This window comes from Mucilaginibacter defluvii, from assembly GCF_039543225.1.
Lineage (GTDB): Bacteria > Bacteroidota > Bacteroidia > Sphingobacteriales > Sphingobacteriaceae > Mucilaginibacter > Mucilaginibacter defluvii.
In genome coordinates, this window is the sequence record NZ_BAABJI010000004.1 from 744,582 (window position 1) to 802,252 (window position 57,671).

The 57,671-nt window shown below is 45.0% G+C and carries 50 protein-coding genes and 1 tRNA gene (1 of these 51 only partly in view); 22 read left to right on the plus strand and 29 right to left on the minus strand.

All coding sequences use genetic code 11. The annotated features are described in order from the left end of the window. Both ABD960_RS20435 and ABD960_RS20440 read right to left on the minus strand, forming a co-directional pair. Nucleotides 1–619, minus strand: the 5' portion of a protein-coding gene (locus ABD960_RS20435; protein WP_345334272.1) for an SPFH domain-containing protein. It extends 494 nt beyond the left edge of the window; 619 of the gene's 1,113 nt are visible here — the first part of the coding sequence; its start codon is at nucleotides 617–619; the stop codon falls past the left edge of the window. 59 nt (nucleotides 620–678) lie between these two features. After that, the gene (locus ABD960_RS20440; RefSeq protein ID WP_345334274.1) at nucleotides 679–1,554 is read right to left on the minus strand and encodes a cupin-like domain-containing protein; all 876 of its coding nucleotides are present in this window, start codon (nucleotides 1,552–1,554) and stop codon (nucleotides 679–681) included. Between the two features lie 134 nt (nucleotides 1,555–1,688). Between ABD960_RS20440 and ABD960_RS20445 the strand changes: the two genes are divergently transcribed. Then, nucleotides 1,689–2,591: a cation diffusion facilitator family transporter gene (locus tag ABD960_RS20445; protein WP_345334276.1), complete on the plus strand. Its 903-nt coding sequence runs from the start codon at nucleotides 1,689–1,691 to the stop codon at nucleotides 2,589–2,591. Nucleotides 2,592–2,595: 4 nt separating this feature from the next. Here ABD960_RS20445 and ABD960_RS20450 read toward each other — a convergent pair whose 3' ends face one another. Further along, nucleotides 2,596–3,912 (minus strand): amino acid permease, encoded by a 1,317-nt coding sequence (locus ABD960_RS20450; RefSeq protein WP_345334278.1) that lies wholly within the window; start codon nucleotides 3,910–3,912, stop codon nucleotides 2,596–2,598. A gap of 472 nt (nucleotides 3,913–4,384) precedes the next feature. Between ABD960_RS20450 and purU the strand changes: the two genes are divergently transcribed. Both purU and ABD960_RS20460 read left to right on the plus strand, forming a co-directional pair. Beyond that, nucleotides 4,385–5,215 carry a formyltetrahydrofolate deformylase gene (gene purU, locus ABD960_RS20455; protein ID WP_345334280.1) on the plus strand — a complete coding sequence of 277 codons (831 nt, stop codon included), beginning with the start codon at nucleotides 4,385–4,387 and terminating at the stop codon, nucleotides 5,213–5,215. A gap of 6 nt (nucleotides 5,216–5,221) precedes the next feature. Next, a complete protein-coding gene (locus ABD960_RS20460; RefSeq protein WP_345334282.1) occupies nucleotides 5,222–5,845 on the plus strand; it encodes a M949_RS01915 family surface polysaccharide biosynthesis protein in 624 nt (207 codons plus the stop codon). On the opposite strand, the gene trpC is transcribed toward ABD960_RS20460, so the two are convergent. The 4 genes from trpC to ABD960_RS20480 form a co-directional block, all read right to left on the minus strand. After that, entirely contained in the window at nucleotides 5,846–6,628 is a 783-nt protein-coding gene (gene trpC / locus ABD960_RS20465) for an indole-3-glycerol phosphate synthase TrpC (RefSeq protein WP_345334284.1), read from the minus strand. A 42-nt stretch (nucleotides 6,629–6,670) separates the two neighbouring features. Next, a complete protein-coding gene (locus ABD960_RS20470; protein WP_345334286.1) occupies nucleotides 6,671–7,342 on the minus strand; it encodes an anthranilate synthase component II in 672 nt (223 codons plus the stop codon). 48 nt (nucleotides 7,343–7,390) lie between these two features. Continuing rightward, nucleotides 7,391–8,800, minus strand: a complete 1,410-nt coding sequence (locus ABD960_RS20475) for an anthranilate synthase component I family protein (protein ID WP_345334288.1) — start codon at nucleotides 8,798–8,800, stop codon at nucleotides 7,391–7,393. Nucleotides 8,801–9,006: 206 nt separating this feature from the next. Next, nucleotides 9,007–9,453, minus strand: coding sequence for a cytochrome B (locus ABD960_RS20480; protein WP_345334290.1), 447 nt, complete (start codon nucleotides 9,451–9,453; stop codon nucleotides 9,007–9,009). 91 nt (nucleotides 9,454–9,544) lie between these two features. On the opposite strand from ABD960_RS20480, the gene ABD960_RS20485 reads away from it, so the two are divergent. Further along, entirely contained in the window at nucleotides 9,545–10,600 is a 1,056-nt protein-coding gene (locus ABD960_RS20485) for a ligase-associated DNA damage response exonuclease (RefSeq protein ID WP_345334292.1), read from the plus strand. Further along, the gene (locus ABD960_RS20490) at nucleotides 10,597–12,240 is read left to right on the plus strand and encodes an ATP-dependent DNA ligase (RefSeq protein WP_345334294.1); all 1,644 of its coding nucleotides are present in this window, start codon (nucleotides 10,597–10,599) and stop codon (nucleotides 12,238–12,240) included. Before ABD960_RS20485 ends, ABD960_RS20490 begins: the two co-directional genes overlap by 4 nt. Before the next feature lie 5 nt (nucleotides 12,241–12,245). Here the strand turns inward: ABD960_RS20490 and ABD960_RS20495 are convergent, their stop codons facing one another. After that, a complete protein-coding gene (locus tag ABD960_RS20495) occupies nucleotides 12,246–13,040 on the minus strand; it encodes a DUF3108 domain-containing protein (RefSeq protein ID WP_345334296.1) in 795 nt (264 codons plus the stop codon). A gap of 224 nt (nucleotides 13,041–13,264) precedes the next feature. On the opposite strand from ABD960_RS20495, the gene ABD960_RS20500 reads away from it, so the two are divergent. From ABD960_RS20500 to ABD960_RS20525, 6 genes are all read left to right on the plus strand, one after another. Then, nucleotides 13,265–15,355: an LruC domain-containing protein gene (locus tag ABD960_RS20500; protein WP_345334298.1), complete on the plus strand. Its 2,091-nt coding sequence runs from the start codon at nucleotides 13,265–13,267 to the stop codon at nucleotides 15,353–15,355. Between the two features lie 256 nt (nucleotides 15,356–15,611). After that, on the plus strand, nucleotides 15,612–17,693 hold the full coding sequence (locus tag ABD960_RS20505) for an LruC domain-containing protein (RefSeq protein WP_345334300.1): 2,082 nt from the start codon (nucleotides 15,612–15,614) through the stop codon (nucleotides 17,691–17,693). 244 nt (nucleotides 17,694–17,937) lie between these two features. Further along, nucleotides 17,938–20,028: an LruC domain-containing protein gene (locus ABD960_RS20510; RefSeq protein ID WP_345334302.1), complete on the plus strand. Its 2,091-nt coding sequence runs from the start codon at nucleotides 17,938–17,940 to the stop codon at nucleotides 20,026–20,028. 107 nt (nucleotides 20,029–20,135) lie between these two features. After that, complete coding sequence (locus ABD960_RS20515) at nucleotides 20,136–20,708, plus strand: Crp/Fnr family transcriptional regulator (RefSeq protein ID WP_345334304.1); 573 nt, start codon at nucleotides 20,136–20,138, stop codon at nucleotides 20,706–20,708. Between the two features lie 266 nt (nucleotides 20,709–20,974). Next, on the plus strand, nucleotides 20,975–22,159 hold the full coding sequence (gene hflX, locus ABD960_RS20520) for a GTPase HflX (protein ID WP_345334306.1): 1,185 nt from the start codon (nucleotides 20,975–20,977) through the stop codon (nucleotides 22,157–22,159). Between the two features lie 54 nt (nucleotides 22,160–22,213). Then, complete coding sequence (locus ABD960_RS20525; RefSeq protein ID WP_345334308.1) at nucleotides 22,214–22,723, plus strand: Imm27 family immunity protein; 510 nt, start codon at nucleotides 22,214–22,216, stop codon at nucleotides 22,721–22,723. Between the two features lie 7 nt (nucleotides 22,724–22,730). Here ABD960_RS20525 and ABD960_RS20530 read toward each other — a convergent pair whose 3' ends face one another. Then, nucleotides 22,731–23,285, minus strand: coding sequence for a DUF922 domain-containing protein (locus ABD960_RS20530; RefSeq protein WP_345334310.1), 555 nt, complete (start codon nucleotides 23,283–23,285; stop codon nucleotides 22,731–22,733). A 14-nt stretch (nucleotides 23,286–23,299) separates the two neighbouring features. Beyond that, nucleotides 23,300–24,238, minus strand: a complete 939-nt coding sequence (locus tag ABD960_RS20535) for an SPFH domain-containing protein (RefSeq protein ID WP_345334312.1) — start codon at nucleotides 24,236–24,238, stop codon at nucleotides 23,300–23,302. Nucleotides 24,239–24,320: 82 nt separating this feature from the next. On the opposite strand from ABD960_RS20535, the gene ABD960_RS20540 reads away from it, so the two are divergent. Next, a complete protein-coding gene (locus ABD960_RS20540; protein WP_345334314.1) occupies nucleotides 24,321–24,509 on the plus strand; it encodes a hypothetical protein in 189 nt (62 codons plus the stop codon). On the opposite strand, the gene ABD960_RS20545 is transcribed toward ABD960_RS20540, so the two are convergent. From ABD960_RS20545 to ABD960_RS20565, 5 genes are all read right to left on the minus strand, one after another. Then, the gene (locus ABD960_RS20545; RefSeq protein ID WP_345334316.1) at nucleotides 24,506–25,621 is read right to left on the minus strand and encodes a CapA family protein; all 1,116 of its coding nucleotides are present in this window, start codon (nucleotides 25,619–25,621) and stop codon (nucleotides 24,506–24,508) included. The two genes, ABD960_RS20540 and ABD960_RS20545, sit on opposite strands and share 4 nt — an antisense overlap. A gap of 60 nt (nucleotides 25,622–25,681) precedes the next feature. Continuing rightward, entirely contained in the window at nucleotides 25,682–26,257 is a 576-nt protein-coding gene (locus ABD960_RS20550) for a C40 family peptidase (RefSeq protein WP_345334318.1), read from the minus strand. Nucleotides 26,258–26,544: 287 nt separating this feature from the next. Continuing rightward, nucleotides 26,545–27,234 (minus strand): PAS domain-containing protein, encoded by a 690-nt coding sequence (locus ABD960_RS20555; RefSeq protein ID WP_345334320.1) that lies wholly within the window; start codon nucleotides 27,232–27,234, stop codon nucleotides 26,545–26,547. Nucleotides 27,235–27,318: 84 nt separating this feature from the next. Beyond that, entirely contained in the window at nucleotides 27,319–28,002 is a 684-nt protein-coding gene (locus ABD960_RS20560; protein ID WP_345334322.1) for a pseudouridine synthase, read from the minus strand. Between the two features lie 32 nt (nucleotides 28,003–28,034). Beyond that, the gene (locus tag ABD960_RS20565) at nucleotides 28,035–29,237 is read right to left on the minus strand and encodes a hypothetical protein (RefSeq protein ID WP_345334324.1); all 1,203 of its coding nucleotides are present in this window, start codon (nucleotides 29,235–29,237) and stop codon (nucleotides 28,035–28,037) included. Between the two features lie 134 nt (nucleotides 29,238–29,371). Here ABD960_RS20565 and ABD960_RS20570 point away from each other — a divergent pair, with 134 nt between their 5' ends. Together ABD960_RS20570 and ABD960_RS20575 are read left to right on the plus strand one after the other, a co-directional pair. Continuing rightward, nucleotides 29,372–30,373 carry a hypothetical protein gene (locus tag ABD960_RS20570; protein WP_345334326.1) on the plus strand — a complete coding sequence of 334 codons (1,002 nt, stop codon included), beginning with the start codon at nucleotides 29,372–29,374 and terminating at the stop codon, nucleotides 30,371–30,373. Between the two features lie 6 nt (nucleotides 30,374–30,379). Beyond that, entirely contained in the window at nucleotides 30,380–30,991 is a 612-nt protein-coding gene (locus ABD960_RS20575) for a DUF1684 domain-containing protein (protein WP_345334328.1), read from the plus strand. Here ABD960_RS20575 and dinB read toward each other — a convergent pair whose 3' ends face one another. Beyond that, nucleotides 30,992–32,092 carry a DNA polymerase IV gene (dinB, locus tag ABD960_RS20580; RefSeq protein ID WP_345334488.1) on the minus strand — a complete coding sequence of 367 codons (1,101 nt, stop codon included), beginning with the start codon at nucleotides 32,090–32,092 and terminating at the stop codon, nucleotides 30,992–30,994. A 9-nt stretch (nucleotides 32,093–32,101) separates the two neighbouring features. Further along, complete coding sequence (gene pepT / locus ABD960_RS20585; protein ID WP_345334330.1) at nucleotides 32,102–33,349, minus strand: peptidase T; 1,248 nt, start codon at nucleotides 33,347–33,349, stop codon at nucleotides 32,102–32,104. 79 nt (nucleotides 33,350–33,428) lie between these two features. Here pepT and ABD960_RS20590 point away from each other — a divergent pair, with 79 nt between their 5' ends. Next, nucleotides 33,429–33,782: an MmcQ/YjbR family DNA-binding protein gene (locus tag ABD960_RS20590; protein WP_345334332.1), complete on the plus strand. Its 354-nt coding sequence runs from the start codon at nucleotides 33,429–33,431 to the stop codon at nucleotides 33,780–33,782. Between the two features lie 14 nt (nucleotides 33,783–33,796). Here the strand turns inward: ABD960_RS20590 and ABD960_RS20595 are convergent, their stop codons facing one another. From ABD960_RS20595 to ABD960_RS20605, 3 genes are all read right to left on the minus strand, one after another. Next, complete coding sequence (locus tag ABD960_RS20595) at nucleotides 33,797–35,095, minus strand: M20/M25/M40 family metallo-hydrolase (protein ID WP_345334334.1); 1,299 nt, start codon at nucleotides 35,093–35,095, stop codon at nucleotides 33,797–33,799. A 4-nt stretch (nucleotides 35,096–35,099) separates the two neighbouring features. Next, on the minus strand, nucleotides 35,100–37,001 hold the full coding sequence (locus tag ABD960_RS20600; protein ID WP_345334336.1) for a M61 family metallopeptidase: 1,902 nt from the start codon (nucleotides 36,999–37,001) through the stop codon (nucleotides 35,100–35,102). Between the two features lie 96 nt (nucleotides 37,002–37,097). Continuing rightward, nucleotides 37,098–38,216: a DUF4407 domain-containing protein gene (locus ABD960_RS20605; RefSeq protein WP_345334338.1), complete on the minus strand. Its 1,119-nt coding sequence runs from the start codon at nucleotides 38,214–38,216 to the stop codon at nucleotides 37,098–37,100. 253 nt (nucleotides 38,217–38,469) lie between these two features. Between ABD960_RS20605 and ABD960_RS20610 the strand changes: the two genes are divergently transcribed. Further along, nucleotides 38,470–38,784: a rhodanese-like domain-containing protein gene (locus ABD960_RS20610; protein WP_345334340.1), complete on the plus strand. Its 315-nt coding sequence runs from the start codon at nucleotides 38,470–38,472 to the stop codon at nucleotides 38,782–38,784. A gap of 2 nt (nucleotides 38,785–38,786) precedes the next feature. Then, nucleotides 38,787–38,975, plus strand: a complete 189-nt coding sequence (locus tag ABD960_RS20615; RefSeq protein ID WP_345334342.1) for a DUF6358 family protein — start codon at nucleotides 38,787–38,789, stop codon at nucleotides 38,973–38,975. Here ABD960_RS20615 and ABD960_RS20620 read toward each other — a convergent pair. Next, on the minus strand, nucleotides 38,972–39,985 hold the full coding sequence (locus tag ABD960_RS20620) for a dipeptide epimerase (protein WP_345334344.1): 1,014 nt from the start codon (nucleotides 39,983–39,985) through the stop codon (nucleotides 38,972–38,974). The genes ABD960_RS20615 and ABD960_RS20620 overlap by 4 nt on opposite strands. A gap of 55 nt (nucleotides 39,986–40,040) precedes the next feature. Here ABD960_RS20620 and ABD960_RS20625 point away from each other — a divergent pair, with 55 nt between their 5' ends. Beyond that, nucleotides 40,041–41,030: a hypothetical protein gene (locus ABD960_RS20625; RefSeq protein WP_345334346.1), complete on the plus strand. Its 990-nt coding sequence runs from the start codon at nucleotides 40,041–40,043 to the stop codon at nucleotides 41,028–41,030. On the opposite strand, the gene ABD960_RS20630 is transcribed toward ABD960_RS20625, so the two are convergent. Beyond that, nucleotides 41,027–41,641 carry a rhomboid family intramembrane serine protease gene (locus tag ABD960_RS20630; RefSeq protein WP_345334348.1) on the minus strand — a complete coding sequence of 205 codons (615 nt, stop codon included), beginning with the start codon at nucleotides 41,639–41,641 and terminating at the stop codon, nucleotides 41,027–41,029. The genes ABD960_RS20625 and ABD960_RS20630 overlap by 4 nt on opposite strands. A 77-nt stretch (nucleotides 41,642–41,718) precedes the next feature. Between ABD960_RS20630 and crtD the strand changes: the two genes are divergently transcribed. Both crtD and ABD960_RS20640 read left to right on the plus strand, forming a co-directional pair. Next, the gene (gene crtD, locus ABD960_RS20635) at nucleotides 41,719–43,200 is read left to right on the plus strand and encodes a 1-hydroxycarotenoid 3,4-desaturase CrtD (RefSeq protein ID WP_345334350.1); all 1,482 of its coding nucleotides are present in this window, start codon (nucleotides 41,719–41,721) and stop codon (nucleotides 43,198–43,200) included. Between the two features lie 131 nt (nucleotides 43,201–43,331). After that, on the plus strand, nucleotides 43,332–43,772 hold the full coding sequence (locus tag ABD960_RS20640; protein WP_345334352.1) for a carboxymuconolactone decarboxylase family protein: 441 nt from the start codon (nucleotides 43,332–43,334) through the stop codon (nucleotides 43,770–43,772). Nucleotides 43,773–43,830: 58 nt separating this feature from the next. Here the strand turns inward: ABD960_RS20640 and ABD960_RS20645 are convergent, their stop codons facing one another. The 4 genes from ABD960_RS20645 to pth form a co-directional block, all read right to left on the minus strand. Next, nucleotides 43,831–45,798, minus strand: coding sequence for a M1 family metallopeptidase (locus ABD960_RS20645; protein ID WP_345334354.1), 1,968 nt, complete (start codon nucleotides 45,796–45,798; stop codon nucleotides 43,831–43,833). A 129-nt stretch (nucleotides 45,799–45,927) separates the two neighbouring features. Beyond that, nucleotides 45,928–46,293 (minus strand): Spx/MgsR family RNA polymerase-binding regulatory protein, encoded by a 366-nt coding sequence (locus tag ABD960_RS20650; protein WP_345334356.1) that lies wholly within the window; start codon nucleotides 46,291–46,293, stop codon nucleotides 45,928–45,930. Next, a complete protein-coding gene (locus tag ABD960_RS20655) occupies nucleotides 46,286–48,730 on the minus strand; it encodes a TonB-dependent receptor domain-containing protein (protein WP_345334358.1) in 2,445 nt (814 codons plus the stop codon). Before ABD960_RS20655 ends, ABD960_RS20650 begins: the two co-directional genes overlap by 8 nt. Before the next feature lie 118 nt (nucleotides 48,731–48,848). Further along, nucleotides 48,849–49,409: an aminoacyl-tRNA hydrolase gene (pth, locus tag ABD960_RS20660; RefSeq protein WP_345334360.1), complete on the minus strand. Its 561-nt coding sequence runs from the start codon at nucleotides 49,407–49,409 to the stop codon at nucleotides 48,849–48,851. Nucleotides 49,410–49,638: 229 nt separating this feature from the next. Here pth and ABD960_RS20665 point away from each other — a divergent pair, with 229 nt between their 5' ends. After that, entirely contained in the window at nucleotides 49,639–52,359 is a 2,721-nt protein-coding gene (locus tag ABD960_RS20665; RefSeq protein WP_345334362.1) for an outer membrane beta-barrel protein, read from the plus strand. Nucleotides 52,360–52,437: 78 nt separating this feature from the next. On the opposite strand, the gene ABD960_RS20670 is transcribed toward ABD960_RS20665, so the two are convergent. From ABD960_RS20670 to ABD960_RS20680, 3 genes are all read right to left on the minus strand, one after another. Further along, nucleotides 52,438–53,019, minus strand: a complete 582-nt coding sequence (locus ABD960_RS20670) for a 50S ribosomal protein L25/general stress protein Ctc (protein ID WP_345334363.1) — start codon at nucleotides 53,017–53,019, stop codon at nucleotides 52,438–52,440. Nucleotides 53,020–53,121: 102 nt separating this feature from the next. After that, a complete protein-coding gene (locus tag ABD960_RS20675; RefSeq protein WP_345334364.1) occupies nucleotides 53,122–54,066 on the minus strand; it encodes a ribose-phosphate pyrophosphokinase in 945 nt (314 codons plus the stop codon). Nucleotides 54,067–54,210: 144 nt separating this feature from the next. Further along, nucleotides 54,211–54,281 (minus strand) — tRNA-Gln (locus ABD960_RS20680). A 215-nt stretch (nucleotides 54,282–54,496) separates the two neighbouring features. Between ABD960_RS20680 and ABD960_RS20685 the strand changes: the two genes are divergently transcribed. Continuing rightward, nucleotides 54,497–57,628, plus strand: a complete 3,132-nt coding sequence (locus ABD960_RS20685) for a glycosyltransferase family 117 protein (RefSeq protein ID WP_345334366.1) — start codon at nucleotides 54,497–54,499, stop codon at nucleotides 57,626–57,628. The last annotated feature ends 43 nt before the right edge of the window (nucleotides 57,629–57,671 follow it).

The window sequence follows — 57,671 nt, forward strand, 5'->3', positions numbered from 1 at the left end:
CCATCTCGGCCAGGTCGGGCGCTATGTTATTTTTGATGATCACGCCTACCTCATCATAGTTAGCGGCGAGATCAAGCACCGGTATTTTGGAGGCAGCTACCATATCCATACCGCGTGATACGATAATGTTGCGCAACTGCTCGTTTATATTTTCTACATTAAATCCTGCGCCTGTACCCGTAATCTGCCTGAAGAATACAGCAGCATCAGCCACCCTGAAAGCATATGAGCCGAAAGCACGCAGCCTTACCGGGCCAAACTCCGCATCGCGCAGCATAACCGGGTTTTTGGTGCCCCATTTCTGGTTGGTGAACATGCGGGTGCTCACAAAATACACATCAACCTTAAACGGACTTTGAAAGCCATACTTCCAACCCTCAAGGGTAGTAAGGATAGGCATGTTTTGCGTGGTAAGCTCGTACATGCCGGGCTGAAAAACATCGGCTATTTTACCCTCGTTAACAAATATGGCCACCTGCGATTCGCGCACGGTAAGCTTGGCGCCCATCTTAATGGCGTTATCATTACGCTGGAATTTCCATATCAGGGTATCATGGGTATTGTCAACCCATTCAATAACGTCTATAAGTTCGCTTAACAATCTGCTGAAAAGTCCCATAGGTGGTTTTTTATTTAAATGTAGTGATAAGATTTAAAAACGCGTTAATTGTTACATCATCAGGCGCTTTGAACTTTCATGCTTTCAATGGCACGGTTAGCGTTATCCTCTGCCTTGCGTATTTTGTATTCGAGCCATTTGTCCTTAAATATCCGGCGCATGGTATTATCAAACCGCCGAACCAAAAATATATTATTAAAGCCGCGCAGGCGCTCAAATGGGCGCTCATTAAGCATACGCAGGCTTACTGAGTAACCCTCGGTAACGTACTTAATGTAATGCCAGTAGCCCGATGGCATGTACAAGGTTTCGCCGGGCTGCAGCTCACACTCCCAACCATTAAGGTATTGCAGCGCGGGATATTTTTTAAGGTCAGGCTCGTTTAAATTAGCAATCCCATGAAAGTTAAACGGGAGTTTATATAAAAGCGGCGACTGGTCTAACGAGAATAGCAATACCTTTTTTACACCCTTAAACTGCGTTAAAAATATGTGCGACATATCAATATCATAATGATAGCGCACGCTCGAGCCCTCGCCGCCAAAAAACATATACGGCAGCCACGATACTATTTTACCGCCAGTCGGGTCGTTATATACCAGATCCTTTTTCAGCTCGGGGTTATGTTGCAGCAGGTTGAACAGGAATAAGCGTAACTCGGCCGGGCCTGAAGCGATCATGTCCAGGTATTCTCCAAAAGTTGATTTCATAACGGGTGCGCTGGTGGCACGGTCATTAAACTCATCTTCGCGGCCGTAAAGGTTTACCTTGTAATCTCCGGCTATCGCCTTAAAGTATTCATAGTTCCACTTTTGTAATGCCGGGCTGCCTTTAACAAAGCTTTTCAGGATAACCGGCGTTTTAGCCTGTAAATAAAGTTTTTCAAAATCAGCCCTTTCAATATCATCCACACGGGCAATTGGTTTTAGCAACATGGTACCAAATTTACAAATACAGGCTAATTGGCAAAGGTTAAATTAATAGCAAAATTATATCACGTAACAAAATAATTAGGCTCTGAACTTTTTTAACCGGCGGCTGTATTTTAAGCATTCCGGCGAAAATATACATGGCTAAAAGTTATAAATCAATATACAGTGCGCTTGCTGCTAACCTGCTGATAGCAGTAACCAAATTTATTGCGGGAGGTTTTAGCGGCAGCCCTTCCATGATATCCGAAGGGGTGCACTCGCTGGTTGATACCATAAACCAGGTGCTCATTTTATACGGCATCCGCCAAAGCCATAAACCAGCCGATGCTTTACACCCTTTCGGGTACGGTAAGGAGATCTACTTTTGGTCGTTCATTGTATCGATACTTATATTCAGTCTGGGTGGAGGCATATCTGTTTACCAGGGCATTATACATATTATACATGCCGACCCACCCGGCGACCCGACCTGGAACTATGTGGTATTGGTGCTATCCATGATATTTGAAGGTAGTTCGTTGTGGATAGCTATTAAGGAGTTTAATAAAGTGCGGGGTAACGACACCTGGTGGAATGCCATTATTAAAAGTAAAGATCCATCCAGCTTTTTGGTGCTGTTTGAGGATAGCGCGGCAGTGATCGGCCTTACCATCGTATTGATTTTTATGCTGATAGGCCACGCTACCGGGCTGGAGTATATGGACGGGGTAGCATCGGTTTTGGTTGGCTTGCTGCTGATCGGTGTTTCGGCCATACTCGCCCGCGAAAGCCGCAGCTTATTGATGGGTGAGGGCATCGCTCCTGAAACAAAGGACAAATTAAAGGGATTGGTGGAGGCTGACCCGGCAGTTACCAAAGTATGCAACATCGTATCAACCTATCAATCGCCGGAAGAAGTAGTGCTGATGCTGATGGTGGTTTTTGAGCCAGATTTAGATACCGAAGGCATTACCGGTGCTATTGTTAGATTACGCAATCGCATTAAAGAAAAATATAAACTGGTTCGCTTTGTAATTATTCAGCCCAATACGATAGATTGATTTGTTAATTATCCGTTTTATTAGCCAGCTTGATCCACACATAAACTGGTATACCTGCCGCCATAAATAGGAAGCCGTAAAACACGGTCAATTCACCTGCGCCGATAATTCCCCACAAACAATAGGCGAATGCGAGAACGGCGAGCAGTACCGCACCCGCCCACCCGGTTTTTATATTTTGTTTAGCCCTGATGATGATGTACGATGCCATAGTTAGCAAATAAGGCACAAATACGGTGAATATGGATAGCAGCATTAAAAACCTGAACTGATCTACCAGTCCCTTGGTATAATTCATCGCCATAAATACCGACACCATGATGCTGTTGATCAACATACCTACATACGGCACATTGCGTTTATTCTCGCGGGCGAATATGGCCGGGAATAACTTATCTTTAGCGATAGACCTGGGGATTTGTCCTTGTATCAAAATCCAGCCATTGAGCGCGCCAAAAGCGGCTATGGCAATGCCCGCGCTCACCCAATACCTGGCCGCTTTACCAAACATGATCTCCGCGGCATCAGCATATGGTGTGGCCGATTGTGCCAGTTTTTGAATAGGGATTATACCCATAATACTAACACTACCTAATAAATATATAAGCGTTGCAATGCCTAAACCTATAACCGTAGCTTTCGAAACGGTTTTATTGGCATCCTCTACATCTGCCGCCGGAATGGCCGCGCTCTCGATACCCACAAAGGCGAACATGGCTAAAGTAACCGTAGCGTTTATAGCCGTGGGGATAGATGTACCGCTGTTATTGAACGGCGAAAAGTTATCAAACCGGATAAAGAACAAGCCGCCGATAGCGATAACTAATAGCGGCAGTATTTTTAGCACCGTAGTAGCTAACTGTAATTTACCCGATACTAAAATGCCCTGCGTATTGATCCACGTAAGCAGCCAGATAGCGGCCAGGCCTGTGAATATGGATGCCGTGGCACTGCTGCCCAATGCCGGTATAAAAGCGGTTAAGGCACTGACCAGCGATATGGCGATGGCCGCATTGGCGCATGATACGGCTATCCAGTAACACCACGCCACCAGGAAACCAGCGAAATCGCCAAAGCCGCTGCGCGTATAAGCATACGGCCCGCCGGACACCTGCGGCAGCAACTTACTGAGGTTGCTGAATACCCTTGCCAAAAAATAAGCGCCTATTGCCGCGAACACCCAACCCAGCAAGCTTATACTGCCAAATGATGCCATTGCCGATGGCATCAGGAATACACCCGCGCCTATCATGTTGCCGATGACCAGCGAGGTGCTTGTCCATAAACCTAATTTGTTTTTGCTGGATGGGTATGAAGGCATAAATGGGTGCTGGTATTTTAAAGCAAAGTAAGGATTTTTTACCTCACCCCAACCTCTCGTAGGAGTACCCCTCCTAAATCCTCCCCAAAAGGGGAGGACTTTTAAAATAGAAACTATTGCCATCTCGAACGATAGTGAGAGATCTATGCGCGTTCTGGGCAAAGCGACAGATTTCTCCTCGTACCTCGTTCGAAATTGATAAAAAGTATAATAGCAAAAAGTACAAACCGTAAATAACCAATTCTACCGGCATCAGTAATGCCCCGGAGTATTACAAGCCTTGAGAAAGCACAATCTTTCACCGGGCAGGACGTAGCCGGCAGGTTTTCTTTGGTTACTTTCTTTTGTCTGCACAAAAGAAAGTAACATTCACTAACGCTTCAATTAGGTACATCCTTATCCTCATGAGCACTGATATAGTTGCGAACAAGCATTTATCTTTAATCATTGAAATCAATACCTTTACCTCATTATGATCATCGTTATACAGTGCCGCGACCAGGTGGGGTTGGTGGCTTCTATATCGGCCCTGGTGGCCAGGCATCAATACAATATCATATCATTAGGCGAACATGTTGACGTTGCCGAAAACCTGTTTTTTATGCGCCTTGAGGTGGATGGTAATGCTGCAGATACGCAAACGCTGGAGCAGGAGCTATACGATATACTGCCAGCCGGGGCACTGGTAAAGATCAACCCTAAACCGGATAAAAAGATTGTGGTGCTGGTTACTAAGGAGTACCATTGCCTGGCTGATATACTGGTGCGAAATTATTTCGGTACACTTGGCGCCACCGTGCAGTGTGTTATCGGCAATCATGCTGTTTTGGCCGATGTTTGCCGCAGGTTTGATATCCCTTTTCACCATGTAAGCTATGAAGGGCAAACCAAGCAGCAGGCTGAGGAGCAGATCACCACGCTGGTTCAGCAAAGCAACCCGGATTATGTGGTGCTGGCTAAATTCATGCGTATTCTGTCGCCCGAATTTAACAGCCTGTTCCCAATGCGGATCATCAATATACACCACTCTTTTTTACCGGCCTTTGTAGGTGCCAGTCCGTACAAACAGGCCTTTGAGCGGGGGGTGAAGTTAATTGGGGCAACAGCACATTTTGTATCTAATGAATTGGATGAGGGACCGATCATCGCGCAGCAGATCATCCCGGTTAACCACGGATATACCGCCGCCGATATGGTAACCGCCGGCAAAGAGGTGGAAACATCGGTTTTAGCCAAAGCGTTAAAGTTGGTGTTTGACGACAGGGTGTTTGTTTATAACAATAAAACGGTGGTGATAGAGTAAATGGCCATGAGAAGATTAGTTTTTCTGTCTGTTTTTTTAATCGCGCAGCAAAGTATGGCGCAGGTAAAATCTAATAATGTTACCGCCGCTCAGTTGCCTAAGGGAATGAAATTTGAAGGCAAGTTTGTTAAAGCTATTCGCTTTACAGATGCAGGAGGAGAACACTTGGTTTTAGCGACTGAAACAGGCGAAACTCAAAGTAAAGCTAACAGCGATGGCGATTACCGTGAAGCGGCATTGCATGTGTATGAATTTAAACAAAGCAATGGTGCATGGGTTAAAGGCTGGGTGGTGAACGACTTTGTTAAAGAGTGCCCGGTTGACATTACCGCCGCGTTTATTAAAAACGCGATACGGGTAACCGACCTGGATAACAACGGCGAAGCTGAGGTTTGGCTGATGTATAAAACCGCATGCCATGGAGATGTGAGCCCATCAGACCTTAAGGTAATTATGTACGAGGCCGGAAAAAAATATGCCATGCGCGGGCAAAGCCTCGTGAAAATGCCAGGTGGTGAAGCTGAGGGCGGCAATTATGTTTTTGACGGAGCGTTTAATACCGGTGCCAAAGTTTTTAAGCAATTTGCCCAAAAACTTTGGAACAATTATAAACTTGAAGACTTTAAATAATTACAGCCCCTGTACAAACTCGCGCATAGCCGCTCCCGGGTCTTCTTGCCGCATAAAGTTTTCGCCTATTAAAAAGCCGCTGAAGCCGGCCTGCTTCAGTTCTTTAATAACTTCGGTATTGCTGATAGCGCTTTCTGAAATTTTTAGGAAATCATCGGGGATGTGCTTGGCTAACTGAAATGATGTTTCGACAGATACGGTGAAGTCGGCCAGGTTGCGGTTGTTTACACCAATGGCATCGAGATTAGGATTGATGCTGCGTTCCAGCTCTTCCAGGTTATGCACCTCGAGCAATACGCTTAGGCCGATGCTTTTGGCCAAAGTAGCAAGCGTATCGATTTCAGCAGGTGTGAGTATGGCGGCTATTAACAAAATTACATCGGCGCCTATAGCTTTTGCTTCAATTACCTGGTACTCGTCAATCATAAAATCTTTCCGCAGGATGGGGATGTTGTTGAGCGCACGGGCACGCTTTACGTCAATTTTGCGCCCCATGAAAAACAGCTTATCGGTTAATACCGATAGTGCCGAAGCACCTGCATCCGCGTAGGCGGTAGTAACCTGCTTAACGGTAACCTTATCATTAATAATTCCCTTTGACGGTGATTTACGCTTAAATTCAGCAATAATCCCTGTACGGTCAGGCGCCAGCAAAAATTCGCGGAACGAGTAGGGTTGTCGCGAAAAAAACTCCGATTCCTCTAACTTCGTGTAAGATACACGGCTTTTAGCGCGCGCTACTTCCTTACGTTTATTGGCAACAATTTTATCAAGTATGGTCATATGGCCCCTGCCCCCTAAAAGGGGGATTTTAGTATCAAATTATTAGTTGTTAATATCCGCCTCCGTAGCAGCACCCCCTTTAGGGGGCTGGGGGGCTAACCAGTTCTTCAGCATTTCTTTGCCGTATTCCGTCAGTATAGATTCCGGATGAAATTGTACCCCGCGCACATTGTATTTTTTGTGGCGCAATGCCATAACCGAGTTGTCCTTTTCGTCAACAGCCGTAACGGTAAGGGTGTCGGGCAAGTCATCACTGTTAACCACCCATGAGTGGTAGCGGCCCACGTTAAAGCTTTGCGGCAAACCGATAAACAAAGGCTCCTGCGCATCAGTAACGGTTATTGGGGTGGCAATGCCGTGCATGGGCTGTTTGAGGTTGGAGAGCGAGCCGCCGAAAACCTCGGCTATGGCTTGCTGACCAAGGCATACACCAAAGATACTTTTGGTAGGCGCATAACGCTCAATAACCTGCAATAGCAAACCCGCTTCGGACGGGATTCCCGGCCCCGGTGAAAGTATAATATGATCAAACGCGTCAACATCCTCCAGCTTAAACTGGTCGTTACGCCATACCTCGCACTGCAAACCTATCTCGTTCACCAAATGCACCAGGTTATAGGTAAACGAATCGTAATTATCTATTATCAGGATGTTCGCGCCCCCCTGCCCCCTAAAGGGGGAGTTTGTGTGGGTTGCTGTATTTTCTGTACTCATTTTGTCTTTTTTAGTTTTTACTCCCCCTTTAGGGGGCCGGGGGGCTTTCTACAGCTCCTCCGCCAGTTCAATCGCCTTGCGTAAGGCGGCTATCTTGTTATTCACCTCGTTCAGTTCACTCTCCGGTACCGAGCCGGCTACAATACCCGCACCTGCCTGGTAATGCAGTGTGTTATTCTTGCTCAGGAAAGAACGGATCATGATGGCATGGTTAAAATCGCCGTTAAAGCCTAAATAACCTATAGCGCCGCTGTAAAAACTGCGTTTTATATTCTCGTTCTCGTCGATAATCTCCATCGCGCGGTATTTTGGCGCGCCACTCAACGTACCTGCGGGGAAGGTATCGGCCACAATTTTAAATGCGGATACGCCCTCATGCAACTTGCCGCTCACGTGCGATACCAGGTGGATCAGGTGCGAATAGTATTGCACCTCTTTAAATGCCTTTACTTCCACATCCCCGCAATGGCGGCTCAGGTCGTTACGGGCCAGGTCAACCAGCATTACATGCTCGGCTGATTCCTTGGGGTCATTTTTAAGGCTTAATGCCAGTTCCGCATCCTTTATATCATCACCACTACGCTTAAAAGTTCCGGCTATCGGGTAGATGCTGGCCACACGGTTTTTAATGGTGATCTGTGCCTCCGGAGATGAACCGAAAATGCGGAAGTCGCCAAAATCAAAATAAAACAAATAAGGTGATGGGTTGATGGAGCGCAGCGCACGGTAAACATTAAATTCGTCGCCGGTAAATTCCTTGGAGAACGCCCTTGACGGAACGATTTGGAAAACATCACCACGGTAAATATGCTGCTTCATCTTCTCCACAATGGCGATGAATTGCTCATTGCTCAGATTTGATTGCTCGTCGGCCTTGCTTTGAAAACTATATTCCGGGAAGTTTTTGTTCTTGATCAGGTATTCCACCTTTTCAATACCACCATTGGTAGCGCCGCCCTCTACCTGGTTGTGAAAAATGTACAGCTCATTCTTAAAATGATCTATTGCAATGATATAGCGATAAATATTATACTGCATCTCCGGTATCTGGCGTATATCATTCTCTACCTGCTTTAGCTTAATGGTCTCGAAATGTTCCACTGCCTCGTGCGTAAAATAGCCGAACAGGCCGTTGGAGATGATCTTGCCTAAGTTGCCTTCCGTTTCAAAAACGGATAAAAAATTATTGATCTGCTCAATCAGTTCAAACTGCCCGGGTTCAAACACCTGTTTAGTATCATCCGGATACCTTAGTTTAAGCTCGCCTTTATTAAGCGTAAGCCCGCCAATAGGTTCACAGCACACATAGCTCATGCTGTTTTCACGACTATGATAGTCGGAGCTTTCAAGCAGCAGTGAGTTAGGATAAACATCGCGCAGGCGCAAGTAAATGCTCACCGGTGTGGTTGTATCGGCAAGCAATTTTTTATGAGTGGTGATAATTTTAAAATTCTTCATGCGTTAAATGCTTATAAACAAAAAAACCCGTCGAATGAGTGAATTCGCCGGGTCCTATTAGGTTTACAATTGGTTAGTAGTTGATCAATACACTATCCGGCTGCCAAAATTAAATGGTGCCACCAGTTGTTTAAAAGTGTGATTTTGATCATAATGTGTCGCAAATTTAGAAAGAAATTTGATTTGACCAAGTTTTTGTAAAATTTTTAAGAGGTCATGCCAAATAATCCTCTTTTGCTTTGAATTATAGCTACTACGATAATCAAAATCGCCAGTCCGAAAAATATCGCTATGGTTCTGTGTTTACCTTGTGGCAGGGTGATCTTTTTTGATTTGCTGTAGCCAATGGTGATCAATACTATCGCGAAAAGCATCATTACCACGTGCTCCATCGTCCAGTAGCGGGTTTCGGCGTTTTTCATGGTTTGGCTGCTAAACTGCACAAACGGACTTAAAAAGTATAATATCAATCCGATTAAAAACTGAATGTGTGCCGATATCAGTGAGAACAGGTTAAGCTTGCGGCTGCCTTCGGTATAAGCCTTGTTGCCAAACCAACCTATAAATGCGTTGATAACTGCTACTACTACCAGTAATAATACAATATACCTAAAGCCCGAGTGAAGATGTTTAATGATGCTGTAAAGTTCCATAAGGGAATAATATTTTTTGTACGAAGATAAGCAACATTAACCAAAAGGGATGATAACAAACCAATTTACCCTGCAACGGTTATAATAACCTATGGCCAAGCCGTTACTTGAATTTACCGACCGTGGAATTTACTGCGAACAGGGGCGATTTTACATTGACCCCTGGAAGCCTGTGGACGACGCGGTAATTACCCATGCCCATGCTGACCATGCCTACGTAGGGCATAAACGCTACCTGGCGCATCATCTGTCAAAAGAAGTGTTGTATTACCGCCTGGGCGAGATCAGTCTGCAAACGGTGGAGTATGGCGAAACGGTTATAAAAAATGGCGTTGAAATATGCCTTTTCCCGGCTGGGCATGTTATTGGCTCGGCGCAGATCAGGATAAGTTACAAAGGCGAGGTTTGGGTAGTATCCGGCGATTATAAAACACAGGATGACGGTATCTCCACGCCTTTTGAGCCGGTAGCTTGTCAGCATTTCATATCTGAATGCACTTTTGGTATGCCTGTTTACCAGTGGAAAGAGCAGGCGCAAATATTTAATGAAATAAATAACTGGTGGTATAATAATCAGCAGCAGGGATTGTTAACGGTGATTTCCGGCTATTCACTGGGTAAGGCGCAACGCATATTGCAAAACCTTGATTTGAATATTGGCCCTGTTTTTACCCATGGCGTTATTGAAAATACCAACGAGGCCTTACGGCTTAATGGTGTGATGCTAAATCCTACTACCCGCATCACTGCCGATACTCCAAAGGATGAGATCAGAAAAGGCATCATTTTAGCGCCTCCATCAGCTATTGGTACGCCGTGGATACGAAAGTTCGCGCCATTTAGCTTCGGGTATTGTTCGGGGTGGATGGCCTTGCGTGGGGCCAAGCGTCGCCGTGCTGCTGATAGGGGTTTTGTATTATCAGACCATGCCGACTGGGATGGCCTGATGAGTGCCATCGATGCTACCGGCTGCGAAAAGGTTTATTTAACGCATGGCTACACGGCATCATTTACCCGTTATTTAAATGAAATTGGTTTTGATGCCCGCGAAGTACATACGCTATATGGAGATGACGAAGGGGAAGAGGAAACATCACCAAACCGCCGCGAAGGGGCGGCTTTAGAGGAACAGGGAGGTAGTCAATGAAAGCCTTTGCTCAACTCTTCCTTTCGCTTGACGAAACCAACAAGACTAATGAGAAGGTGCGCATCCTGAAAGAGTATTTTAATAGCGTGCCTGATGCGGATAAAATGCACATGCTGGCACTGTTTACAGGCAGGCGGCCAAAGCGGCCCATCAATTCTACATTGGTGCGCACCTGGGCCGTAGAGGTATCAAACATACCGGCCTGGTTGTTTGAGGAAAGTTACCATGTGGTGGGCGATTTGGCTGAAACCATGTCGCTGTTAATGCCGGAGAATACTTCGGGCAGTAGTAAGAGTTTGGCAGACTGGGTGGCTGAGATCAATGAGATAGGTACTCGAAACGAAGAAGAACGTAAGTTGTGGCTTACTGAAGCCTGGGCTATGCTGGATAAACAGGAACGCTTTGTATTTAATAAAATACTTACCGGCAGTTTCAGGGTAGGGGTATCGCAAAATTTGGTGATTAAGGCGCTGGCCGAGGTAACAGGCATTGAAGCGCCAACACTAACCCACCGTATTATGGGTAGCTGGATGCCTGAAACGTATAGCTATGAGCAACTGGTGCAGGAACAGAGTACGGCTGATGATATATCGCGCCCTTACCCGTTCTTTTTAGCTTACCCCATACAGGAAACCTCCGAGAAACGAAAAGCAGCGGCCGATCTGAAAGATGCGCTTGGCGAACCGCACGAGTGGCAAGCTGAGTGGAAATGGGATGGCATCCGTGCGCAAATGATCAAACGCGATGGCAAAATTTTTATTTGGAGCCGGGGCGAGGATCTGTCGACCGAAAAATTCCCCGAGCTGCACCCGTTTTTGAACGATCTGCCTGATGGTACCGTGCTCGATGGGGAGATACTCAGTTTTAGCAACGGCCTGCCTATGCCTTTCAATGTGCTGCAAACCCGCATCGGGCGTAAAAATCTGAGTAAAAAAATATTACAGGAGAGCCCGGTGGCCGTAATTGCGTACGATTGCCTGGAATACGAGGGTGAAGATATCCGCACAAAAACACAGGCGGAGCGGCGGATTATCCTGGAAAAGCTACAGGCGGCTACGCAATACCCGGAAATTTTCAGCATATCCGAATTGATAAAATTTGATAGCTGGAAAGCACTGGAAAAAATTAGGGAGCAATCCCGCGCGATGATTGCCGAGGGTATTATGCTCAAACGTAAAAAGGCTACTTACCAGGTTGGCCGCCGCCGCGGCGACTGGTGGAAGTGGAAGATCGATCCGCTATCTATCGACGCGGTGATGATCTACGCCCAAAAAGGCCATGGTCGCCGTGCCGACTTATATACCGACTATACCTTTGCCGTGTGGGACGGCGACAAACTAGTGCCATTCGCCAAAGCCTACTCCGGCCTTACCGACCAGGAAATAAACAAGGTGGATTATTTTGTAAAGCGTAACACGCTCGAAAAATTCGGGCCGGTACGTACCGTAAAGCCCGAGCTGGTGTTTGAGATCGGTTTTGAGGGCATCAATAAATCAACCCGTCATAAATCGGGCATCGCGCTGCGCTTTCCACGGATATTGCGCTGGCGGCATGATAAAAAGAAAGAGGAGGCCGATACGCTCGAAACGTTAAAGGCACTCCTCGATCCTGTCTCTCCATCCCCCGAAGAGGAAGCGTAAAATTTTTATTTAAACCGTGCAACTACATCAGGCGCGTTGCCCGGTAATTTCACCTTATAGCGAAAGCCGCCGTTAAAGGCATCTTCCTCTTTTAATAACTCATGGGTTTTTTTGGTGATCCAAAATGTTTGAGTGTATTTATTGCCGTTAAAGTCGCCCTCATTAACCAGTTTCCAGCAATCAACCTTTTCATTATTAAAAAGTGTAAGCATTTCGCTGCCGGTTACTTTGTATGCGGTGTATGCCGGCTTTCCTATACCTGCATCGTAAAAATTAATAGCGAAGGTTTTGCCGTAGGCCAATGGCAGCATCTCAAAAGTCTCGATATCCAGATTCCAGTTCAGATTAGGCTGATCGAAAGCTAACGAAAAATCTTTGGCTAAGTTATTTGTTACTGTATCGGCACCGCTTATCTTGCTTTCGCTCCAGTTGTAGGCTTTGGTTTTATTACCTATGGTTTCGCGGTGGTATAGCGGACTAAAATCAGCGGCCTTGTTAACCGATACTATATGGCGGTATTGGTTGGTATCATTACCATACCAATGTTGTGTAGTTATAAATACTTCTTTACCGTTTACGGTCTGTTTTTTTATGTCTCTTAACCAAAGTGAAATATTCAGGCTTTTTTTACGCGTGGGCATTTGAAAATAAACCATATACTGTTTTAACCCGGTTTTCAGCTGGCTAGTCAGCAGCTTATTGTCGCCCGCTTTAACAGAATCAATTTTTTGTGCCGAAGCCTGGTTAGTGATAATAATGCCTGCTGCAAGCATTAGTGAAAGGTAAAGATTGCGTTTCATGAACTTTTTCCTTTTGACCTGATTCGCAATGTTTTGTTACATATTGATTCAAAATCGCACTCCTATGGGGAATGTTAACGGGATTTTCCACACTTTTTGGGAATGAAACTCCCCGTTAAAAAGCTTTAATTTTCAGCTAAAACGATTTGCTTTAATAAATTGGCAGTTAAAAATAATGGAACTATCCTTGTAAATGTTCGTATAACGAATACTAATTAATCAATATGAAAAATTTATTTACAATCCTGTTAGTTTTAGGCGTGGCAGGTTTGTCTGCATGCAAAAAGGACAATTCAAATGAGCCCACCCCAGAGGTACCGGTTGAAAAAATCGCGCCCGAAGGATTTAATTTCAGAACAAGCAAAGATGTTAACATTGATGTAACGTTACGTACCAATAACAACCAGCCGTTACCGGGCGTAGTTGTCAGTATTTATGATCCATCAAATACTGACAGCAACGCGTCAATTTTCAAAGGTGTTACTGATGCTAACGGTAACCTAAAAGGTAAGGTCAATGTGCCGTCGTATTTAACTCAGTTAACTATCGATCCGGCTTATGTCGGTTTAATGCGTTATGCTTCAGCCTCAATTAAAGGCACATCAACCACCGTTGTTATAGGTGGCGACAAAGGTTTTTCGGGTGATATTGTGCCTGAAAGCGTGACTGCGGGCGTTAGAAGCAATGGCCTTGGTACAAATGGTTTGCTGAACACAGATTTTGTATATCCGGGATCATACACCTCGTCAAACGCATTTGTAAGTCCTGTTAACTTAGGAAAACCGGTGTACCTGGAAAGTACTTCGGACGTAATTGACCAAGGGCTGCTGTCATACGTAAACGCTTCGTTGCCTGAAGGTACCCCGTTAACCACATCGCACCCCGAATATTTAACCTCATCAGCGGTTCAAACCATCAATGTAACAGCAAAATCTGATGTATGGGTAACTTTCGTGTCAGAGGGTGCAGGTTATCGTAATACACTGGCTTACTACACTTATCAAACAAATAACCCGCCTACATCAGCCAGCGGCGGTACTTTGCTTGGCGGTATTGATAAGGTTACGTATATTTTCCCTAACGCATCGGCTTTAGGTTCAGGTGGTGGCTTGGTGAGCGGTAACAAAGTTAAACTGGGTACATTTGATGCAGGTACTTCTATCGGTTTCGTGTTGATCCAGGATGCCTGGACAGGAAGCGGCGTAAACGCGGGCAACACTAAATTTTACACAACCGACAGGTTCAATCCTGAAACTTCGACAGCTACCCGCAGGCACAGCGTGATGTTGTATGATGATGCTCACAAATTGTTTTTGTTGGGATTTGAAGATATAAACAGGCAAAATGGGTCAGATAATGACTTTAATGACCTTGTAATTTACGCTACGGCTAACCCGATAACCGCTATATCAAAAACAGGTGTTGCCGTTATTGATGATGGTGGCGATACCGATGGCGATGGCGTGATCGACGAACTTGACGCTTATCCTAACGATGCTACTAAAGCATTTAATAGCTACTACCCATCAGCAAGCACTTATGCACAGGTTGCTTTTGAGGATAATTGGCCAACCAAAGGCGACTATGATTTGAACGACCTTGTGGTTAACTACCGCTACTCATTTGTAAGCAATGCTAAAAACCAGGTGGTGAGCATGAAGGGCGAGTTTGTTCCGGTTGCTGCAGGCGCTTCATTTAAAAATGGTTTCGGTGTGCAATTACCGGTTAGCGCTTCGGCGGTATCATCAGTAACCGGCCACAAAATTACCGGCACATACCTGCAAATGTCGTCAAACGGTACAGAGGCAGGCCAAAGCAAAGCGGTAATTATTCCGTTTGATAACCAGGATGCGGTTATTAAAAATGCTGATAATTCTTTTTTCATCAATACTATAACAGCTAAGGATAAAGTAGCGGGTACACCGGTAACCGTAAATGTCAGCTTTGCTTCACCGGTTGATCAGGCAAATCTTGCGGTATCGGCATTCAACCCGTTCCTGATCAGTAACCAGCGCCGCGGTTACGAGATCCATTTACCGGGCTATGCTCCAACTGATAAGGTTGACGCTAAATTGTTCGGTACTAATGATGATGCTTCGGCTCCGGGTAGTGGTAAATATTATTTATCTAATGAGAACTGGCCATGGGCTATCAGCTATAACACAGCCATACTGTATCCCGTAGAAGAGGCTAATATTACCAAAGCATACCTGCATTTTGCCGAGTGGGCGGCATCAGGCGGTACAACCTTTGCCGACTGGTATAGCAATACTGCATCAGGCTACCGTAATACAAGCTTTATTTATACCAAGTAATTTTTCTATAACTGACCCATAAGTTTCACGAAAGTGATTCAAATCCCGGTCGCGTTAACACGCGCCGGGATTTTTTGTTTTACAGTTTCACAGAAATTCTACAATTTATATGCTAAAAATTCCCCACTGGGGAAATTTTTCCCGTTCTCTGAAACATAAAAAAGCTATAAATGCGAATATTTAGCTGTAAAAGCTGGTTTTTAAAAGTTGGAACTTTAATTGCCTAAGCACTTACATCAACACTAATTAATTTAAAATGAAAAAGATTTACACCTTTTTATTGTTCGGTGCTTTAGCAGGCATGGCTTCTTGTAAAAAAGATACCGCAACTCAACCAACCCCGGTTAAGCCTACAGGCGACAAAATAGCTCCGGAAGGCTTTAACTTCAACACTACTAAAGACGTAACAGTAAACATTAGTTTACGTACTAATAACAACGAGCCGCTATCAGGCGTAGTGGTTAGCGTTTTCAACCCGTCAAATACCGAGGCGGCTATATTTAAAGCCGTTACCGATCAAAATGGTAATATCAGTTCAAAAGTTACTGTTCCAACATCAGCTACGCAATTAGTTATTGATCCTGCTTACGTAGGTTTAATCCGTAATGCAACTGCAAACATCAATGGCAACACAACATCAGTTGTAATTGGTGGTAAAGAAGGCTTCGGCGGCGACGTGGTAGCCACCGGATTTGTAAAAAGCAAGGTGAACAATTCATTGTCAACATTTGCAACAAACACTATCGCTTTTGCTTATCCATCACCATATAACAGCTCTGCGGATGCCGTAGTTAATACGTCAAAATACCCTACGAGCCTTGGCCGCCCTAAATACCTGGAAGCTACAGGCGATGTAATTGATGCATCGTTATTAAAATTTGTTAACGCATCATTGCCTGAAAATGTTCCGCTGTCAAGTTCACACCCGGAGTATCTTTCAAGCAACGCCACAACCGTAATAAAGGTTACAGCAGAATCTGATGTTTGGATTACTTTTGTATCAGAAGGTGCCGGCTTTTTAAATACGCTGGCTTACTATACCTATAAAACAGGTACAACCCCTACATTAAGCAGTATTACCAACGCCACAATCGTATTCCCTAACTCATCGGCATACGGATCAGCAGGCGGCTTAAACGCGGGTGACAAAGTGAAGATCGGCCGTTTCCCTGCCGGTACCTCAATTGGTTTTGTGCTGCTGCAAAACGCATGGACAGGCTCAGGCGTGGCAACCACCACTACTAAATATTTCTCGAACGATGCCCTTAACCCGGAAAGCAGCGCAAGCTTGAAACGCCATTCAGTATTATTGTACGATGATGTGCACAAGTTATTCCTGATCGGTTTTGAGGATCTTCCGCGTGACCGCGATTCAGATAACGACTTTAACGACCTGGTTTTCTACGCAAGTTCTAACCCGGTAACTGCAATATCAAATGAAGGCGTGGCTCCGATTGATAACGGCGGCGACTCTGACGGCGACGGTGTGCTTGACGAACTTGACGCTTACCCTAAAGATGCGACCAAAGCATATAATAGCTACTACCCATCAGCTTCAACTTACTCACAAGTAGCTTTTGAAGATAACTGGCCGCAAAAAGGCGACTATGACATGAATGACCTGGTGGTTAATTACCGTTACAAATTTGTTTTGAATGCTAAAAACGAAGTTGTGAACATGGAAGGCACCTTTAACGCGATGGCTGCGGGCGCTTCTTTTAAAAACGGTTTTGGTGTACAATTACCGGTAGCTGCCTCAACGGTATCATCAGTAAGTGGCCAGCAGATAGTAAGCAATTACATCCAGTTCGCCTCAAACGGTGTTGAAGCCGGTCAGAACAAAGCGGTTATTATACCTTTTGATAACCACGACGCGGTTATAAAAAATGCCGATAACTCATTCTTTATTAATACGCTGAACTCAAAAAATAAAGTTACCGGTACCACCGTAACTGTAAACATCAACTTTGCTTCGCCGGTAGCTCAGGCTAATCTGTTACCTTCAGCGTTCAATCCGTTCCTGATCAGCAACCTGCGCCGCGGTTACGAAATTCACCTGCCGGGCTATGCGCCAACTGATAAGGCTGATGCTAAATTATTCGGCACCAGTGACGATGCTTCAAAAGCTTCAGCAGGCAAATACTACTTGTCAACTGAGAACTGGCCATGGGCTATCAGCTACAACACTGCTATAGCTTACCCAATTGAAGAAGCAAACATTACTAAAGCATACCTCCACTTTGCAGAGTGGGCTGCAAGCGGCGGCGCATCATTTACCGACTGGTATAGCAATGGTGCCACCGGTTATAAAAACACTGCTTTGATTTATATCAAGTAATATACAGCGATTAGTGATTTGTGAGAAATGCACTGCCTTCACCGGCGGTGCATTTTTCGTTTAACCCGTTATATTCAAAAAATCGTGCCCGATTTACTTTGTAGAAATAAATATCAATTTTGTAGAAAATATTACACGTTTTGAGTAAATAAAGTTTCGGCAATATGGCGTCCGTAAGTATAAAAGCCGTTTTGGTGAAGTGTTTGCCACTTTTCCCGTACAGACATCTATACTTATAACGACTATGAAAAAACTATTTACTCTGCTACTTGCAGGGGGTGTGGCAGGTATGGTATCCTGCAAAAAGGACTCATTTAAAGAGGGAGAAAATGCCTCAGCTACACCGGGCTCAAAAGCCGCTGCCGGTTTCAATTACCAAACATCAAAAAACGTTAATGTAAACATCAGCCTGCTTACAAATACCGACGAGGCAGTTGCTGGTGCCAAGGTAAAACTCTACGAAACCATAGGCGATTCAACCGTGGCAATTTACACGGGTATTACTGACAATGCTGGTAAATTACAAGCCAAGGTGAACGTAGCCTCGGCTACTACCCAACTTATTGTTGACCCGGAATATGTCGGTTTGCAGCATAACGTAGTGGCTAAGCTAAGCGGCACCAATGCCAATGTAATAATTGGCGGTAAAGCCGGTTTTGGCGGCGACGTGGTAGCCGAAAAAATTAACTACAGCAACCGTAAGGTTTTTGCTTTGGGCGCAAGAGCAACCAACACACAATTTGTTTATCCGGCTCCATACACGTCAGCAAACGATGGTATTTATAACGACAACAATTACCCGCTGTACTTGGGAGTACTTAAAAATCTTGATCCTGAGCGCGAAGTGGTAAGCGCTAAAATGCTTAAGTATGTAAACAACTCACTGCCCGAGTATCAAAACGTAGCTAAGCATCACCCGGAGTATTTGCAAAGCAGTGCCCCGTCAGTAATCAGGGTGATCAAAAAAACCGATGTTACCATAACCTTTGTGGCCGAGGGTGCATCGTATCAAAATACATTGGCGTATTACACTTACCCCACATCAAATCCGCCAAAAACGGCTAATGATCTGGCTAAAGCTACATTCATCTTCCCAAATGCATCAGCAGCGGGTACAGGCGGCGCTTTGATGCCTGGCCACAAAATAAAGCTGGGTACTTTTGAAGCCGGTACCTCAATTGGTTTTATTGTTCTGCGTAACTCATGGACAGGCAGCAACATCCAAACTGATGTGGAGAAATTTTACTCGCACGATGCCTTTAACAGCGAAAGCAATGCAAACTTAAAAAGGCACAACGTTGTACTGCGCGATGAAGAAAACGATAATTTCATCATTGGATTTGAAGATATTAACCGTACCGAAACGGATTGCGATAACGACTTTAACGATATTGTATTTTACGCCCGTTCAAGCGTAGCCGATGGTATTGACGATAGCAATGTGCCGCCGGTTGATCAGAATAACGACTCGGATGGCGACGGCGTGCCGGATGATAAAGATGAATATCCGAACGATCCGGACCGTGCGTATAACGATTATTATCCTACCGATACCAAATTCGCACAGTTCGGCTTTGAGGATAACTGGCCGGTAAAAGGTGATTATGATATGAATGACCTGGTGATTAACTACCGTTATAAATTTGTGCTGAACGCGCAAAATAAAGTGGTTGACCTGGTAACTACTTTCATCCCGCTTGCTGCAGGTTCATCATTTAAAAATGGTTTTGGTATGCAACTACCGGTTAGCGCATCAAAAGTAAAATCGGTATCAGGCCAAATTATCACCAGCAACTATGTAACCTTTGCAAGTAACGGGGTTGAGGCCGGTCAGGCTAACGCGGTAATTATTCCGTTTGACCATCAGGATGCGGTATTGAAATATCCGGATATGTCGTACTTTGTAAACACCGAGCCTGATAAAGCTAAGGTTAACGGCAAAAACATCAACGTAGCACTAAACTTTACCAGCCCGCTTGATCGCAGCGAGTTAAGTGTTAGCGAATTCAATCCGTTCCTGATCGCTAATTTAAAACGTGGCATTGAGGTGCACTTGCCGGGTTACAAACCAACTGATAAGGCTGATAAAACATTATTAGGTACAAATGACGATAATTCTAAACCGGGAGAGAACCGTTATTACTTGTCGGCTGATAATTTACCTTGGGCCATCAGCTACAAATATTCAACCCGTTACCCGATAGAGCGTACGGACATACGCGAGGCATATAACCACTTTGCCGAGTGGGCAGCATCAGGCGGTACCTTATACCCTGACTGGTATGCACACTGGAAACCGGGTTATGCCAACCGCTCATTACTGTATTTAAAATAGTCGATTAAACATTTCATATCCACCAGCGTTGCCACGTAAAAGAGGCAACGCTTTTTTTATGCCCTACAGAAGCGCTATATTTAAACCGAATCTGTCTAAAATCCGATATGTTTGCCGGCCTTTTAAAACACATCAGTAAATATGTAAGCCTTACTGCCGAGGAGGAGCTTATTGTTGCGGAGTATTTCAAGCCCGAAACCGTAAATAAAAAGCAATACCTGCTATCCGAAGGTGAAAACTGTTCAACGCAATATTTTGTAACCAAGGGTTGCCTGCGCATGTTTTTTATTAAGGAGAATGGCAGCGAGCACATTGTTCAGTTCGGTATAGACAACTGGTGGCTGGCCGACTATATGAGCATGGACACCCGGCAGCCATCCGGGTTTTATATACAGGCGGTTGAAAAATCAGAATTGCTGAGCTTAAGCGTAGCCAACCAGGAGAAGCTATTAGAACTCGTGCCCAAGCTGGAGCGCTATTTTATGCGTGTAATGCAAAAAGGATTCGGTGCTTTCCAGATGCGGATACGCTATTTGTTTGATATGACAAGCGAGGAGCAATACAACTTGTTTGTTGATCGGTTTCCGGGCTTTGTACAGCGCGTGCCGCAATACATGCTAGCATCGTACCTGGGTGTAACGCCTGAGTTTTTAAGTAAAGTACGCGGAAAGAGGCGTTAAAGGCCTGCTATTTTGCTTGTTGACTAAAATCATTATCTTTGCAGCATCATGAAAATTACTACCGTATTTGCTTAATGCTTTGGTTCCAAGGTAACGCTATTCCCAAATAGCCGGACCGGAGTATGTTAATTAATCTTTCTTTTTAATACTTGATCAATTTTGCCGGGTTCATCCGCAACAGGCATGTTATATGTTATTTTGGCATGTGCATGGGTTAAATAATGCCTTTTAGTAACTTGGCATTTTGATTGTAATCATTTTACTGAATGAAACAAAAATTTTATGATACTGCTGTGAAGCAGGAAAAAGCGGTTTTAGTGGGCGTAATTACTGCCGACGAAACCGAGGAAATGGAAAAGGAGTACCTGGAAGAGCTGGAATTTTTGGTAGAGACCGCCGGTGGAAAAACCGTTAAGCATTTTACCCAAAAGCTAAGCCGTCCGGAACGTGCTACCTATGTGGGTACCGGTAAGCTCGAAGAAATAAAGGAATATGTATTTGCCGAAGAAATTGATATCGTGGTGTTTGATGATGAGCTGTCGCCATCTCAGTTGCGTAATATTGAGAATGAACTCAAAGTAAAGATACTGGATCGTAATAACCTCATTCTGGATATTTTTGCCGGGCGGGCACAAACCGCGCAGGCCAAAACACAGGTTGAGCTGGCTCAACTACAATACCTTTTACCGCGCCTTACCCGTTTGTGGACCCACTTAGAGCGCCAGAAGGGTGGTATCGGTATGCGTGGGCCGGGTGAATCGCAGATTGAGACTGACCGCCGTTTGATCCTCAACAAAATATCTTTGTTAAAAGGCAAACTAAAAGATATTGATCGCCAGAATGAGACACAGCGTAAAAACCGGCATCAATTGGTGCGCGCGGCCTTGGTGGGGTATACCAACGTAGGTAAATCAACCATCATGAACATGCTTTCCAAGTCGGAAGTATTTGCTGAGAACAAACTGTTTGCTACGCTTGATACTACTGTACGTAAGGTGGTGATTGAGAATGCGCCGTTTTTACTGTCAGACACCGTCGGGTTTATCCGCAAATTGCCTCACCATTTGGTGGAATGCTTTAAATCGACACTGGATGAGGTGCGCGAGGCGGATATACTGGTACATGTGGTTGATATTTCGCATCCTAACTTTGAGGATCAGATACGTACGGTTAACGAAACGTTGAAGGAGTTAGGCGCGGTAGATAAGGAAAACATCACGGTGTTTAATAAAATTGATGCTTACCAGCCAACAGAGATATTTGAAGGCGAGGAGCTGAAGCCGCTAACGCTTGAAGATTTTAAGCACAGCTGGATGGCTCGCCACAACAGCCCGGCCATTTTTATATCAGCCGCTAAACGCGAAAATATAGACGAATTCAGGCAGTTATTGTATGATAAGGTAAAAGCCATACATACAGCCCGATATCCTTACGATCATTTGTTATATTAGTAAACATAAGCCCCTCAGCAGAGGGGCTTTTGCTTTAAATCTTATATTGAAAATATGAAACTTCTGCCTGAAGAAACATTAATTATCGGGGATTGGATATTTAGGGATCGGAAAATGATTGGGGATGACAATTGTGAAAGAATAGAGTGGTTAGCTAAAAATTATCTAAAAGCAGTTGGTGCTGAAGATGGAAATTGGACGACCATTTACCAAGATCCTAATGATAAGCGTTATTGGCGGCATACTTATCCAAAGTTTGAAATGCAAGGTGGAGGGCCACCTTTACTTGAAAATATTGGCAGTGTTTTTTTAACAGCCGAGCATAAAAGCGTTGAAATAAACATACAAAAGTATATCATTTTGGAAACGGGTAATGATGGCGGTCATCGCTATATTGAAGGCAAAGTGTTTTATAAGGGCAATACAAGGAGGATAACTGTGTTTTTTGAAAGTAAGCTTGATGAAGCAAAGCTCACTATTAATACTCCGATTAAGATACAGGGAGAATTTCAGGATGATGGTGAAGCATACGGGCTTATTTTAAGGCATGCCTTACTCATGTAATGCAACATTACATCGATGCTGTTAGCGGCGGTAAATTACTCACCTTCTTTTGCAGGTACCTGTTCCAAACCAGTTGTTGCTCCCTGTTTTGCATGTGGTTAGTTTCGCGTTCATAGTCGGCATTCATTTGCTGGTACTTGGCGTCTATCCGGTTAAAAATATCAGCAATTACCAAACTGTAATCGCGGCCAAATTGGGTGCGGTTAAAAGTTCTGAGCACTTCCTGCTGTTGCAGGTAAGCAATATCATAATGGCCTTGTTCGTGCCTTAATATTTCAGCCAGCATTTCGGGATTTTTAATGCGGCTGCGGTCAAGCCATGATTTATCCTTGTTCATCACCATGCTCACCTCAAAGTCAATTCTGAATACACCGCGTATGCGTTTTACGCTGTAATTATAGCTGATGCTACAATTGGTATAAGCAACAGCGGCAAAATTACTGCGCCGTGGCGACCCTTGAAAATCGGTTAGGGTAAGTGTTTTATAGCCCTGCTGTGCAAAGCTGCTGCCGGCCGTGCACAGCATAACCAACAGCAAAGTCTTCCAGAATTTTAATGCCATACAGCCAAAAAGTTTTACTTTTTGACCTTGTCATCCTTTAAAAGGTTTAAGCCCATCGTTTCTTTCATAGTGCGTTGCATACCATCTACCGAGCCATCAAGAAATATTACGTTACCGGATGAGTTCTCTGCAAAGTGTTTGATGGATTCAGTCCACATGGTAAATAATATCACCGATGTATCCATATCTGCTTCCTGCATTTCTTTTGCCGCAACGGTCATACCCTTGGCAACTTCTTCGCGGAACAAAGCTATACCCTGGCCGCGTAATTGAGCTGCCTGGCGTTCAGCCTCTGCAGATATCTTGATGGCATTACCTTCGGCCTCGGCAGCCTTTGTTTTAGTAATGAGCAGGGCCTGGCCTTCGTTTTCGGCAGCGGCCTTCAGGTTGTTTGATGCCACCACCTGGCTCATTGATTTCATGATGATATCATCGAATGTAATATCGTTCAACTGCAGATCCTGCAGATGATAGCCCCAGCTTTCGAGTATGTTGTCCAGTTGTTCTTTTACGTGCTCCACAATGTCGCGGCGCAAAATCAGCACATCGGCCTGGCGCTTGGTGGCCACAAACGCACGGATGGACCCCTCAACGGTGCGTACCAATGCCTGCATCAGGTTGCGCTCGTCAACAAATTTAAAAGCGACGTTCTTGATGGTTTCCTCCTGCTGATCGAGCACCGAGTATAAAAGCATCGCTTTGAAATAAACGTTAGCCTGATCGTAAGTTACGGCCTGGAACTCCAGCTCAACCGATCGGTTTTGAATGGAAATGCGAGAGTAGATCAGCTCGATAAGCGGTATCTTGAAATTAAGCCCCGGTGTAAGTATGCGGCGGTATTTGCCAAAAATGGTAACCACGGCTATAGTGCCCTGTTTTACGGTCACAAATGAACTGAACAGTATAATTAACAGTAATACGGTTACAATGGTAATAGGGATAGAAACGTCCATAATTGATGATTAAAGGTTTAATAAAGATAGAATTAATTATTGGTGTGCAATTTGTTTTGCAAAAGCAAAACACTAAATAACTATGAACTTAAAACGCACCTTCGGAACAATACTTACCATTTTAGGTATAGTTGGTTTAATTTATACAGGCGTTGGTATTATACAAAAGAGCGCCGAAATGACTACCTTGGTTGTAGTCGGCATTATCGCCATTATGTTCTTTTTTACAGGCATTGGTTTGGTACGCAACACGGCCGACAAAGCGGTTTAATAACTCGCGGACATTACACCATCATTGCTGATTGCGAGCGGTGATTCCGGGAAATCAGAGGCATTTAATATTTTGATCTTTTTGATCACGCGATTGCCGGTATCAATTTGAATGCCCGCCGGATAAGTTTGCCGGGTTGCTACAATGCGCCCGGCGGCGAATTCCCCGTTTTTTTTAATAGTGAGCTTTAATAGAGGTGCAAGGCCGCAAATGCCACTGGTGTTAACGCCCTTGTAAGTGCAAAAATTCCCTAAGCTATAAGCTATAAACCTCTTTTTATAAAGTTCCATGCCACGGGTAAGGTGCGGGCCATGGCCTAACACCACGTCTGCCCCGGCATCAATAGCGTTGTGCGCAAAGGCGTAAACGTTGCCACGGTTTTCGCCTTTATAGCTTTCATCCGCGCGCGTTACATGCTCAAATCCGGTGCCCTCGCCTCCGCCATGAAACGATACGATAACAATATCAGTTTGCTGCTTTAATTTGCGGATGATGGTGGCAGCATTTTGCAGGTCAAGCAACGATACGGTTTGGCTGTTAGGCGAAAATGCGCAGAAGCCTACGGTAAAACCTTTCACTTTTATGATTGCGGTTGGTTTGCTGCGTAGACCTGCGTAAGCAATTTGTAATGAGTCGAGGATGCGCATGGTAGCTTTACGCCCGGCCAAACCAAAGTCGTTGGAATGGTTATTCCCCAAGCTGATCAGGTCAAATCCGGCATCCTTTATAATACCACCATACCACTCAGGCATTCTGAAGAGATAGGCTTTGCTGCGCTGGCGTAATTTAAATTCGGCCGCAGCGCCGGTATCCAATAAAACGCCTTCCAGGTTGCCGAAAGTAACATCGGCATTGCGCAAGTGGCTAAGCACCGGTTTAAAGCTCCGCTTTCCGCTGTCGGGCGGCAGGGTTGAACGGCTGGGATAGGATGTACCCAGCATCATATCGCCAACAGCAACAATACTTAGGGTATCATCCGTTGGGGTGGACTTTTTTGTAGTATTAACGGCAGTTGCATTGTTTTGCTTTACGGCTGGTTGTTTGTTCCCTTGCTTGCAAGCATAGGTTAGCAGGATGATAAAAAATAAAAGATAAAGGTTGAGGCGGCGCATAGTCAAAAAAAAATCCTTCCGTAATTACGAAAGGATTTGGCATTTAGTATAAATAAGTTTTTAATTAGTTTCTTCTTCTAACGGAATTTCCAATTCGTCCTGGTATTGAGCCGTTAAACGACCGCCTTTGTAAAAGTAACGGCTGTAGTAACGGTCTTCAAGGTTCGAGATAGCCACACCTCTTGAGGACGCATGTGCAAAACGGCCACCACCCAAATAAACACCTACGTGTGAAATACGGCGGCTGCGTATTTTAAAGAAAACCAGATCGCCTTCCTTTAACTCGTTACGACGAACAGGGCTAACCATGCTGAAAATATCGCGTGAGTTACGTTTGATGGTCAGGTTAAATACCTTGCTGTATATTTCTTTAGTAAAGCCTGAACAATCAATTCCTTTGCGGCTGCTACCACCAAAACGGTAAGGAGTGCCTATCCAATCGTGTACTGCTTCAAAAAGTTTAAGATTTGAGGTTGCATTAAGCGCAACACCCATAATTTGCGAAAGATATGTTTTGGCTAAGCTTTCCTGGTCGTCACCGGTGTTTTCTGTGTTGTCAGCTGCGTTGGTTTTTGTTTGGGCCTGAACGCTAACTGCACTGATGAACAAAGCGATAGCAATAGTAATTTTCTTCATTTAATCTCTTTAGTTTGTTGATAGGGGTACAACAAAATGTTTATTAAATTATACAACAATGTCTATTGTTAACTACAAATCTATCTATTCAGTTTATATTTACAAATAAATGATACATTTTTTTGTAAAAAAACAATAGCCCGGATTGTTTGAATTATAAAATGAGGTGTAGAAACAGAGGTTTTTACAAGACGTATAAAGCTAATAAACAAATATTTACGCGTTATACGCATATTTGTAAACAAAGTTTCAGTCAACGAAAAAAAATTTCAAATAGATTAAGGTGTTTAAACCTCGTTAATCTCGCGGGATAACTTTTCTTCGTTAAGATTTCGCATGATCTTTGTAAAGCCGCGATGCTGTGCCTCTTCATCATACAGCGGGAACACCAAACCGGTACCCCAGAATTTTGATCCGTCCTTACGTATATGATAACGCTCGTCTATAGCACGGCCATTTTCAACCGCTGTGTTTAATTCCCGGGCCGGCACGCCTCGAGCCACATCTTCGGTAGTAAAAAATATGCTGGCGCTTAAGCCCAGCACTTCGTTCTCCGCATGACCTAATAATTTTTGCGCTCCGCTATTCCAACTGTTCACATTGCCACGGGTATCGGTTGTAAATACAGCGTAATCTTCCAGGCTATCAAGCACCTGCCTGAAAAAGCTTTCACTCATCCTGAAGTAACTATCGTTATAAGGTGCTTCGGGAGCGATTCTGGTATCCATCAGGCTTTCTTCGTATTCCACCCATACCGTTGCGCCGGTATTACCGCAGCACATTTGCACCGGTTCCTGTGTAATTCGGTAGTAGGTTTGATACCCATAAGGCAGTTGTTGTATAACCGGCTGTATTTTTACCGGCTTTAAAACAATCTGTTCATTTTTATCATCTTCAACAACTTCACCGGCCAGCATATAACTAAATCCTTTTTCTATCAAATCGCCAAGCAGTTGTGGTGTGAGGGCTATCTTCATGGTGGTGTGTGTTGCAATTCTGGTAACTGTAACACGTATAACCAATCAAAGTAAATAATGTTTAGAGAAGTGTAATTTAGTTAACTAAAAATTAATGCCTAATAATTTTAAAACCTCCTCAAATTCAGCTCTCACAGCCGCGGTTATTTGTACCGGTTGTCCGGTTACCGGATGGCTGAATGCCAGGCTCGAAGCATGCAGAAACATCGTTTCAATACCCCAACGTTCTTTAAACAGTTTGTTCTGCTTATTACAACCGTGCGTACGATCGCCGATGATCGGGTAAAAAATATGTGCCATGTGCTTGCGTATCTGGTGCATGCGCCCAGTACGTGGTTTAACCTCAATCAGCGTGTAACGGGATGTAGGGTGCTTGCCCAGTGGTACCTCAACCTCGGTGCGTTGCAGGGCTTTATACGCGGTAAACGCATCCTGCAGGGTGCCGTTTTCTTTTCGCAGCGGGTAATCAATCTCCCCTTCGTCGGGCGCGTATCCGCGCACCAGTGCAAGGTAAGTTTTACTGATCTGGTTCTGGGCAAATAGTTTTTGCATGGCTATTTCTGTGTCCTTATCAAAAGCGAATAGCAGCAGGCCGCCGGTTTTACGGTCGATACGATGCACGGGATAAACTTTTTTGCCGAGCTGATCGCGGAGCAGTTGCAACGCGAATTCGCTGGTATCATTGGCTATTGATGAGCGATGTACCAGCAAACCATGCGGCTTGTTAATCGCTACGAGGTAATCATCCTGATAAACTATTTCGAGCATTACCTGCAAAGGTATAACATCTGCGCTAAACCTTAATTAGCATCATGGCCGGGCACGTAGCTATACACTACCTGGTAAGCTTGGTTTTTTAATTTGGATGATAACTGGCCTATCTTCAGGTCTTCGGGCTGCAACGTAGGTTCGCATACTGAATATGCGCGGCCTTCATAAATTACAGGCTTGCCTACCGGCTTATCAAACTGTACGGCTATGGTAATATGCGTAGGGTACAACATGGCGATCATCGGCAGATCATATATTTCCTTAACCAGGTAAAAGAACAGCGCGGCGCGGTCGTCGCAATCGCTGTACTCAGAGAACAGGGTTTCTTCCGGAGCCATGCGCTTTTCCTTGCCAAAATTCTGCTCATCATCTTCATACAAAAACGCGTAGCGGGTAAAACGCATCAGGTAGTCAATACCTTTTTTTTGCGACATGCCATTTACATTTTTGCGCAAGGCCGGTATCAGCGAGCCATAAGTTTCGTTACTAAGCGGAATATTAAAATAATAGCTAAAATCAACACCCGGGTAATTGGCAAATATGCCTTTCACCTCATTGTTAAGCTTGACATTAAAGTGGTACATTGTATTGCCATACTTAAACTGAAGCTGTTTTTGAACATAGCTTTCGGGCTTAAAATCGGGCAGACGGGTTATCAGGTAGGAAAAAGCATGCGTAGCGCCCGGAACATTTACCGGAACAGGCATCGGCGGATCCCGGTGCAGGTCGGCATGTGCATAATCATGGTAATTGAGGCACATATATTTTTTTCCATCCACCATAAAAAATGGAATGTCGGCTATGTCCTCGTTGTTGTAAACATAAAAGATAACCCGGTTTTCGGGCGTAATGGCCAACCGTGCGTCAAAACCGGAGTTGCTGAGCAAGTACCATTTATAAAGGGTGTAACGGCTATAGTTAGCGTTTTTAGGACTTAGCTGCTGAGCGGTTTTACGCACCAGTTGATAATATAACCAATCATTAAGTTTATACTTATTGCGATATGCCTGCATTGCGGCAAGCAAGGGCTTATAATTAAGGGTGTTGATGCCGTTGTAAAAAGTCCGGATGTTTTGCGGGGTGATGTACTGCGGTATGGTAGCGTTAAGGGATGTGTCGGCCTCGGCACAAAAGGTATTACCATAAAAGTCAAAGCAAAAGGATGCCTGTTTGCCCTGCCCGTAAGCAGCAACTGAAAAAAATAAAGCCGACAATAAAACAAGCAATCTCATCGCAACACCTCCTTTCGCCTGATTTGAGATTTATAACTGGTAGATTAAATGTATAAATTTCTAATCGGAAAATCAATAGCTATTTATCAGTACAATTAACAGGGGTTTTTGATTTTTGTATCTTTAGCCCCGTTATGAAACCCCTATTACTTAAACTATCACATACTGTGGTGGCATTACTTATTATTGCCGCTGTTACCCAAAGCTGTAAACACCAGGCGCCGGGCTTTTTTAAGAATGAAAAAATTACCGCCGATGACCGCCAGCACTTTCACGAACTGAATGCCGATTTGATAAAGGCCATGCGGGTCGATGACAAACAAACACTGGAAAATATGCTCTCTAAAGAGCTGCTCGATGATCCGGCTACTAAACGGGATATTGAACTGGTGGCTAATCGGTTAAAGGTTGATACAAGCTACTCGGTATTGAACGAATATTATGTGGTGAATAAGTATAACGACCGCGATACTATCCTTGCCGATAATAATGGAATAAATGCATATGATTTGATCTATCCGGCTTTTGCCGAAGAAATGTACATGGCTTTTTTAATACCGGCCAAGGGTGCGAACAAGGAGATGATCACCATTATGTATGCTAATTACGATTATGGCTGGCGATTGTGCAAAATAGACGTAGGGCCTTATACCATCAACAATAAAACCGCACCCCAGCTTTATAGCTACGCTAAAAACAGTTATGCTAAAGGACAGGTGGTTGAGGCGCTTAACACGCTGGCGCTCACCATGATTTGCCTGCACCCCAGCCAGGTGTGGCAATATACTTTTGAGCAGCCTATGGCGGAAATATATGCTACCGTGGGCGCTGATGCCAACAAGCAATATCCTTTCCCTTATACTATTAAAGGGGTTGCTACCAAGCCGCAAATTTTTGGCGTGTTCAACAAAACAACGCCCGAGGGCAGCTTTCCGCAAATTTGCTATCAATCAAAAATCGACTTAAAAGATACAACAGCTTTAAAGGCCGAAAACCTGGCGATCCGTAAGGCACTGCCATCAATTATGCCGGGTGTGGATCAAAACAAGGCTTACGTTTACTACTCGGCCTACAACGAGCGGCCAAGTGTAAAAAAACAGGTGAAGTTTTTTGAGATGGCGCACAAGCTTAAATAATTACCAATGAAGAAACTATTTTTATCCATAAGCCTGTTAGCGGTAATAACCGCCGCGAATGCGCAAAGTTTCAAAGCGCAGATTGCAGCCCACCGGAAAAAATATAAGGACGATTTTTTGGCCGAGCAGCGATCGCCGTTAAAAGCGGAAGATTTACACAACCTGCGCTTTTTTGAAGCAGACAGCACCTATAGCATTGTTGCCAAGGTTGAGCTTTTGCACAATCAGCCGGTAATTAAGCTGACCACTTTTAACGGTGACAGCCAGGAGTATGTGCCTTTTGCCAGGCTGACTTTTACGCTGAAAGGCAAGCCATTGCAATTGACTTTGTTTAAAAGCCCTTCGCTCACAGCCATACCGCAGTACAAGGATCATCTTTTTCTGCCTTTTACCGATCAAACCAATGGCGCAGAATCTTACCCCGGCGGGCGTTATATTGATATTAATGCCAACGATATAAAAGATGATGGTTTAGCTATTGACTTTAATAAAGCTTACAATCCATACTGTGCTTACAGCGATGGCTATCGCTGCCCGGTGCCTCCTATTGAAAATAAACTGGCCGTACGAGTTGGGGCCGGCGAAAAGGCGTTTGCCGGCGAAAAGAAACACCGATAATCAGAACAAGCGCAATTGATCGGTATGCTGATCAGTTTTGCGCTGCGGCTCCCCAAAATTGGAAAGGGAAATACCCAGCAGGCGCACCTTCATATCATCAGTAGCTGCTATGGCCAGCAATTGCTTAGCGATTTGCGCGATCTCGGCGGCGCTGCTAACCGGCGTACTAACGGATTGGTTGCGCGTGATCTGCCTGAAATCGTGATATTTTACCTTGAGCGTTACCGTGCGGCCTTTCAATCCATATCGTTCCAGGCGGGTGGCTACGGTTTCGGCAATGCGGTCAAGCTCGGGGTTCATTTCATCCAGTTGGGTGAGGTCATAAGCAAAGGTATCTTCCGCGCCAACTGATTTTGTTTCTCGATGCGGTTGTACCGCCCGGTTATCGATACCGCGTACTATCTGGTAATAAAATCGCCCGGCCTTACCAAAGGCTTTGGTCATTTCATCTTCGGTAAGCCGTTTCAGGTCGGCGCCGGTATGAAGGCCCATGTTCTTCATTTTGGCGGCGGTAACCTTGCCCACGCCAAAAAACTTCTCTACCGGCAGCTTTTCCATAAAAGCCGCTATTTGCGAGGGGCCGATAAAGGTGAGCCCGTCAGGTTTGTTCATGTCCGAAGCTATTTTGGCCACGAACTTATTGATGGACACCCCTGCCGAAGCTGTCAATTGCAGTTCGGTTTTAATGGCATCCTTTATCTGTTTGGCTATCTCAATGGCCGAGCCTACTTCCAGCTTATCGGTGGTTACATCCAGGTAGGCTTCATCCAGCGAGAGCGGCTCGATCAGATCAGTATACCTGCGGAATATCTCCCTTATCTTTTGTGACACCTCTTTATAGGCCGCAAACCTTGGCCTCACAAAAACGGCATGCGGGCAAAGTTGCAATGCCTGTTTTGAGGGCATGGCCGACCGCACCCCAAACTTACGCGCCTCATAACTGGCTGTGGCTACTACACCGCCCCGCCCTTCGGGCAGGCCGCCAACTACCAATGCCTTGCCACGGTACTCCGGGTTATCCCGCTGCTCAACCGACGCGTAAAAGGCATCCATATCAATATGGATTATCTTTCGGCGTATGTTTTGAGCGTCATCAGCCATCATAAATTATTAGGCTTTTTCTTCCCAAATGGCGCAGAGGTGCAAAATGGTATCAACCGCCTTTTGCATATCCTGTACCGATACCCACTCCTGTTTGCTATGAAAAGCATGCTCGCCCGCGAAAATATTAGGGCAAGGCAAACCCATGAACGATAGGCGCGAACCATCCGTACCGCCACGTATACTGCAAAGTTTGGCATCCATACCCGCACGGCGGATGGCCTCCATCCCGTATTTTGTTATTTCGGGATGCTGATCCAGTACCACCTTCATGTTTCGGTATTGTTCGGCTATTTTGAGTGAGTAGGAGGATGCCGGGTGTTTTTCCAAAACCCGATCGGCAATGCGCTTTAATGTTTCGGCATGGGCATGCAGCTTTTCCTCATCAAAATCGCGCAGTATAAATTCAATGGTGGCGGTTTCCACATGTCCTTGTATGCCTACGGGATGAATAAAACCTTCCATTCCTTCGGTTCCTTCCGGCGAAAGCTCAATAGGCAGGGCGGCAATAATTTCACCGGCTATTTTAATGGCGCTTTCCATTTTACCTTTGGCAAAACCGGGGTGTGCGCTCACACCGTTGATGGTCAGCTTAGCGCCGTCGGCAGAAAAAGTTTCATTCTCCAGGTTGCCCGCGCTTTCACCATCCATAGTATAGGCGGCATAAGCGCCTACCTTTTCAATGTTCACTTTATCTACACCGCGACCAATTTCTTCGTCGGGTGTAAACAGTATTTTAATGGTACCGTGCTTAATCTGCGGATTATGCATCAATTGGAAGCAGGCATCCATTATCTCGGCTACACCAGCCTTGTTATCAGCACCCAGTAGCGTATTGCCGCTGGCGGTTATAATATCGTTACCCAATTGGTTTTTCAGGTCAGGATGATCGGCCATACGGATCACCTGCGTATCATCATCAGGCAATATAATGTCCGCACCGGTATAATTCTGATGTACTATCGGTTTTACATCCGTTCCGCTGCAATCAGGCGCTGTATCCATGTGCGAACAGAAGCAGATCACCGGCACATCCTTATCCGTATTAGCCGGGATGGTGGCGTATACGTACCCATGCTCATCTATATGCGCATCGGTTAGGCCAATTTCAAGCAGCTCGGCAACCAGTAACCGGCCCAGATCTTTTTGTTTTTCCGTTGATGGGCAGGTAGGCGATTCAGGGTCCGATTGGGTATCAATAGTAACGTAACGCAAAAAGCGCTCGGTTACAGTATATGTTAGGGCTGACAGATTCATAGTTTACAATAATAATTATCAGTTTAACAAATGAAACCTAAAAAGGTATTTTTGACAATCAGCATAAATACCTTTTACCATGAATATTGAAGAACTGCGCGACTATTGCCTTGCCAAACCCGCTGCCGACGAAAGTTTCCCCTTTGGCGATGATACACTGGTATTTAAGGTTGGTGGCAAAATATTCCTGCTTGCCGGGCTTGACGGTAACCGCTTTAACGCCAAGTGCGACCCTGAGCTAGCTGTTGAACTGCGCGAACAGCACCCCGAAGTGCAGCCCGGTTTTCACATGAACAAAAAACACTGGAACACCGTGCAGATGGATGGCAGCCTCACCATAAAACAACTGCACCAGATGATTGACCACTCGTATGAGCTGATACTAAAAAGCCTGCCGAAAAAACAGCAGGCCGAAATAGTTTCTGAAAAATAAAGTCGATATCAATATTAATCGTCCATTTTTGGGATGCGGGTTGGCGTATCCTTACCGGCAACAATACTGCGCGAGCTCAGGGCTATGGCACGTATGGTTGAGGTAATGTTGCTTACATCCAGCGAACTGAATTCGTCCTTCACCGTGTGATATAATTTGTCAATATCAATCTGATCGGTTGAGATGGTGTGCGCCGGTACGCCGTGCCTTGCCAGGGTAGCGTTATCGCTGCGGTAAAACAGTTGCTGCTCCGGGTATGGATCAGGATGGAACTTAAAAGCGGTACCCTTCAGGTTCTTCTGCAGGATGGTGCCAAAATCCGACCGCTCGTAACCGGTTATAAATGCCGAGTTGGTACCGAATTTTGATGCCTTGCCAATCATCTCGATGTTGAACATGGCCACTGTTTTGTCCGGGTCAACCTTGTTTGAAAAATATTGCGAGCCATAACCGCCAATCTCCTCAGCGGTAAAGGCTACAAAGATTAGGGTGCGGGCGTTGTTGTTCAGCTTTTTATAATAATTAGCTAACGCGATAACCGCCGTTGTGCCCGATGCGTCATCATCAGCACCATTAGCAATGCTGTCCTTATCAGTTGGTTTGATGATGCCCAGGTGATCGTAATGGCCGGAGAAAACCACGTATTCGTCAGGTTTGGTTTTACCCTTGATCATACCAGCTACATTGAATAACGGCGCTTCCTCATTTTTTACCTGGTAATTTATTTCGTAGTTAGATGGATTATCAAACTTACCCAATACAAAAACTAACGACTGGGCGCTGTCAACCTTCATGCTTACATTGCCGCCTATAGTGCGGTTGCGTAAACGGCCAAATATGTCGGCAAATGATGGGTCGACTAAAATCAGCATGTTTTTGCCTGATGACAGGTACTTGCGGTACTCGGTACGAAAATCCTGACCGGCGGCTAACGTGGCTACTTCGGCGCCACTGGCGGCGGTCCATTTAAACGATGCGCCTGCCATAGCGAAGGCGTTTTCGGTAAGTACCGGTTTGCCATTGATGCTTGCCTGTATGCTTACCGGGGTAGAGCGTATTACGCTGAACGACTGGCGGAAATCCTTTTCGCCGGTAAGCGGGGTAAGGCCTGCTTTTTTAAACTCGCCCTCAATAAATTTGGCCGCCTTGTCAATACCCGGCGTAAAGCTGCCGCGGCCCTGCATATCGTCTGCCGAGAGCGTTTTGATAATCTTGCCCACATCTTCCTGAACGATCAGTTTGTTCACATCCTGTGCGTAGGCTCCCGCCGTTGCACTGAGCAGCAATCCCGCCGCTAAAAATCTTTTTATCATGGTGTTATTTTACTTTTGATTGTAGCCAGTTATTTCTGAATGTTTCCTGCTCCTTGCTCAATGTTTTCCCCGCTTTTTCAAAGCTGATCACATCGTAATATGGGCTTGCCTCAAGCATTACGTTTGCGTTGTGCTCGCCGTTGCGGTTACGGTATTTTACGGCCAGCTTATCGCCCGGTTTTTTTGAACCGACGATGCCTTCAATATCCTTAGTAGTTTTTACTGTTTGCCCGTCAATAGTGAGTATCACATCACCGGCATCAAGCCCCGCCTTGTACCATGGCGTGTTTTGTACGGTTGGTATGGCAATCAGCACACCTTCCCCGGAATACGAGGCATGTGCCTGCCCTGATTTTACCCGTCCGCCTCCGGTTGATAGCGCTCCAGCCCATGCTTTTTCGGCACTTGCTTTACGTACTAAAAAGCCGGCGTTGGCTAATAAAGCCTCATAATCGTTTTTCTCAATGCCATAAATGTATTGCCTGAAAAAGTCGGACGCGAAGGCCGGTTCCTTAGTAAACTGCGCCAGCGCTAATTGTAGCATAGGTACGGTATATGGCTTTTCTGTTTTGCCAAACTTTTTCCAAACAAAGCGCATGTAGTCATCCAGCGTTAGGTTAAACTCGGCACGCAAGCGCAGGTCAAGCGCCAGGGCGGTAGCGCCGCCATATACATAATATGAGGTAAAGATGTTCGAGTTATTATTCATGTCGATTGACACACCCGCATCGGCAAACACCGCATAGCGGCTCATTTGTACAGGTGGATATTTTTTAGCGCCGGGTGTATTCAACACCGAGTTTACCAGTCCATCCAACACTTGTGCGTAATCATCAACAGTGTAAAAACCTGCTCTTTTCAGCAGCATTTCGCCGTAGTATTGGGTAAATCCCTCAGCAAACCATAATTCGCTGCTTTGGTTGGCGTGCGTAAAATCAAACGGTTCTAATGATTTCGGGCGGATGCGCTCCACATTCCAGCTGTGAAAATACTCATGTGAGAAAGTGCCTAGTACCAGTACCTCGTTGCCCTCTATCTTATCAATCGGGTCGGTAATAATGGTAGAGTTGCGGTGCTCCATGCCATCTCCGTTAACGGTGGAGTGTACGTTGTTGATAAAGGTGTATTCGCCATAATCGTAATCGGGCAGTTCGCCAAATACGGCTTGCTCCTCAAGCACAACCTTTTGCACCATTTGCGCAAAGGAGTTGACAAATTGCTGGCTATCGTCAGAATATACATTCAGGTTGATTTTTTGCCTTTTACCGGTTGGGTTGGTAACCTCCCAGCTTGCCTGTTTATAGCCGGATAGTTCAGTGGGGCTATCCATCATGTACTGTAAATTCGGCGCAGTGTAAGTGGCGTTGCCCTCGTATTTTAGTTGTGATGATACTTTCCACTGGTGCTTATCCAGGTCAATGAACTGGATTTTTACCGGTCGTCGGTCAAAACCAACGGCCCACATAAACGAGGCGGGCATATTCAGGTGTGCCTGTCCCGCATCAATACCGGCATAGGTGCCATCAACCCAGTTGCCAAACAGCGTATAGCTAATGTTTACTACAGATTGATGTGAGGGAATCTCATAAACATCGCCCTCAATTTGTTTGATGGGTAGTTCGGAACCTTTATTGGTATAAGCTTTTACGTTATATATGTTTTTGCCGAACTCGTGCGTGGCATACCTGCCCGGCGACGAGCGGCTCATGCGCACACGCAACGGGCCTTGCGGTACGGCGGTAAGCGTCATTACAATTTCGGCCTCGTGGTGTACCGCGTTTGGGAACGATACCGTGTAATAAACAGGGCTGCTGCTGTAAACCGGGCGCGAGCGGTGGCGCTTACGCTGACCAAACGTTGCAGATACGGCCAGGCATACAACCGCGGTAAGTAACAATTTTTTCATGAAGTGCAGTTAAATAAAGGCCGAAAAATACGAGTTTCTGGCTTAAAAGCACGTAAATTATTGACTACCTATATGGTAGGCAGCCCTAGCTGCCTGTTAATCATAACTATGGCGGCTAAGGTCGTATTCAGATTGGCCGGTGATAATGCGCTTTCGCTTATCAATATCCGCTTCAAGGTGATGATCGTATACATTGTCGGTAACGGCCATGTCGCGTTCCTTATCCCGTTCGGCCAAGTGAATATTGGCTTCAGCGAGTTTACTAACAGCCACATCATAAGGCCCTTTGGGCGACATCAGCTTAACAAATACGGGCAAGCACTCAAAAAGAATGAACAGGTAGCCGATAAAGGATATAGCCAGGTAAGTGTCCAGGTCGCGCTCGCCTTTGTCGTTATATGATAGTTGCCCCAGTGCCCAGTTACGGTCGGAGAAACCGGCCACGTTCGCCAGGCTGTCCAGTTGCTTATCCGAAAATAGTTTGGTGCTGTTTAACCCTTCGTAGTTCTTCCGCGCGCTCAGGTACAGCTCCATGTTGGCCATATCGCCGGTAACGGTTTTCAGCCTGTCCTGCTTCTCTTTAAGCACGGCTTCCTTTTGTTTGGCGTAGGTGCCATAGCCGGTTATGCCCGATGTTTGGTTGGTTTTATCGCCAAAAACCTCCTGGTTAAGTTGAAAGCGGGAGCGGTTGATATCTTTCTCTAATGAGTCTTTCTCTTTTTTCAGCTCTGAATTTTTGGCAAGTTCCATCGCGTATTTGCCTTGATAGGTTTTTTGCAGCGTATCAATTTTGCGTTGCTGCCCTTTCAGGTAGGACGTTTTGAGCTTGCCGCGGATCTCCTTATCAAATATCTTCAATTCTAACGGGCGGGATATAACTATGCCTATCATTATAGCCAGTAAAATACGTGGCGACGCCTGCAATATCTGCTGGTTGGTAGTGCCCTCTTTGTTAATACTTGATACAATGTATCGGTCCATATTAAAAATGGCGGTACCCCACAGCAGACCAAACAATATGGCAAAGCCAACGGCAAAGGCGCTGCCGCTAAACACAAAGTACATGGCATAACCACCGGACAGGGCGGCGAACAGCGCGGTGAAAAATATGGTTGCCCCAATACCCACATATTTATTATGCTCAATAGGGTATTTTTTAAGCGTATCAATATGCGCTCCTGAACAGAACCAAAAGAAGCGGGTAATTTTTTTCATCAATATGTTGTCTACGTAAACTTTATATAAAACGCCCGGGGTTTGCTATTGTTACAGTTAAGGGTAAAACATTTATGCAACTGCGGTAATTATTAACCATGGGCATAAACCATCAGATGCGTTTAAGCATCAATGGTTTAGCGAAGTTATTAGTTATAATGACAGTATAATGTAAAGAATTGCAGGCGCATCCGCGTACCGGAGATTGCCGTTTACAGAAAAATCATACATTTGAAAACATATTTTAAATACCATGAACGAGATAACCGTACAGGAGCTGAAAGAGAAAATTGACCGTGGCGAGGATTTTCAATTGATTGACGTAAGGGAGGATTTTGAGTATCAAACTTCTAACATCGGCGGTCAACATATTCCGCTGGGCGGCATTTTAATTGAGACTGATAAATTATATACAGATAAACCGGTTGTGGTGATGTGCCGCAGCGGTAAACGCAGCGCGGCGGCCATTATGCAGTTGGAGCAGCAGGGCTTTACCAATTTATACAATCTTAAAGGCGGTATACTGGCATGGCAGGCCGAAATTGATCCAAGCATACAGGTATACTAATTATGGGTAAAAAGGTAGCACTTAACGTGCTGTACAACGTAGGCATTATAGTATGCCTGTTTATTGCTTACGAGGGTTTTTTACAAAGGCACTGGAGCTGGCTGTTAGGGGCTGTATTTGTAGCCGTGATGCTGATTATTTTAAAGATTCGCCTGATAAAAGAGGTGCGCCAGTTTACTAAAAAGCGTTAGTATTCATTAAGCCCCAGGCCGGGTTGGTTGCTTAATTGCCAACGGCCATTTGCAAAGCCGGGTATTATATAGGGGTTATTGGTGGTCAGCAACGGTCCGTCCAGATCTGCCCAATCGCATTGGGGGGCAAGTGCGGCGGCGGCTAAAGTGGCGCAGCTTGTTTCGCTCATACTGCCTATTAAAACTTTAAGCCCGAGCGATCGGGCTTTTTTTATGATCTGCAAGCCCTCATATATCCCGGCCGATTTCATCAGTTTAATATTAATGCCATGATAAACGCCCGCAGCCAGACCCACATCGGGCAGGCGCTGCACGGCCTCATCGCCAATAACGGGTATCGGGCTATTTTCAGTGAGCCAGGCGTTGCCGTCTACGTCCAGCTTGCTCATAGGTTGCTCAATCAGTTGCACGCCCTGCTCATGCAGCCAAAGTACTATATCTAAAGCTTCTTGCTTGTCTGTCCAGCCCTGGTTGGCATCGGCATATAAAGGCAGGTTGCTTACCGAGCGGATGGTTTCTATCAGCTCCTTATCGTTCTCCCGCCCAAGTTTTACTTTCAACACTTTAACATCAGGCGCGGCAAGCACTTTTTGGCGAACCATATCGGGCGTATCAATGCCGATGGTGTAACTGGTAGGCGGCATTAACGCCGCATCACTGCCAAGCAACTGCCAGCAAGGCGTTTGGCGCAGCTTGCCATCCAAATCGTGCAGGGCAATATCAATGGCCGCTTTAATAGCCGGGTTGCCGGGCGCTATTTCATCCAGGTAATTGATTATCGCCCCAAAATCAAACGGATAACTAAAACGGCTTACATCAACCTTATTTAAAAACGCGGCGGCTGTTTCATGGCTCTCGCCCATGTACGGCACCATGGATGCTTCGCCGTAGCCAACATGACCTTCGTGTGCAATTTCAACCAGCATTACAGGCGTAGCCGTGCGTGTAAATTTAGCAATGGTAAAGGGGTGCTTTAATTGCAGGTGGTATGGGCGGTAAGTCAGTTGCATGTTATAAAATCAAAGCTAAAGTTTTGCAATCAAAAACGTGCTTATCTTTGCCGCCATGCCGCAACAACTTTATAACCCGTTCAGCAATTTTAACTTTAGCAATCGCAATTGTTTTTTAACCGGCGAGGCGTTAAGCACTTCCGAAGAAAAGATACAGGTTTTCCCGCAATGGCTGATGAGCGCTTTCCAGCTTGAAGACAAGCCCTTTAAACTGCTTGATGAAAGCATGGCCACCTATAAGGATTTAAAGTTGCCTTGCTCGGCTGCCGTGAATGAGCAATACCTGGAACCGCTTGAGCGTGAAATTGCCGCAGCCTTTGAGCAAGGTTACGAAGGGGTTAGCCGCTTGGATGATGTAAAGCTTTTTCAATGGGCGGGTAAGCTGTTGTATGGTATTGTATTTAACGAGATACAGGGAGGCATCAGGCAGCAACATGCGCAGGGCGAGGAGTTCAACATGTCGCACGCCATTATACACCGGTTTACACAATTGCACTTAATGCTGCAAAGCATCAATTTACCGCTGGAGTTCGACGAGTTTAAGCCATTTAGCCTGGTGCTGTTCCGCGTGAATAATGCCGATGATGTTTTTGGCTATCGCGATGAGATCAATACGCTTACCTTTTCGTTGCGCATAAAGGATTTTGGCATTATTATTTGCCTGCAGGACAACGGCACCAACGCCAATTACCATAAAGAGGTGCTGGATAAGATAGCCGGCCAGCCGCTGCATCCTATACAGTTTGAAGAATTGAACGCGCGCTTTTTTTACTCGGCCTACTTATTTAACCGTTTACCCGAGTACAATATTTTGCCAGTTAATGATACCATTTATCTGGAAGCCATGCCCCTGCGCGGTATGAGCAGCAAGCCATTATTTGACCATTGGGTAACCAAAACCTACGGACAAGTGCTGGAAAACTTTTGGAAAAACTGGGGCTTTCTGTTATTCGAAATCATCAAAAATCCTGAGGAGCCCATGAGCTTTTTGTTTGATGCCGAAGGTAACTTTAAACCGGCAGATACTATACAGCTACCGGCTTAAACAACAATGCCAAATGCATTCAGGAAAATTTTAATAACCTGCGGAAAAACCATTATAGTAAGCAGTATGCCGCTTAACGCGCCGTAAAAGTGAGCGTCGTGGTTAATGCCATCCTGCGCATAACGTGATGAGTAAGTGCAGTATATGAGGTAAAGGAAGCCGAAAATGTATGCAGGTATGTATATCGGGATCAGTAATAAGCCCATCCCGGCTTTGGGATAAAATAAGATATAGCTGAACACAACCGCGCTGATGGCTCCGGATGCGCCTAAACTGTAATACCACTGATTATGTCGGTGCTTGGCTACTGTCGGCAAATCGCTCAATATCATGCTCACCAGGTATATCAGCCCGAATTGCCAGTGGCCTACCGTAGCCTCTAAGGTAAAGGCAAAAAAATAAAACGACAGCATGTTGAAAAACAAGTGCCCCCAATCCTTGTGGATCAACCCGCTGGTAATCAGGGTGTACATGTATTGCCCTCTCGAAACGCTGTAGGGGTGTAGCGTGAACTTGCGGTATATGGTTTCGTTTGAGAAGGCGTAAAGCGAAGTTACTATCGTGATTAAAAATATCATGCTGGCTACCGGGGCCATTTCTATATATTCCATGGTTTAAAACAAATATTAATAGTGGCAGTTAAGCTGCACAAGAACGAAGATATGTTTTTAATACTACTTTTGCCCACATGCCCCAGCCAAAAGCCATAATTGTAGGTGCCGGTATCGCCGGTATAGCCACCGCTATTCGTTTGGCTGTAAAGGGCTTCAAGGTATCAGTATATGAGGCGAACGCTTACCCTGGTGGTAAGCTCTCGGAATTTGAGCAGCAGGGTTACCGCTTTGACGCAGGGCCAAGCCTGTTTACCATGCCGCAATATGTTGATGAGCTTTTTGTATTGGCCGGTAAAGACCCGCGCCGGTATTTTAATTGTCAGCAGCTCGATACCGTTTGTAATTATTTTTATGAGGATGGTACCCGCTTATCGGCCTATGCTGATAGCGAAAAACTGGTAGAAGAACTATCGGCAAAAACCAATGAAGATCGAGAGAACATTAGGAAGTATGCTGCTAACAGCCGGCTGATTTATGATATTACCAATCATGTTTTTTTAGAGCGATCATTACACCGGTTAAGCACTTATTTACGCTGGCCTACCATAAAATCTATTTTTCGCCTGCCGGGTATTGATGCCATGCGGAGTATGCACAAGGCCAATACTTCCTTTTTTAAAGATAAACGGCTGGTTCAGTTTTACGACAGGTACGCCACTTACAACGGTTCAAACCCCTATAGGGCACCCGCCACGCTGAATGTTATCCCGTATTTTGAACAGCACTTCGGCGCTTACTTTCCGGATGGGGGCATGTACAGCATCACATCATCCCTGGTTAAACTGGCGGAGGAATTGGCGGTAAGTTTTTATTATAACAGCCCGGTTGAGCAAATTGTGGTTGAGGGCAGCAAAGCAACCGGTGTAAAGGTGAAGGGAGATTTGGTTGAAGCAGAAATGGTCATATCCAACATGGATGTATGGTTCACCTACAAAAAACTGCTCGGTCATTTACCCGGCATCCACCCCAAAAAAATATTGCAGCAGGAGCGGAGCAGCTCGGCACTGATATTTTACTGGGGCATCAGCAAGCAATTTACCCAGCTCGATCTTCACAATATATTTTTTAGCGCCGATTACGAGGCGGAGTTCAACAGTATCTGGAAGGATCAAACCATCGGGCACGACCCGACAGTCTATCTCAATATCAGCTCAAAACTAAAAGCTGATGATGCGCCCAAAGGACATGAAAACTGGTTTGTGATGATCAACGTACCCGCCAACAAAGGCCAGGACTGGGACGCGCTGATTGACCTTGCGCGTACGAATATCATCAATAAGCTAAGCCGTTTGTTAGGTGAGGATATAACCCCGCTTATCCAGAGTGAAAGTATACTTGACCCACGCAGTATAGAAAGCCGTACTTCATCGTACCAAGGCTCTTTATATGGTACCAGCTCCAATAACCAATTTGCGGCCTTTCTAAGACATGCCAACCGTTCGTCCAAAATTAAAAACCTGTACTTCTGCGGCGGCAGCGTACACCCGGGTGGCGGTATACCCTTGTGCCTGCTGTCGGCAAAAATTGTGGGCAATCTTACCCCAGCTATCTCTTAATTAAAAGAATTTTCTTCTATCCTGTATTTCTTAATCAAGATTAAGATTTTGCCGCCCATTGCGATGCACCTTTGTGTTGTAAACGCCGGCAAAAAAACATTTAATCACATTTTAAAAAATTAAGAAATATCATGGAAACCAGGATCAAAATACACGAAATATTACCCGACGCTTTTAAAGCGATGTATGGCCTTGAAGCTTACGTACAAAAAAGCGGTTTAGAAAAAAAGCTTCATGAACTGATAAAAATCCGTGCCTCACAAATAAACGGCTGTGCCTACTGTTTGGATATGCATACCAAGGATGCCCGCAAGGCCGGTGAGAGCGAACAGCGCATTTATGTGCTCCCCGGATGGCGCGAGACTGACTTTTTTACGGACGAAGAGCAAGCAGTGCTGGCTTTAACCGAGGAGATAACCAACATACAGGGGCATGTTAAGGATGCTACTTACCGGCAAGCAGTAAATGTGTTAGGAGAAGAGAAAACCGGACAGGTGATTGTGGCTGCTGTAACCATTAACGCCTGGAACCGGATAGCCATCACTACCCACCTTATGCCTGAAAGGGCCTAATTATGATTGTAGTTGTTAAAAACAAAAGGCCTCGAACCGAGGCCTTTTGTTTATTAGGTTATTTTTTCCAGACGTTATTATCGGGGTTAAAATCAGGCATTGATTTTTCAGGATCATAAGTAACCTGAACCACTTCTTCAGTTGATGGGTGTTTGTAAACAAATGATACGTTACGCTCCCAAATTTCAACCGGCAGCCTTACCATTTCGGTTTTACCGCTTTTGTATTTTATTTCCAATGGAACCGGCATTGCCATTTTTTCCATATTGGTGATCGTGATATATACACCTTTAGATGGATCAACGTCGACATTTTTTACGCTGTTAACCGCAACGTCAAGTCGCCAATTGTTAATAAACCAGCCGCGCCAAAACCATTGCAGGCTCTCGCCGCCAACGTTTTCCATCGTGCGGAAGAAATCATCAGGCGTAGGATGTTTAAATGCCCAACGCTCAACGTAGGTACGGAAAGCCAGGTCGAAACGCTCTTTACCTAAAACCTGCTCGCGCAGCATGGTAAGGCCAAAGCCCGGTTTAAAGTAAAGTAGCATACCAATGTTCTTTTCCTTCATATTGGCAGGTGCGCTCAATACGGTTTCCAGGTCGGGCTTGGTAGCGAATTCGCCAACGCGCTGCATATCCATCGGGCGTTTGTTGGCGTACTCGCCATTGTTGAAGTCCTCAGTGGTGAGGGTGTTGATAAAGGTGTTGAAGCCTTCGTCCATCCAGCCGTAAACGCGTTCGTTTGAGCCTACGATCATCGGGAACCAGGTATGGCCAAATTCGTGATCGTTAACACCCCAAAGGCTGCCTTTTTTAGCTTTGTATCCGCAGAAAACGATACCGGGATATTCCATACCGCCTACAATACCGGCAACAGTAGTTGCGGCAGGGTAAGGGTACTCATACCATTTTTTTGAGTTGTATTCAACTGATTTTTTAACGTATTCAGTTGAGCGGCCCCAGGCGTCATTACCGTCGCTCTCTTCAGGGTAAGCTGATATAGCGATAGATTTTTTACCGCTTGGCAAATTCATTTTAGCTGCATCGATAATGAAAGATGCAGATGAAGCCCATGAGGCATCGCGGGCGTTTTTAATACGGAATTTCCAGGTCAGCTCGGTTTTGCCTGCAGGGCGCGATGCGGGGTTTGTAACCTCTTTAGCCGAACGGATAATTACCGTTTGATCGCTTTGTGCAGCTTGTGCCCAGCGTTTTTGTTGCTCCGCAGTATAAACCTCTGCAGGGTTTAGCAACTCGCCTGATGCTACCACAATGTGGTTTGCCGGAGCGGTAATGCTCAGGTCAAAATCACCATATTCCAGGTAAAACTCAGCCGGGCCTGTATAAGGCAGTACATTCCAGCCCATTACATCATCAAACACGCAAACGCGCGGATACCATTGTGCAACGGTAAATACTTTACCGTTTTTGGTGTTCAGGATGCCGGTACGGTCTGAACCATAGTCAGGGCTGATGTATGAAAATTCAATACGTAGTTTTATTTGTCCGCCTTCGGCAGCTACATCTTTAGGCAAAAATACCTGCATGCGGGTATCGTTAATGATGTATTTCAGCTCGGTTTCACTGCCAACCAGTTTAACTGATTTTATTTTGTGGCCGGCATCAAACACCTGTCCGCGGCCGCCGTTGCGGCTACCGGTAGGCGGTACAATTGCTGATCCGCGCGAATCCTGCTTAAAAAGGTTCTGATCCAAGTGCATCCATATAAAGCCCAGTTTTTGCGGACTATTATTGGTATAAGTAAGTACCTCGGTACCCGTAATTTCGTTGGTTTTGTCGTTCAGCTTTGCGGTTAGCTGGTAGTCGGCGCGGTTTTGCCAGTATTTAGGGCCAGGCTCGCCGGTGGCGGCACGGTATTCGTTGCCGTTTTTGGTGTAAAAGTTAGGGCCAAAAGCATCATGATAATCATATTTTGATCCGGATGCGTCCTGAGCCTGCGCCAAACCGGAGTTGGCGACAGCCATAACAGCCAGCAAAGCGCCGGCTACGTACTTAAAGGTCATGTTAATCAGTTTTATAATATTTATAGCAAGTATACCATAAATACCTGTAATTGAAGCATCGGGTAAAGCTATTGTTACCGTTATTAAATCATGATTAACAGAAAAAGGCAGCCTGCGGGCTGCCTTGAATTATTTATTAAAATGTTCTTTGTAAACGTCTTCGTTGAAACCGAAGTACAGGTAATCACCATCCTCAATAACGGGGCGCTTTATCATGCTGGTTTTCTCCTGTAAAAGCTTCAGCGCGTCGGCATTGGTTTTTACGCTTTCTTTAATTTGTGGGCTGAGCTGTTTCCAGGTAAGGCCCTGTTTGTTTAAAAACTTTTCATAACCGGCTTTTTGGTCCCACTCGTTAAGTTTTTCATTGCTGATGCCAAGTTTCTTAAAATCATGAAACTCGTAATCAACCTTATTTTCTTTCAGCCAGTCGAGCGCTTTTTTTACCGTGTTGCAGTTAGTTATTCCGTAAACTTTCATGGCAGTAAAATTAGCCATTTCCGCCGCCACTTTTACCACCGCTCTTGTCATCGTTATTGATGCCGCGCTGATTCTTTTTGATCTCGCCGCTTAGCTTGCCAAATTTATAGCTTACGCGTATGGCAAAGTGGCGGTATATCTGGTTGTAAGTGGAGTTTTGTATAAAATCGGGCGTAATGGTGGTTGAGGTATTTTTCCAAAAACGGCCGTAAGGGTTATTTGCCACCAAAGATATACTGGCATTCTTATCCCAAAATTCTTTGCTCACTACATATGAGTTATACATGAAGAACCTTGATTTGCCCTGCAATGTTACCGAGCCGCTGAAATAACCGGCATTAAGGCCAATGCGGTAACCTTTATCAAACTTATAGCCAATGTTGGCAAAGGCGTTGCCGATATAGCCCGCGTTGTTGTAAAGCTGCCCGTTATAAGTGCCTTCCAGCCAAATGCGTGATACCTGTCCATTCAGGCTTAGCGATAGCTTTTTAGTGATATCGTAATTGGTGTTAACATTCAGCCCCAGCGTTCTGTTGCTGCCAATGTTCTCAAAATTGGTTGTAGTGATCTTTTGGTTTTGATTATTGATCACCGTATCTCTGAAACTGGTAACACTTTGTATGGAGTTGTTTGAGAACGCGTAACTTAAACCAATGTTGATCGATCCTTTTGAAAAATTGCTGTAAGTCAGTTCAAAGGTGTTATTCAATTCCGGCTTCAGGTTGGGGTTACCCGAGCTGATAAATAGCGGGTTTGAGCGATCAACAAACGGGTTAAGCTGATAAATACCGGGCCTGCGTATCCGTTGGGTAAAGCCCAGGTTAAAGCTGCTGCTTTTAAGCTTGCGCTGAACTGATATTGAGGGGATCAGGTTGTTGTAGTTAGTGTTTAATTCCGGTTGTCCGGCAGCGAATGTGGCATTTATGGTGGTGTATTCCAATCGTAAACCCGCTTTGGCCGACCATTTTTCGCCCTTCAACTGGTATGAATTGTAGGCGCTGTAAACGTTTTGCTGGTAGTCAAATATGTTTGATTGCGAATTGTTACGGTCATAAACGCCCGGGCTGATCAATGTGTCGGTAGCAAAGTCGCTGTAGTTGTTGCGGAGTATGCCTTTGGCGCCTGCTTCAATATTGATCTTTTTTAACGGGTGTACATAATCCAGTTGAACCGTGTGTTCTTTTATCCCCTGATCGTTACGTTGCAAAAAGTCGGCCTGGCGATAATTAAGCGTTTCGCTAAACGTATTTTCAGTAGTTTGATCGTTAGGTGAGTAGCTGTATTTGTAGGATAAGGTAAGTAATTGTTCCTTGCTCTTTTTAAAGCCTAACTGATAGTTCAAAGCTGCATCAACTCCGGTGTAGTGGCTTAAGCTATTGCTTAATTGCCGGTAACGTTGCGTAACCACATCAGTGCCATCAAATAGCTGCGAGAACTGGTTGTTTGATTGGTTATTCTTTTCCTTATACATTTCAAATGATCCGGTAAGCAGGTTAAGCGTATCAATCTCAAAGCTTAATTCGCCGTTGGCATACATGTAATTGCCATCAAACCGGTTAACACCATTTTGCAGCAGCAGGGAGTTGTCGGCAATACGGCGCTGGCTATTGTCGGATGTGTTTTCATTCTCCGGCTGGCGACCTGCACCCACGTATCCGGCAAAACCAAATCTGCCTTTTTTTACGGTGCCGTTCAGGTTAATACCTTGTCCCCACACCGTATTATGACGCGCGTTGATACCAATATTGTAACCTTCGTCGGCATTGGTTTTAGTGATGATGTTGATGATACCCGCCAATCCTTCTGCATCATACTTGGCCGGCGGCGTAGTAATTACCTCTATTTTGAGGATGTTGGTGGCAGGCATGGCTTTTAAAACATCAGATGGGTTTTTGGCCATCAGCGCCGACTCCTTACCGTTAACCAGTATTTTATAAGCGCCGCTGCCCTTCAGCTTTATCGCGTCAGAAGCATCTACACTCAGTAGGGGCACTTTGCGCATCATATCCAGCGCAGTGTAAGCTTTGCTTTCCGGGTCAGCTTGTACATCATAGCTCAGGCGGTCAACCTCTTGTTTCATCACCGGTTTAACGGCACTGATCTGCACTTCGCCCAGTTGTTTTGACGATGCCGAGAATATGATGTGGCCCAAATCTATGACCGTTTTATTTTCGAGCGTTATTACTTTATTGGAGTAACCAACAAAGGCAAGCACCAACTGATATTGCTTACCGGCCGGCGCGCTCAGGGTAAAGCTGCCATCACCTTTTGAGAGGGCGCTTTTTACGGGCGATTTGGTAGCTGCATCCTGCAAGGCAACGGTAACAAAGTCGAGCGGTTTATTGGTAGCGGAGTCGATAACGATTCCTTTTACGGAAATATTACCCGCCGGTGCCTGTGCAAAAAGGCATACGGATAGTATACAGCATAAAACTGTGAGTAAAGTGGCTTTCATTTTAGGTTTCTGTGTGTGGTGTGCAGGTGTATGTTCGGGCGCAAGTTACCCAGGCCAAATTACATCAAGCGGCTGTTTAACAATATTTAACTGGCTATTATAAAAAATTTAACATTTGCTACTTATTGTACCGGGTCATGGTGAGCTCGGTACCAATGGTGGCAAAACTTTTAATCATGTCAATCGAGCGATCAACAAGGGTAGGTAATTCAGGTATTTCGTCCGCATCAAAACTGCTCAGCACATAATCAACCTGTTGCCCTTTGGGGAAGTTATCACTTATCCCGAAGCGCAAGCGCGCGTAATTATTATGGCCAAGCGTGGCTTCAATATGGCGTAAACCGTTATGCCCCGCCGCGCTGCCTTTGGGCTTTAAACGTAAAGTACCAAGGGGTAAGGCAAGGTCATCAACAATAACCAATACGTTCTCTAAAGGTATCTTCAATTCGTTTATCCAGTAGCTAAGCGCTTTCCCGCTCAAATTCATATAGGTAGTGGGTTTTATTAAATGCAGCTTGCGGCCTTTAAAGGATGTTTCGGCATGGTAAGCATGGCGTCCCATGCTAAACCTTACTCCATCCTGGCGGGCCAGCTCATCAAGCACCATAAAACCTATGTTATGTCGTGTGTCGGCATACTCAGGGCCTATGTTACCCAACCCAACTATCAAATACTTCATTTACGAGAAAGAGACGGTTAATTTTTATAAACGTTACAGTAAGCTGCCTTTTTTATTGAAACAACTTCGTGACAAAGATAGGGTTTTGCTTACCATCACCCGCAAACCAGGGCAGGTAATATTTATGATGCAAAATGTTAAAATGTGTTAATGACAATTAAATATTTGAAATAAAAGCATTTACTTGCCGTTGAAATCGCAACTTTAAACGCACGCTTGTCACAATTTAATGAAACCAACCTTTTTATCACTTTTTTGCTGTTTGCTGTTTTTTACGGCATCAGCACAAAACAAAGCTACCTTAAAAGGTACTGTAATTGATTCGGCCAGTAACCAGCCGCTCGAACATGCCACCGTTACCGTTATTGATGTTAAAGATTCGTCAATGGTTGCCTATACCCTTAGCCGGGCCAATGGCGGGTTTGAGCTGTCGGGACTGCCGCTTAATCATGATATTAAGCTGCTTGTAACCTTCGTTACCTATAAATCGTACCGTAAAAATTTTAATTTTAAAATGGCCGATGTTACTGACGTCGGTAACATCATTATGGCAGGTAGTATGATGGCTGAGGTGGTAATTAAGGGCGAGCGGGTACCTATCGTAATGAAAAAGGACACCATTGAATTTAATGCCGAAGCCTTTAAAACCCGCCCGAACGCCATGCTTGAGGAGCTGCTGAAAAAGATACCAGGTATGCAGGTTAATCGCGACGGATCATTCACCGTAAATGGTAAAACCGTTAGCAAGCTGCTGATAGACGGTAAAGAGTTTTTTGGCAATGATCCAAAGATTGCTACCAAGAACCTCGATGCGGCTATTGTAGATAAGATACAGGTGTATGATGACCGGGAGAATGACCCTGACCACCTGGTAAGCGCGGTAAACGTAAATAAAATAGTAAACATTAAGCTTAAGCGGGCCATTAAGCGCAGCATATTCGGCAAAGTATATGGCGGCGGTGGTAACCGAGACAGGTATGAAACCGGTGGATTGTTCAACATGTTCAGGGATACCCTGCAGCTTAGCGTAATCGCCATGAGTAACAACCTTAATAAAACCGGTTTTAGCAGTCAGGACTTATACAGTAACGGCGGTTTTAACAGAAGCGGCAGCGATGCTTTGTGGAATGGCTCGGTACAGCTTGGCGGGCGTGGCTGGGGCGGTATCGAAAAAGTGACCTCAAGCGGCTTTAACCTGAATACGGATTACGGCAAAAAGCTAAAGCTTAACTTAATGTATTTTTATAATGAAACCCGTAATATCAATGAAAGTAGTAATTCTATAAAGCAGTTTTTAAGAGATACTACACTCTTTAGCCGTAATGCCGACAAGTCGGGCAGCAGGAGTTTTGCACATAGCATAAGTGGTTTGGTTGATTGGAAGCCTGATAGTTTAAACAGCCTCACGTACAGGCCCAATGTGTCATTTAATAATAACAATAGCGATAGCAGATCATCCGGTAACAGCTTTAATAGTTTTGATGCGCGGGTTAGCGAGAGTGAGGGTAACAGTACTAATAGTAACAATTCATCAACCTTTGGGCATAGCCTTGTGTATAACAAGCGAGGTAAAACGCGCCGCGAAGAATCATTCACGCTGACGCATAACCTGAGCTTTAACCCCAGCAATGCCGATGGCTTTAGTAAAAACCGAACGGTAAGTTATTCTACAGCGTTACCATCATACCGGTTAGATAGATATAGTACGAGTGATAATAAAAACAGCTCGGGCAGCCTGTCCTTGAGTTACCGTTATCCCTTTTCGAAAAAGCTGGTGGTTGATATAGTAACTTCGGCTGATTACAACAACTTTGACCAAAATCAATTTGTGTACGATCGTGATACCATCACAAATCGTTATAGTGTTTTGTTGCCCGATCAAAGTGCAGACCTTAACCGGCGTAACTGGACTAAAAATGTTAAACCCGGCATCACCTGGCGTCCATTTAAAAAGGTTTCGATAATAGCGGGGCTAACCAGCCAGTGGCAAAACGTTACCGATGTTTTTGATGTGGGGACGGTAAAAAGATCATACAACTTTTTACTGCCTACCTTGAGGTTGGAATTATTTGATGGTATCTCTATATCAGTGGATAGGAGTTATAATCTTCCGTCTATTTCTGACCTGAGACCGGTTACTATAGTTTATAGCCCGCAAGCATCATTTATTGGTAATCCTGATCTGAAGCCTTCGCCAAGTACGCGTTTTAATCTTAATTACTACAACTACAATTTTGAGAAGGGTATAAATATGTATGCATATTTTAACTACGCCATCACACAAAATACAGTAATACAAAAAACCACCATTACCGCTGAGGGCATACAAACCAGTATGCCAGTGAACGCCGGCCAAAGCGTTGATTTGTACGGCTCATATTCCTTTGGTAAGGAGTTTAAAAAAAGTAAAATATGGCGATTTGGCTTGCGTAGCAGCTTGGGGCCGTACTACCGCGAACGGATAAATTTGATAAACGGCGATGCCGGTAAAGAGCGTAACTGGACGGCAACACTTACGCAGGGCGGAGAAGTATCATGGAATGAAAAGATAGAGTTAAACACCAACTTCACCTATTTCCGTAACTGGACGCGATATGATTACAGCAGCGGCCAGAACCAAAACCTGATGGGCTTTACCATGCAAAACAATATTAACGTACGCTGGCCTAAAAGGGTAGTTTGGGAGGGTAAGCAGGAGTTTGTTTATAACTCACAAATTGCTGATGGTTTTCGCAAAAGCAATAATATCCTGAGTGCGTCAGTCGCGGTGCAGATGTTTAAAAAGGAGCAGGGTGAGATCAAACTGGCGGTTTATGATATCCTCGATCAAAACATTAATATTTACCGGTATACCAGCACCAACGCGCTTATTGACGGGCAAAATAATACGCTTAAGCGCTATTTTCTACTTACATATACTTATAAATTCAACGTGCTGCAAACTAAGTAGCAAAAAAGCAGGGTGCAAAAAAAGCGGTAAGGACTATCCTTACCGCTTTTTTATTCATACAGATATTGCTACCTGAGATTATTTGCCTTTTGCAGCTTCCTGCTCAGCCTGACGTAACGCACGTGAAGTAGTTACTGATACGATAGTATCTTCCTGGGCATTGGTGATTTGCAGGTTATCTAATTTAATATCGCGAACGCGAACTGATTTACCAACTTCAAGCTCCTCGATGCTAACTTCGATATTGTCAAGGTGATCTTTTGGTAAGCCTTTGATGCGCAGTTTACGTAATTTTTGTACCAGTTTACCACCCACTTTTACACCCGGAGAAGTACCGGTTAATTTTACAGGGATTTCGATAGCAATCGGCTTGTTCTCATCAAGCTGTAAAAAGTCAACGTGTAAAAGTTGTTCAGTTAACGGGTGAAACTGAATGTCTTTAATGATAGCCTGTGTTTTAGTACCGGCAATGTCAAGATCGATGAAGTGAACAACCGGCGTGTAAACAACGGCTTTCAAATCAGCTGCGGATACTGAGAAGTGAGTTTGAGTTTCACCTCCGTACAGAACTGCAGGCACCTGGCTTTGGTAGCGCAGCTCTTTAGCATCTCTTTTCCCTACGTTCTCTCTCAGAGAACCGCTAATAGCAAATGATTTCATTTTTTATTGTTATTTATTTAATTCATGGCGTACTGCCGCCACAAGTTCTTTATTAGTTATGGTTGATTACTAGTATCTATCAACCATAACTATATTCTTTTCTTAATCTACTTTAAACAGCTGGCTTATTGAGCCATGCTCGTTAACATTAGCAATTGCCTTGGCAAACAGCTCAGCGGTTGATAAAACCCTGATCTTATCGCTCTGGTGTTTTAACGGTATGGTATCAGTAACAATCAGCTCGGTTAAAGCCGAGTTTTCGATAGTTTCATACGCTTTGCCTGATAATACCGGATGCGTACAAACGGCTCTTACGCTACGTGCGCCACGCTCCATAATCAGTCCGGCCGCTTTTGACAGGGTGCCGGCCGTATCGCAAATATCATCAATCAACACAATGTCCTGGTCAACCACATCGCCAATCACCGTCATTGATTCAATCTCGTTCGCGCGTTTTCGGCGTTTATCGCAAATCACCACCTCCGCGTTAAAAAACTTGGCAAAGCTGCGTGCGCGGTATGAGCCGCCCATGTCCGGCGATGCAATGGTCAGGTTTTCAAGGCCGAGGCTTTTGATGTAAGGCACAAATATTACCGAGGCATCCAGGTGATCAACCGGGACATCAAAAAAGCCCTGTATCTGCGCTGCGTGCAAATCCATGGTCATGATACGGTTAATACCTGCTGCAACCAGCAGGTTGGCAACCAGCTTGGCACCAATGGCCACACGTGGTTTATCCTTACGGTCTTGCCGGGCTAATCCAAAATAAGGTATAACCGCCGTTACATAGTGTGCTGAAGCGCGGCGTGCTGCATCAATCAGCATTAGCAGTTCCATCAGGTTGTCCGTAGGTTGGTTGGTTGATTGTATTAAAAACACATCGCAACCGCGTACCGACTCATTGAAGTGGGGCTGAAATTCGCCATCGCTAAAGCGTGAAAGGACAACTTCACCAAGTTCACGGCCATAACTTGCCGATATATCAATGGCCAGCTGCCTCGAACCTATTCCGGAGAATAATTTAACAGGGTTGAACTGTAACGGCATTTTATTTGGATTTCAAACACCTGGCAGATCGTGATTACTGATCGTGCCGGCATCTGTATAAAACCTTAAAAACACAATTCGGATTTCAAATTCTCCATCGGTTTAAGCCGAAACTGAAAATTCAAAATCCGAACCTTTTTGTTGTTGCCCGACCTGGATTCGAACCAAGACAAACGGTACCAAAAACCGTCGTACTACCATTATACTATCAGGCAATCTCCGTTAGATAATTGCTTTTCTGAACGGAATGCAAATGTAAGACGTTTTTTGAAATGCTAAAAATTTTTTTGAAAAAAAATCATAAGCCATTTTGCTGCATGCCGTTACCGCGTTAAAATATGTTAACAGCTAAGTTTTTAATAGTAACATTACGGATAGTTTGTTATTTTCGGCAGCTTGTAAAGCTGTATAGTACTTATATCATTTAACGATGAATTACAACAAGATAAACAATCTTTTTGGTTGGCTGGCTTTTTTAATAGCCACTGTTACCTACGTTTTAACGCTCGAGCCATCAACCAGTTTTTGGGATTGCGGTGAGTTTATTGCCTGTATCTACCGGTTGCAGGTGGCCCACCAGCCCGGCGCGCCTCTGTTTACCATGATTGGCAAGGTTTTTTCCCTGCTTTCCATGGGCGATAATACCAAGGTAGCCTATTTTACCAATATGGCATCGGCCCTGTCAAGCAGTGCTACCATACTATTCCTGTTTTGGACGATAACCGCGCTTGCTAAAAAACTGCTGGTAAAACCGGGTGTTCAAATTACTACTGCTAACATCATCCTTATTATAGGCGCTGGTCTGGTTGGTTCACTGGCCTATACTTTTTCAGATACCTTCTGGTTCTCGGCCGTTGAGTCCGAGGTTTATGCCGAATCATCGTTGTGTACAGCTATAGTTTTCTGGGCCATCCTGAAATGGGAAGCCCATGCCGATGAGCCGCAGGCTAACCGCTGGATAGTTTTTATTGCCTACATCATGGGCTTATCTATCGGTATCCACTTACTTAACTTGCTGGTTATACCGGCCATCGCGCTGGTTATATATTTCCGCAAGGCCGAGAAGGCTACCTCAAAAGGTGCGCTGCTATGGTTCTTTGGTGGTATTGTTGCTGTGGCATTTGTGCTGTGGGGTGTTATACAGTTCACCGTTAAAGGGGCGGCGTTCTCTGACCTGTTGTTTGTAAATACGCTTGGCTTAGGCTTTGGCTCAGGTGCCATAACATTTTTTGTGTTGCTGATAGCCTTGCTGGTAACGGGTATATATTATACCATTAACCCGGTTAAACCAGCCATAATAGCCGCGGCCGTATGTTTTGTATTGCTTGCGGGCATCAGCAGCGGTATTGTAGGTGTTGTTGTGTCGGTTGCGGTATTGGCGTTTTTAGAGTATGTGGTTAAAATTCGCGAAAAGCGCTTCGCGTTGAACAGCTTTCTGGTTTGCCTGGCTTTTATACTATTCGGTTACAGCTCTTTTGTTATGATTGTGATACGTGCTAAAGCGGGTACCAATCTGAATAATAGTGACCCGCAGGATGCCTTCGCCTTAAACGGTTACCTTAACCGTGACCAGTATGGCGATACCCCGCTGCTTTACGGCCAGTTTTTTGATTCAAAATTGACCGACCAGAAAGAGGGCGCTAAAATTTACCGTCGCGGTAAAGAGAAATATGAGGTTGCCGGCACAAAAATCAAGAACATTTACGACCGTAATACCTTCTTCCCGCGCATGTTCAGCGATAAGCCGAACCATGCGCAATTCTACCGCCAGTGGACAGGCCTCGGTGCAGAGGAGAATCCGAATATGGTGACCAACTTTAAATTTTTCTGGACGTGGCAGGTTACGCAAATGTATACCCGCTACTTTTTATGGAACTTTGTTGGCCGTACTAACGAGCAGGACGGACAGGTTGACGCAAGCGGTATTGATGGTAACTGGGTAACCGGTTACCGGGCTAACCAGCCGTTGCCGTATTCCGTAACCAAAAGCAAATCATACAACCGTTTATATGCGCTTCCGTTGATTATTGGTTTAATGGGCGCGGTATACCACTTCCGCCGTAACCAAAAGGATGCGGGTATTGTTGGTGTATTGTTCTTTTTTACAGGTTTAGCTATCGTACTTTACCTTAACCAGGATCCGTTGCAGCCGCGTGAACGTGATTACGCTTATGCAGGCTCATTCTATGCCTTTGCGATTTGGATAGGTTTAGGTGTGCTGTTTATTGCCGAAATACTGAGCAGGCTGAATGCCAAAACGGCGGCTGTTATATCAACAGTAGTTTGCTTGCTGGCAGCCCCGGCGCTGATGGCCAGCCAGGAGTGGGACGACCATGATCGCTCTACCAAGCTTACACCGCATGATATGGCTTACAACTACCTTAACTCATGCGCGCCGAATGCCATACTGTTTGTTTATGGCGATAATGATACTTATCCGCTTTGGTATATTCAGGAGGTTGAAGGTGTAAGGCCAGATGTACGTATTGTTAATCTGAGCTTGCTGGGTACCGACTGGTACATCCGCCAGATGAAGGAAAAAATGAATGAGTCGGCGCCGCTGCCGATCAGCATGCCTAACGAGAAATTTGAAGCAGGCGTACGTGATGTAATCTATTACAGCGATGGTAACGTACCGGGCGCTACAGATATTAAGGAGTTGTTCGACTTTATTACGTCTGACGATCCGCGTGCTATGGCAGAATTGCAAAGCGGCGAAAAAACTAATTACCTGCCAACTAAAAAATTCAAACTTTCGGTTGACGCTAACGAGGCGGTAAAATCAGGCGCTATCCCGGCCGACAAAGTGTCTCAGGCCGAAACCGCTATTGAGTGGACTTACCCGGGCAATTATATCACCAAGGATAACCTGGCCCTGATGGACATACTGGCTCATAATGACTGGAAACGCCCGATTTACTTCGCCGTAACGGTAGGTAGTGATAACATGATCGGCCTTGACCGTTATTTGTATAACGAAGGTTTTGCCTACCATTTAATGCCGATAAAGCCGGATACTACCGTTGCGCCATTAGAAGCTACCAACAGCCAGAAGATGTATGATAACATGGTGAACAAGTTTAAATACGGCAATTTCAAAACCGCTAAATACCTGGATCATGAATCGCTTACGATGTTCTATCCGCTTATTTCGCGTATGTACATGAATCTGGCCGATAACCTGATTAAAGAAGGTAAGAACGATCAGGTGAAAAAGCTCTTAGCTAAGTATGATGCTGAAATGCCGACAGAAATACCGGTACAGGAAGTTGCCGTGCGTAAGTATTACCTGCTTGAAAGCGCTTACCGCGTAGGCGAGTTTAAGATAGGGAATAAGCTGGCCGAACAGATAGATGATTACCTGGTTAACATGTTGGATTACAAATATGCCACCGTACAAAATGGCGATGCATCGGTTTCAGATAGAGACATGCAGTTTACCATGTCATTACTCAACGGCCTGGTTGGCTTAACCAAGGATTTCCATCAAACCACATTAAACAAAAAATATGCTGATCAGCTAAAAAGCTTCAGCAGCAAATTCGGCGTACCTCAGCAATAATTGCGGGGTACATAAACAAGAAAAGCGGCTATATGCCGCTTTT

Coding starts and splice junctions, on each gene's coding strand:
- ABD960_RS20640 (WP_345334352.1), top strand. CDS start 43,332: ATGGAAACCAGGATCAAAATACACGAAATATTACCCGACGCTTTTAAA.
- ABD960_RS20470 (WP_345334286.1), bottom strand. CDS start 7,342: ATGAGTACAGAAAATACAGCAACCCACACAAACTCCCCCTTTAGGGGG.
- ABD960_RS20655 (WP_345334358.1), bottom strand. CDS start 48,730: ATGAAAGCCACTTTACTCACAGTTTTATGCTGTATACTATCCGTATGC.
- ABD960_RS20450 (WP_345334278.1), bottom strand. CDS start 3,912: ATGCCTTCATACCCATCCAGCAAAAACAAATTAGGTTTATGGACAAGC.
- ABD960_RS20445 (WP_345334276.1), top strand. CDS start 1,689: ATGGCTAAAAGTTATAAATCAATATACAGTGCGCTTGCTGCTAACCTG.
- ABD960_RS20535 (WP_345334312.1), bottom strand. CDS start 24,238: ATGGACGTTTCTATCCCTATTACCATTGTAACCGTATTACTGTTAATT.
- ABD960_RS20500 (WP_345334298.1), top strand. CDS start 13,265: ATGAAAAATTTATTTACAATCCTGTTAGTTTTAGGCGTGGCAGGTTTG.
- purU (WP_345334280.1), top strand. CDS start 4,385: ATGATCATCGTTATACAGTGCCGCGACCAGGTGGGGTTGGTGGCTTCT.
- ABD960_RS20530 (WP_345334310.1), bottom strand. CDS start 23,285: ATGGCATTAAAATTCTGGAAGACTTTGCTGTTGGTTATGCTGTGCACG.
- ABD960_RS20645 (WP_345334354.1), bottom strand. CDS start 45,798: ATGACCTTTAAGTACGTAGCCGGCGCTTTGCTGGCTGTTATGGCTGTC.
- ABD960_RS20605 (WP_345334338.1), bottom strand. CDS start 38,216: ATGAAAAAAATTACCCGCTTCTTTTGGTTCTGTTCAGGAGCGCATATT.
- ABD960_RS20545 (WP_345334316.1), bottom strand. CDS start 25,621: ATGCGCCGCCTCAACCTTTATCTTTTATTTTTTATCATCCTGCTAACC.
- ABD960_RS20480 (WP_345334290.1), bottom strand. CDS start 9,453: ATGGAACTTTACAGCATCATTAAACATCTTCACTCGGGCTTTAGGTAT.
- ABD960_RS20620 (WP_345334344.1), bottom strand. CDS start 39,985: ATGCAACTGACTTACCGCCCATACCACCTGCAATTAAAGCACCCCTTT.
- ABD960_RS20610 (WP_345334340.1), top strand. CDS start 38,470: ATGAACGAGATAACCGTACAGGAGCTGAAAGAGAAAATTGACCGTGGC.
- trpC (WP_345334284.1), bottom strand. CDS start 6,628: ATGACCATACTTGATAAAATTGTTGCCAATAAACGTAAGGAAGTAGCG.
- ABD960_RS20485 (WP_345334292.1), top strand. CDS start 9,545: ATGGCCAAGCCGTTACTTGAATTTACCGACCGTGGAATTTACTGCGAA.
- ABD960_RS20670 (WP_345334363.1), bottom strand. CDS start 53,019: ATGAAATCATTTGCTATTAGCGGTTCTCTGAGAGAGAACGTAGGGAAA.
- ABD960_RS20630 (WP_345334348.1), bottom strand. CDS start 41,641: ATGGAATATATAGAAATGGCCCCGGTAGCCAGCATGATATTTTTAATC.
- ABD960_RS20565 (WP_345334324.1), bottom strand. CDS start 29,237: ATGAGATTGCTTGTTTTATTGTCGGCTTTATTTTTTTCAGTTGCTGCT.
- ABD960_RS20600 (WP_345334336.1), bottom strand. CDS start 37,001: ATGAAAAAATTGTTACTTACCGCGGTTGTATGCCTGGCCGTATCTGCA.
- crtD (WP_345334350.1), top strand. CDS start 41,719: ATGCCCCAGCCAAAAGCCATAATTGTAGGTGCCGGTATCGCCGGTATA.
- pth (WP_345334360.1), bottom strand. CDS start 49,409: ATGAAGTATTTGATAGTTGGGTTGGGTAACATAGGCCCTGAGTATGCC.
- dinB (WP_345334488.1), bottom strand. CDS start 32,092: ATGGCTGATGACGCTCAAAACATACGCCGAAAGATAATCCATATTGAT.
- ABD960_RS20675 (WP_345334364.1), bottom strand. CDS start 54,066: ATGCCGTTACAGTTCAACCCTGTTAAATTATTCTCCGGAATAGGTTCG.
- ABD960_RS20495 (WP_345334296.1), bottom strand. CDS start 13,040: ATGAAACGCAATCTTTACCTTTCACTAATGCTTGCAGCAGGCATTATT.
- ABD960_RS20650 (WP_345334356.1), bottom strand. CDS start 46,293: ATGGCTAATTTTACTGCCATGAAAGTTTACGGAATAACTAACTGCAAC.
- ABD960_RS20475 (WP_345334288.1), bottom strand. CDS start 8,800: ATGAAGAATTTTAAAATTATCACCACTCATAAAAAATTGCTTGCCGAT.
- ABD960_RS20595 (WP_345334334.1), bottom strand. CDS start 35,095: ATGATAAAAAGATTTTTAGCGGCGGGATTGCTGCTCAGTGCAACGGCG.
- hflX (WP_345334306.1), top strand. CDS start 20,975: ATGAAACAAAAATTTTATGATACTGCTGTGAAGCAGGAAAAAGCGGTT.
- ABD960_RS20560 (WP_345334322.1), bottom strand. CDS start 28,002: ATGCTCGAAATAGTTTATCAGGATGATTACCTCGTAGCGATTAACAAG.
- ABD960_RS20665 (WP_345334362.1), top strand. CDS start 49,639: ATGAAACCAACCTTTTTATCACTTTTTTGCTGTTTGCTGTTTTTTACG.
- ABD960_RS20505 (WP_345334300.1), top strand. CDS start 15,612: ATGAAAAAGATTTACACCTTTTTATTGTTCGGTGCTTTAGCAGGCATG.
- ABD960_RS20615 (WP_345334342.1), top strand. CDS start 38,787: ATGGGTAAAAAGGTAGCACTTAACGTGCTGTACAACGTAGGCATTATA.
- ABD960_RS20440 (WP_345334274.1), bottom strand. CDS start 1,554: ATGTTGCTAAAACCAATTGCCCGTGTGGATGATATTGAAAGGGCTGAT.
- ABD960_RS20515 (WP_345334304.1), top strand. CDS start 20,136: ATGTTTGCCGGCCTTTTAAAACACATCAGTAAATATGTAAGCCTTACT.
- ABD960_RS20540 (WP_345334314.1), top strand. CDS start 24,321: ATGAACTTAAAACGCACCTTCGGAACAATACTTACCATTTTAGGTATA.
- ABD960_RS20550 (WP_345334318.1), bottom strand. CDS start 26,257: ATGAAGAAAATTACTATTGCTATCGCTTTGTTCATCAGTGCAGTTAGC.
- ABD960_RS20590 (WP_345334332.1), top strand. CDS start 33,429: ATGAATATTGAAGAACTGCGCGACTATTGCCTTGCCAAACCCGCTGCC.
- ABD960_RS20555 (WP_345334320.1), bottom strand. CDS start 27,234: ATGAAGATAGCCCTCACACCACAACTGCTTGGCGATTTGATAGAAAAA.
- ABD960_RS20460 (WP_345334282.1), top strand. CDS start 5,222: ATGAGAAGATTAGTTTTTCTGTCTGTTTTTTTAATCGCGCAGCAAAGT.
- ABD960_RS20570 (WP_345334326.1), top strand. CDS start 29,372: ATGAAACCCCTATTACTTAAACTATCACATACTGTGGTGGCATTACTT.
- ABD960_RS20575 (WP_345334328.1), top strand. CDS start 30,380: ATGAAGAAACTATTTTTATCCATAAGCCTGTTAGCGGTAATAACCGCC.
- ABD960_RS20490 (WP_345334294.1), top strand. CDS start 10,597: ATGAAAGCCTTTGCTCAACTCTTCCTTTCGCTTGACGAAACCAACAAG.
- ABD960_RS20685 (WP_345334366.1), top strand. CDS start 54,497: ATGAATTACAACAAGATAAACAATCTTTTTGGTTGGCTGGCTTTTTTA.
- ABD960_RS20625 (WP_345334346.1), top strand. CDS start 40,041: ATGCCGCAACAACTTTATAACCCGTTCAGCAATTTTAACTTTAGCAAT.
- ABD960_RS20525 (WP_345334308.1), top strand. CDS start 22,214: ATGAAACTTCTGCCTGAAGAAACATTAATTATCGGGGATTGGATATTT.
- pepT (WP_345334330.1), bottom strand. CDS start 33,349: ATGAATCTGTCAGCCCTAACATATACTGTAACCGAGCGCTTTTTGCGT.
- ABD960_RS20510 (WP_345334302.1), top strand. CDS start 17,938: ATGAAAAAACTATTTACTCTGCTACTTGCAGGGGGTGTGGCAGGTATG.